Raw genomic sequence first — 57,671 nt, 5'->3', positions numbered from 1 at the left:
GCCGGCGATCTGGTGCACGCGCACGCTGGTCTGGCTGCGGTCGGCCATCAGGATCATCACCCGGCGCATGCCGCACGCCACCAGCGCATCCCGTGCCGAAGTGGTCAAGTGCATGGCGTTGCTGAAGGGGCTTGGCTCCACCAGCAGCGCGGCGCATCGTTTGCGCCACAGGGCCAGATCTTCGGTGCTGGGTTCGGCGACGGAGGACCTTGCGGCCTGGACGCGACGGCTGCCCGGTGGCCAGATCAGCGCCACGGCCGGATGCCAGAGGTCCGGCATGGCGTGGTGACGGGCACTGCTGGCGGCCTGTTGGTGCAACTGTTGCTGAAGCTCATCCATGGGCATCTGCAGGTACAGGCTGGTAAGGTATTGCCAGCGGATGCTGTGGGGGCAATCCCACGCCTGATGCGCCGACAGTGCCAGGCCATTAGCCAGCAGCACGGTATTGGCCGGCTGGTTGAGCCAGCGTCGCAGGGTCGGGTCATCGTCCAGGCGGTTTTGCTGGCGCAGCGGGTGTTCGCTGTCCCGGGCGATGCGCAACACCTTCACCAGCTCACGGCGCTCATTGAGCAGCAGGCGATAGCCTTGCGCCACCCAATTCGGCAAGCGCCAGGCTTCCACCACCGCGAGACAGATCTCCAGCAGGCCGACACCGAACAGTTCCCGCTCCACCTTGCTGGCCGACTGACCTCTATGGATCACCCGCATCTCCCATTCCCCCAGCAATCGCGGGTGAGTCAGGGCCAGGGGCCAGAGCGGTGACAGGAACAACAGGCTGCCCCAGTGGATGTCCTGCCACAGCCGTGCCAGGCGGCTGGCAAAAAAGCCATTGGCCTGTTGCGTGGCGTGCTGGCTGATCAACTGCAACTGGCGCAGGGTGACGGGGATCTCCTGCTCCGGCAGCGAGGGCAGACGGGCGAGCAGCTCCTCGGTACGCGTGAGGCCGAGGCGGTTGATGGCCACTTCGAGGTTTTCCGCCGGTTCAGTGAGGCTGCCATGGGTATGATGGTTGGCTTCGCGGATAACGCTCAGGGCCAGGGCAGGGCTGTCCTGCATGAGCTCGGCGATGTCGCGCAACGAGCGGCGACTGTCGGCAATGGCCCTGCAGACCCGGTCATGACTGGCCTGGGGCACCGGCAAATGCACGCCCTCGAGCAGTTTCACCCAGCCTTCGAGCGTGGTCGGTCGTGGGGTTGGAACCTTCGTTTCGTTAGCCATGGCTGGACGTGATCATCGCATGCTGCAACGTGGCAAATTGGCTTTTCGCCTGAACTGGCTATAGTCTGGCGCAGTTTTGCCGATAAGTAGAAGAAGAGATTTTCCAGCTTCCGAATATGACCTTGAACCCGACTTAAATAAGTACTTTCAATCTATGGCTAAAATTATCGGCATCATTGTCGTGTTCGCGAGCGTACTCGGCGGATACGTGCTCTCCCATGGCAAGATTGCCGCCCTGATCCAACCCTTCGAGGTGATGATCATCGGTGGCGCGGCCCTTGGCGCATTCCTGCAGGCCAACCCCGGCTACATGACGATGCATGTGCTCAAGAAGTCCTTGGGCATGTTCAGTTCGCGCTTCAGTCACACTTTCTATCTCGAGGTGCTGGGGCTGATCTACGAGATCCTCAACAAGAGCCGCCGCGAAGGCATGATGGCGATCGAGGGCGATATCGAAGACGCCGCCGCCAGCCCGATCTTCGCCAAGTATCCAGCAGTGCTCAAGGACGCCCGCATGACGGCGTTCATCTGTGATTACCTGCGCATCATGTCGTCCGGCAACATGGCCCCCCATGAACTCGAAGGCCTGTTCGACATGGAGTTGTACAGCCTCAAGGAGGACCTGGAGCATCCGTCCCACGCCGTGACCGGCATCGCCGACGCCATGCCCGGCTTCGGTATTGTCGCGGCGGTACTGGGTATCGTGGTGACCATGGCTTCCCTGGGCGATGGCGACCAGAAGTCCATCGGCCTGCACGTGGGGGCGGCCCTGGTCGGTACCTTCTTCGGTATTCTGGCCGCGTATGGTTTCTTCGGTCCGCTGGCCCACTCCCTGGCCCATGATGCCAAGGAAGAGCTCAATACCTACGAGGCCATCAAGGCCTCCCTGGTGGCCTCGGCCTCGGGCATGCCGCCTTCGCTGGCGGTGGAGTTCGGCCGCAAGGTTCTGTACCCGGCGCATCGTCCGAGCTTTGCCGAGCTGGAACAAGCGGTTCGCGGTCGCTAAGCCATGGAGAACAACCAGCCGATCATCATCAAGCGCGTCAAGCGCATCGCCGGCGGGCATCATGGGGGCGCCTGGAAAATCGCCTTCGCCGACTTTGCGACGGCGATGATGGCGTTCTTCCTGGTGCTGTGGCTGCTGTCCACCGCGACCCCGGAACAGAAGATCGCCATCGCCGGTTACTTCAAGGACCCGGTCGGCTTCTCCGAAAGCGGTACGCCCTACATCATCGACCTGGGCGGCTCGCCGACCCTGGCACCCGAGACTACCCTCAATCCCGAGGTCAAATCCCAGCCGCAGCCCGACAAGGTAACGGTGGATTCCGAGCAGGTCGAAGGCATGGCCGAGCAGGTCGAGCGCGAACGCCTGGAGTTGCTCCTGCAGGAGTTGCAGAACAAGGTCGACGAGAACCCGCAACTGCAGAAATTCAAGGATCAGATCCTGTTCGAGATCACGCCGAACGGCTTGCGCATCCAGATCACGGATGCCGAGAACCGGCCGATGTTCGATTCCGGCAGCGCCCGGCTGAAGCCTTATTTCGAAGACATCCTGCTGGCCATGGCCGACACCATCAAGGCGGTGCCGAACAAGATCAGTATCAGCGGTCATACCGACGCCAAGCCGTACATCGGCAAGGGTGACTTCGGTAACTGGGAGCTCTCCGCCAACCGTGCCAACGCGGCACGTCGTGCCCTGGTGGCCGGCAGCTATCCGGATGAGCAGGTGGCACGGGTGGTCGGGTATGCCTCTTCGGCATTGTTCGACCGCAAGGACCCGTTCAATCCGGTCAACCGGCGTATCGATATCGTGGTGTTGACCAAGAAGGCGCAGAAGGCCATCGAAGGCTCGCAGACTGACGATCCGGCACCGGACCCGGCCCAGGGCCAGGGTGCCCCGGGCGAAGCACCAGCGGCGACGCCTGGTGCTGCGGCTGATCCGAACGCCTTGCCGGCCGATCAGCAACCGGTGCCGGCCCATGAGTTGCGCGAGCGCCTGAACCTGTTCGACGACGCCGCACCGAAACCGGCGGGAACACCTGCGCAGTGATTGGGCTCGTGGGAGCAAAGCTTGCTCGCGATGCAGGTGACACGATTCAACTGCAAGACCGAGTCAACGTTCATCGCGGGCAAGCCTTGCTCCCACAGGCGGGAGCAAGCTCCCTCGTCACAACTGCGCCCGGCTCACCTTCAGATCAATAACCGCTTTCCGGCAAGCTGGCGATGATCGAACGATAGCTGTTCATCCGTTGTTGCTGCACGCGGCCGTCTTCCAGTGCCTTGAGCAAGGCGCAGCCGGGTTCGCGATCATGCTTGCAGTCGCGGAAGCGGCAAGTGCCGATCAGGTCGTTGAACTCGATGAACCCGGCCTCCACATCGGCCCGGCTGACATGGCCCAGGCCGAACTCACGGATGCCTGGCGAGTCGATCAACTCACCGCCGCCCGGAAAGTGGAACAACCGCGCGGTAGTGGTGGTATGGGTGCCCTGGCCGGACAGCTCGGACAGCGGCCCGACGCGGGTTTCGACCTCCGGCAGCAGGCTGTTGACCAGCGAAGACTTGCCGACACCGGACTGGCCGACGAACACGCTGATGCGCCCGTCCAACTGCCGTTGCAGTTGTTCCATGCCATTGCCGTGGTGGGCCGAGACTTCCAGCACCGGGTAGCCCAGTTGCCGATAGACCGCCAGCAAGGCGTTCAGCGCGGGGGCATTCTGCTCATCGATCAGGTCGAACTTGTTGAGCAGCAATAACGGGCGGATACCGGCATGCTCGGCCGCCACCAGATAACGGTCGATCAGGTTGGCGTGGGGCTCTGGCAGCGGGGCGAACACGATAACGATCATGTCGACGTTGGCTGCCACCGGCTTGAGCTGGCCCCGGCTGTCCGGACGACACAGCTCGGTGTGGCGCGGCAACTGTGCCACGATCACGCCAATACCCTGATTGCCGGCACGCCAGACCACCTGGTCACCGGTGACCAGCGCCGGCAGGTTCGCGCGCAGGTGGCAACGGAAGACCTGGCCGGCCAATTCGCCTTCACGGGCCTCGACCTCGACCTGCACACCGAAGTGCGCGATCACCAGGCCGGTCTGTTCGGGGCCAAGGTCGCCGCCTTCCAGGGCTTGCACCGCACTGGACTCGCGTTTTGCGGCACGGGCTGCGCGCTCGCCCTGGATCTTTTCGATGCGCCAGTTCTGACGACGATTGAGTTGGCGTTTGGCCATGGGTGTTCCGTATGAAGAAAATGCAGCGATTAGGTAAAACGGCGGCGAGTTTAGCACGCCCGCAGGCCTGCCTAGGCTAAACTGCGCAGCTACTCCGAGGAGCCCTTCTTATGCAAAATCCGCAGAACCTGATCTGGATCGACCTGGAAATGACCGGTCTGAACCCCGACACCGACGTCATTATCGAAATGGCCACCATCGTCACTGACAGTGACCTCAACACCCTGGCCGAAGGGCCGGTGATTGCGATCCATCATAGCGACGAGATTCTGGCCGGCATGGACGAGTGGAATACCCGTCAGCACGGCGGCTCGGGCCTGACCCAGCGGGTGCGCGAGAGCAAGATCAGCATGGCCGAGGCCGAGGCGCAGACCATCGCCTTCCTCGAGCAGTGGGTGCCGAAGGGCAAATCACCGATCTGTGGCAACAGCATCTGCCAGGACCGGCGCTTCCTCTATACCCACATGAAATCCCTGGAGAGCTATTTCCACTACCGCAACCTGGACGTCTCCACTCTCAAGGAACTGGCCGCACGCTGGGCGCCTGAAGTGCGTGACAGCTTCCAGAAGGGCGGTAGCCACCTGGCCCTGGACGACATCCGCGAGTCCATTGCCGAGCTGCAGCATTACCGCAAGCATTTCATCAAGTTCTGATTGTGCTGTGGCGCGGGATCCATGGGAGCACGGCTTGCCCGCGATGAACGATGACACGGTCCTGCAGTGAATGGTGTTGCCTGCATCGCGAGCAAGCTTTGCTCCCACGGATCCCCTCGCCACAAGTTTGTGTGTGGCAGGGCAAACGGTTGCCCTCTTTTGGTGCTGCTCCGAACTGGCTAGACTGCGCGTCTTCCTGCAAGGACCGCCATCATGTTGTTGATGCTTTATCTGATCGCCATCACCGCCGAAGCCATGACCGGCGCCCTGTCTGCCGGGCGGCGGGGTATGGACTGGTTCGGCGTGGTGCTGATCGCCTGTGTCACGGCGCTGGGTGGTGGTTCGGTGCGGGACGTATTGCTCGGGCATTACCCGCTCACCTGGGTCAAGCACCCGGAGTACCTGGTGCTGACCACGGCTGCGGCGATGCTGACGGTGTTCCTGGCGCGCTGGATGCGCCATCTGCGCTCGATGTTCCTGGTGCTCGACGCCGTGGGTCTGGTTGCATTCACGCTCATCGGCTGCATGACGGCCCTGGAAATGGGACAGGGCATGTTGGTGGCATCGGTCAGTGGGGTGATTACCGGTGTGTTCGGTGGGATCCTGCGGGATATCTTCTGTAACGATATCCCTCTGATTTTCCGTCGCGAGCTGTATGCCAGTGTCTCGTTTGCCGCCGCGTGGTGTTACCTGCTGTGCGTCTACCTGGCATTGCCAAATGAACAGGCTGTGCTTATCACCTTGTTTGGCGGTTTCCTGCTGCGGTTGCTGGCGATCCGCTTCCACTGGGAAATGCCGAAGTTCGTCTATAACGACGAGGTCTGACGTTGCGCGTGTTGGCGTAGCGCCCACTCGACATGCTCGCGCACCAGTTCCGACGGGTAATCGCGCCGTGCCTCCAGTGCCTGAATCACTGGAATCGTTGACGGTGCGTTGCCCAGGCCTACCGCCAGGTTGCGCAGCCAGCGCTCGTAGCCGGCACGGCGCAACGGCGAGCCTTCAGTGCTCTTGAGGAAGGTTTCCTCGTCCCACAGGAACAGTTCGGCCAGCCCGGCATTGTCCAGATTATGGCGTGGCTTGAAATCATTTTCTCCGGACGGCCGGGCGAAACGGTTCCACGGACAAACGATCTGACAGTCATCACAGCCGAACACCCGATTGCCGATCAAGGGACGCAGTTCTTCAGGAATGGCGCTTTTCAGCTCAATGGTCAGGTAGGAGATGCAGCGGCGGGCATCCAGTACATAGGGGCCGATGAAGGCATTGGTAGGACAGATGTCCAGGCACGCCGTACATTTCCCGCAGTGTTCGCTGGTGTGGGGCGGATCTACCGGCAGCGGCAAGTCGACAAACAGTTCACTCAGGAAGAAATAACTGCCGGCCTTGCGGTTCAGCACCAGGGTGTTTTTGCCGATCCAGCCAAGACCGGCCTGTTCGGCGATGGCTTTTTCCAGGACCGGTGCGCTGTCGACGAAGGCGCGGTATCCGAAGGGGCCAATGACCGCCTGGATTTTTTCTGCCAGTTGCTGCACGCGTTTACGGATCAATTTGTGATAGTCGCGGCCCAACGCATAACGCGAGATGTAGGCTTTTTCCGGTTGTCCGAGCATCTGCGCCATGTGCGTGTCGCCCGGCAGGTAATCCATGCGCAGGGATACCACCCGCAGCGTGCCCGGCACCAGTTCTTCAGGGTGCGAGCGCTTGCTGCCGTGGGCGCCCATGTACTCCATTTCGCCATGGTAGCCTGCATCGAGCCAGCGCTGCAGGTGTTGCTCATGCTCGCCAAGGTCCAGTCCGCTGATGCCGACTTGCTGGAAACCCAGCTCGCGGCCCCAGTCCTTGATGGATTGGGCGAGGGCGGGGAGATCTGTGGGAATGGCAGGCATGAGGCGAGAGAAACCAGAGCTGAGATGCGTATAATTCTGCCAGACATCGGAGCCTGAAGACGCATGCCGCACACTAAAGATGATTTTCCCGACGCACTGTACAGTGCCGCACAGGTCCGGGCCCTTGACGCACAGCTGATTGGGGCCGGCACCACCGGCTTCGAATTGATGCAGCGAGCAGCGCGTGCCACCTGGCGGGCGATCGTTCGGCGTTGGCCTGATGCCAGCGAGCTGACCGTGCTCGCCGGCCACGGCAACAACGCCGGCGACGGCTACCTGGTGGCAACCCTGGCCCGGCGTGGGGGATGGTCGGTGCGGGTACTGACGGTAGGCGATCCCCGACGCCTGCAGGGCGACGCCGCCAACGCCCATGCCGAAGCCGTCGCGGTCGGTGTGCCGGTGGAACCGTGGTCGGATGAATCCGAGTTGCGAGGTGTGTTGCTGGATGCGTTGCTCGGTACGGGCTTGAGCGGCGAGGTTCGCGAGCCTTACATCCGGGCTATCGACACGATCAACGTCAGTGGTCTTCCGGTCGCTGCGGTGGACATCCCCTCGGGGCTGTGTGCCGATACCGGTCGGGTGTTGGGCACAGCGGTGACCGCCGATCTGACCGTGACCTTCATTGGTCTGAAGCTGGGCCTGTTCACCGGCGATGCAGCGGACCGGGTCGGTGAACTGGTCTTCAACGACCTCCACGCCGATCCTGACATCGTTGAGGCGGCGCCGGTCAGTGCCCGATTGCTCTCACCCCATAATCTGCCGCGCCTGGCGCCGCGCGCGCCAACTTCCCACAAAGGCTCGTTCGGGCATGTGCTGTTGATCGGCGGCGACCGTGGATTCGGCGGCGCTATCCAGATGAGCGCCGAAAGCGCCCTGCGTTGTGGCGCGGGCATGGTTTCCATGGCGACCCGCAGCGAGCATGTCAGCGCTGCGCTGACTCGTTTGCCGGAAGTCATGGTGCAGGGCACTCATTCGGCGAACCAGCTGATGGGGTTGCTCGAGCAGGCCGCAGTGTTGGTGGTCGGGCCCGGGCTGGGCAAGGCTGCCTGGGGCCGCAGTCTGTTGTCGGCGGCGGCGAATGCGCCGTTGCCACAGGTGTGGGACGCCGATGCACTGAATCTGCTGAGTATCGGTGTGGTCAGTTTGCCCGAAGGCTGCGTGATTACCCCGCATCCGGGCGAGGCTGCCCGGCTTCTGGAGATATCCACGGCCCAGGTTCAGGCCGATCGCCCGGCCGCCGCCCAGGCGTTGAGCAAAAAATACACGGCCACGGTGATTCTCAAGGGTGCCGGCAGTCTGATTGCCAGCCCGGACGGTTGCCTGGCCATTTGCAGCCAGGGCCACCCCGCCATGGCTACCGCTGGTCTGGGGGATGTGCTGGCCGGTGTGGTCGGCGCCTTGCTGGCCCAGGGGCTGGCGGGCTTCGAGGCGGCGTGCCTGGCCGTGTGGTTGCACGCCAACGCCGGTGCGCAAGCCGGTCGGTCGGGGCGGGGACTGGCGGCAACCGATCTGATTCCGGTCATTCGTCAGTTGTTGGAGGAGCAATCACCTTGTCTGAAGTAACCCTGTACATGGCTGACGAGCAAGCCATGACGGCATTCGGTGCCTGCATCGCGCGCATCACGGCTGGCCACGGCCTGGTTTTCCTCGTCGGCGACCTCGGCGCGGGGAAGACCACCTTGTCCCGGGGCATCATTCGCGGTCTCGGACACGTTGGCGCGGTAAAAAGCCCTACGTTCACATTGGTCGAACCCTATGAGATCGGCGACATCCGCGCGTTCCATTTTGACCTGTATCGATTGGTGGACCCCGAAGAACTGGAATTCCTCGGCATCCGCGATTATTTCGAGGATGACGCCTTATGCCTGATCGAATGGCCCGACAAGGGTGCAGGCTTTTTGCCAAAGCCTGACCTGACCATTACCATTGGCGCGCAGAACGGCGGGCGTTCGCTGAAACTGACGCCGCAAGGCTCGCGAGGCGAGTCGTGGTGTGCCGCGTTGGCACTGGAAAACTAATTGATGATGGGGTTTGGTATGCGCTTTCGCGCGGTGGTTGCTGTCGTAGGACTGTTGCTTACGGCACTGGCCGTCGATGCTGTGGCCGAGACAAAGGTCAGCAGTGTTCGCCTCTGGCGGGCGCCGGATAACACTCGACTGGTGTTCGACCTGACGGGCCCGGTGCAGCACAGTGTGTTCACCCTGACGGCCCCGGATCGCCTGGTGATCGACATCAATGGCGCATCCCTTGGCGCGCCGTTGAACGTGGCTACCGCCAATACGCCGATTACAGCGATACGTTCGGCCCAGCGTACGCCTGCCGATCTCCGGGTGGTCGTCGACCTGAAAAAAGCCGTGACCCCGAAAAGCTTCACCCTTTCCCCGAATGCCCAGTACGGCAACCGGTTGGTGGTGGACCTGTTCGACAACCCGGCCGACGCCGCACCGCCGCCACCGGCGCCAACCAATGTCGCCACGATCCCGGCGGTTCCGGTCACGCCGGCCGAGCCTGCGATCAAGCTGCCCCCGGCTCCTTCCGGCAAACGCGACATCATTGTGGTGATTGATGCCGGTCACGGCGGTGAAGACCCGGGTGCCTCCGGCTCGCGCGGCCAGCATGAAAAAGACGTGGTGCTGTCCATCGCCCGCGAGTTGCAGCGCCAGGTCAATGGCATGAAAGGCTTCCGTGCCGAACTGACCCGTACCGGCGACTACTTCATTCCATTGCGTGGCCGTACCGAAATCGCCCGCAAGAAGGGCGCCGACCTGTTCGTTTCCATCCACGCCGACGCAGCCCCTTCGGCGGCGGCCTTCGGCGCCTCGGTGTTTGCCCTGTCCGACCGTGGTGCTACCTCCGAGACCGCCCGTTGGCTGGCCGACAGCGAAAACCGTTCCGACCTGATCGGCGGCGCCGGCAATGTCAGCCTCGACGACAAGGACCGCATGCTTGCCGGTGTGTTGCTCGATTTGTCGATGACGGCCTCGTTGACCTCCAGCCTGAACGTCGGGCAGAAAGTCTTGAGCAACATTGGCCGCGTCACGCCGCTGCACAAGCAGCGCGTCGAACAGGCCGGGTTCATGGTGCTCAAGTCGCCGGATATTCCGTCGATCCTGGTGGAAACCGGCTTCATCTCCAATTCCAAGGAGGCCTCCAAGCTGTCGTCCTCCAGCCATCAACAAGCATTGGCCCGGTCCATCAGCAGCGGCGTGCGCCAGTTCTTCCAGCAGAACCCGCCGCCGGGCACCTACATTGCCTGGCTGCGCGATTCCGGCAAGATCGTCCAGGGGCCGCGGGACCACAGGGTCAGCGCTGGCGAAACCCTGGCGATGATCGCCGTGCGCTACCAGGTGTCGCCCGCGACCCTGCGCAGCGTCAACAACCTCAAGAGTGATGACTTGAAGATCGGCCAGACCCTGACCATTCCCGGCAACGAAGTGGCGTCCAAGCAATGAGCGATGAAGTGATCGGCAGCAACGCGCGCATTGAACTGCTCAGCCCGCGGCTGGCGAACCAGATTGCCGCTGGTGAGGTGGTGGAGCGCCCCGCGTCGGTCATCAAGGAATTGCTGGAGAACAGCCTCGACTCCGGGGCCAAGCGAATCGATGTGGATGTCGAGCAGGGTGGCGTCAAGTTGCTGCGGGTGCGCGATGACGGTGGCGGTATTTCTTCCGACGACCTGCCGCTGGCCCTTGCGCGTCACGCCACCAGCAAGATCCGCGACCTGGAAGACCTCGAACGGGTCATGAGCCTGGGGTTTCGTGGCGAAGCGCTGGCCTCTATCAGTTCGGTGTCGCGCCTGACACTCACCTCCCGCACCCGTGGTGCCGAGCAGGCCTGGCAGGTCGAGACCGAAGGACGGGACATGGCGTCTCGCGTCCAGCCTGCGGCCCATCCGGTGGGCACCTCGGTGGAAGTGCGCGACTTGTTCTTCAATACTCCGGCCCGCCGCAAGTTTCTCAAGGCCGAAAAGACCGAATTTGATCACCTGCAGGAAGTCATCAAGCGCCTGGCCCTGGCGCGTTTTGACGTAGCATTCCATTTGCGCCATAACGGCAAGACCATTCTCAGCTTGCACGAGGCCCGTGATGATGCGGCCCGTGCTCGCCGTGTGGGCGCGGTGTGCGGCGCGGGCTTCCTGGAGCAGGCGTTGCCCATCGAGGTGGAGCGCAACGGCTTGCACCTGTGGGGTTGGGTCGGGTTGCCGACCTTTTCCCGCAGCCAGGCGGATTTGCAATATTTCTACGTGAATGGCCGGGCCGTGCGCGACAAGTTGGTGGCCCATGCGGTGCGCCAAGCCTATCGTGACGTCTTGTTCAACGGCCGGCATCCGACCTTCGTGCTGTTTTTCGAGGTCGACCCGGCGGTGGTGGACGTCAACGTGCATCCGACCAAGCATGAAGTGCGCTTCCGGGACGGACGCATGGTGCACGACTTCCTCTACGGCACCTTGCACCGCGCCCTCGGTGACGTGCGTCCGGAAGACCAACTCGCGGCACCCGCTGCGGTGGCGGGGATGGTTCGTCCAACAGGGCTGGACGCCGGCGAGTTCGGGCCCCAGGGTGAAATGAGCCTGGCGGCTAACGCCTTGCTCGAACAGCCTCAGGCCCAACCGACCTACAGCGGTGCCAACAGCGGCGCCGGCGGTGGCTATCAGTACCAGTACACGCCGCGCCCGCAATCGAACGTGCCGGCGGCCGAAGCCCAGGCGGCCTATCGAGAGTTCTTCAAGCCTTTGCCGGAAACCGGGGCGACGGCATTGCCCGACGGCCAGGGTGATATCCCGCCGCTGGGTTATGCCCTGGCGCAGCTCAAGGGCATCTATATCCTTTCGGAGAACGCCCAGGGCCTGGTCCTGGTGGACATGCACGCGGCCCACGAGCGGATCATGTACGAGCGGCTGAAGATTGCCATGGCCAGCGAAGGCCTGAGCGGCCAGCCGTTGCTGGTGCCCGAATCCCTGGCTGTCAGCCAGCGCGAAGCCGATTGCGCCGAAGAACATGTGGGCTGGTTCCAGCGCCTGGGCTTCGAGTTGCAACGCCTGGGCCCGGAAACCCTGGCAATCCGGCAGATCCCGGCCTTGCTCAAGCAGGCCGAGGCCAATCGACTGGTCAGTGATGTGCTGGCGGACCTGATGGAGTACGGCACCAGCGACCGCATCCAGGCGCACCTGAACGAATTGCTCGGCACCATGGCCTGCCACGGCGCGATCCGCGCGAACCGGCGTCTGGCCTTGCCGGAAATGAACGGCTTGCTGCGGGACATGGAAAACACCGAACGCAGTGGCCAATGCAACCATGGCCGGCCGACCTGGACCCAGCTGGGTCTGGACGACCTGGACAAACTGTTCCTGCGTGGTCGTTGATGAGCCAGCTGCCCCCCGCGATTTTCCTGATGGGCCCGACCGCCGCCGGCAAGACCGACCTGGCCATCGAGTTGACCAAGGTCCTGCCTTGTGAGCTGATCAGCGTCGATTCGGCACTGGTCTACCGTGGGATGGACATCGGCACGGCCAAGCCCTCGAAGGAGCTGCTGGCGGAGTTTCCCCACCGGTTGATCGATATCCTGGATCCGGCCGAAGCCTACTCGGCAGCGGATTTCCGCCGTGATGCCCTCCAGGCCATGGCCGACATCACCGCGCGGGGCAGGATTCCCCTGCTGGTGGGCGGGACGATGCTGTATTACAAGGCCTTGATCGATGGACTGGCTGACATGCCGGCGGCCGATCCCGAAGTGCGCGCACAAATCGAAGAAGAGGCGGCGCGCCTCGGCTGGCAGGCTCTGCACGAGCAATTGGCGGTCATCGACCCTGAGTCGGCGGCACGTATTCACCCCAATGATCCGCAGCGCCTGAGCCGGGCCTTGGAGGTTTATCGGGTCAGTGGCCAGAGCATGACCGCCCTGCGCCAGCGACAATCTGCGCAAAGTACTGAAGCAGCCGCTTCGGGACTGCAACAATTACCCTATACTGTCGCGAATCTGGCCATCGCCCCGGCGAACCGGCAAGTGCTGCACCGTCGAATTGAACAAAGATTCACATTGATGTTGGAACAGGGATTCATAGACGAGGTCGTAGCCCTGCGTGAGCGAAGTGACCTGCATGCCGGGTTGCCGTCTATACGTGCGGTGGGTTATCGACAAGTCTGGGATTACCTGGACGGCAAGCTGACGTCAGCCGAGATGAAGGAGCGTGGGATCATTGCCACGCGCCAGTTGGCGAAGCGCCAGTTCACCTGGTTGCGCAGCTGGAGTGACCTGCATTGGCTCGACAGCCTTGATTGCGACAATCTGCCACGCGCCTTGAAATACCTGGGGACCGTCTCCATATTGAGCTGAGTCCTTGCAATTGCCGTCTATCCTTGGGGGTGTGACGGCCAAAGCCATCTGATTCCGATTTTTATTATTGATCCTTAAAGGAGTGCGGCACATGTCAAAAGGGCATTCGCTACAAGACCCTTACTTGAACACTTTACGTAAAGAGAAAGTTGGGGTGTCCATCTATCTGGTCAACGGGATCAAACTGCAAGGCACGATCGAGTCTTTCGACCAGTTCGTCATCCTTCTGAAAAACACCGTCAGCCAGATGGTCTACAAACACGCTATCTCGACAGTCGTGCCGGTTCGTCCAATTCGTCTGCCAAGCGCAACCGAATCCGAAGGCGGTGACGCTGAACCGGGTAACGCCTGATAGGAGTCTCCTTTGTTCTTTGAGCGCCACGGTGGTGGTGAGCGGGCCATTCTCGTTCACTTGGATGGACAGGACCCTGAGGCGCGCGAAGACCCGCAGGAGTTTCAGGAGTTGGCACTTTCGGCCGGCGCCGAGACCGTCGCGTTTTTCAACGTGCCGCGTCATCGGCCAACCGCCAAGTTCCTGATCGGCAGCGGCAAGGTCGAGGAGCTGCGCGATCTGGTCAAGGCCGAAGAAGCCGATCTGGTGATCTTCAATCACATCCTCACGCCCAGTCAGGAGCGTAACCTCGAACGCGTATTCGAGTGTCGCGTGATCGACCGTACGGGCCTGATTCTCGATATCTTCGCCCAGCGCGCCCGTACTCATGAAGGCAAGCTCCAGGTCGAGCTGGCCCAACTCGAGCACATGAGCACGCGGCTGGTGCGTGGCTGGACGCACCTTGAGCGGCAGAAGGGCGGTATCGGTTTGCGCGGTCCGGGTGAAACCCAGCTGGAAACCGACCGGCGCCTGCTGCGGATTCGCCTGCGCCAGATCAAGGGGCGCCTGGAAAAGGTCCGCAGCCAGCGCGAGCAGTCGCGGCGCGGCCGCAAGCGCGCGGACATCCCGACGGTTTCCCTGGTGGGCTATACCAATGCCGGTAAATCGACACTGTTCAATAACGTGACCCAGTCGGATGTCTACGCTGCCGACCAGTTGTTCGCCACCCTTGACCCGACCCTGCGCCGGCTCGAACTGGACGACCTCGGGCCGATCGTGCTGGCCGACACCGTGGGTTTCATCCGCCACCTGCCGCATAAACTGGTCGAGGCTTTCCGGGCTACGCTCGAAGAGTCGAGCAACTCCGACCTGCTGTTGCATGTGATCGATGCCGCCGAGCCGGACCGGATGCTGCAGATCGAGCAGGTCATGGTGGTGCTCGGCGAGATCGGAGCCCAGGACTTGCCGATCCTGGAGGTATACAACAAACTCGATTTGCTTGAAGGCGTGGAACCACAGATCCAGCGCGATGCCGATGGTAAGCCGCAGCGGGTCTGGTTGTCGGCGCGGGACGGTACCGGCCTCGAGTTGCTCGAACAAGCCGTGGCGGAACTGCTGGGTAGCGACCTGTTTGTCGGGACCCTGAAGCTGCCACAGCGGTTTGCCCGCTTGCGAGCCCAGTTCTTCGAGCTGGGCGCGGTGCAAAAAGAAGAGCATGACGAGGAAGGCGCTTGCCTGCTGGCGGTTCGCCTGCCGCGGTCGGAGCTGAATCGGCTGGTCAGTCGTGAAGGGCTGCAACCGATGGAGTTCATCGAGCAACACACTTTGCAATAAAAGCCTGAGAAAGCTGTGTCAGGCATTCTGTAGCATTGGCCGGCGCGCCGTGGGTGCGTCTTTGCTTTATCAGATGGAGAGCGCTATGGCTTGGAATGAGCCGGGTGGCAACTCGAATAACCAGGATCCCTGGGGCGGCAAGCGTCGTAACAACGGCGACCGCAAGGGACCGCCGGATCTCGACGAGGCCTTCCGCAAGCTGCAGGAAAGCCTGAACGGTTTGTTCGGTGGTGGTAAGAAACGCGGTGACGACGGCAGTGGACGTCCAGGCAAGGGCGGCGGTTTAGGCCTGCTCGGCATCGGTCTGGTCGTGCTCGCAGCTGTCTGGCTGTACAGCGCGGTCTATGTCGTAGACGAGCAGGAGCAGGCCGTGGTGCTGCGCTTCGGCAAGTACTACGAAACCGTCGGCCCGGGCTTGAACATCTATTTCCCGCCGATCGATCAGAAGTACCAGGAAAACGTCACGCGTGAGCGTGCCTACACCAAGCAGGGCCAGATGCTCACCGAAGACGAGAACATCGTCGAAGTACCGCTGACCGTGCAGTACAAGATCACCAACCTTCAGGACTTCGTGCTGAACGTCGACCAGCCGGAAGTCAGCCTGCAGCATGCAACCGAGAGTGCGTTGCGCCATGTGGTGGGCTCCACTGCCATGGACCAGGTGCTGACCGAGGGGCGTGAGCTGATGGCCAGCGAAATCAAGGAGCGCCTGCAGCGGTTCCTCGACACCTATCGCACCGGTATCACCGTCACCCAGGTCAACGTGCAAAGCGCTGCGGCACCGCGTGAAGTCCAGGAAGCCTTCGACGACGTGATCCGCGCCCGCGAAGACGAGCAGCGTTCGCGCAACCAGGCCGAAACCTATGCCAACGGCGTCGTGCCTGAAGCTCGTGGTCAGGCCCAGCGCATCATCGAAGATGCCAACGGTTACCGTGACGAAGTGGTCTCCCGTGCCAAGGGTGAGGCCGATCGCTTCACCAAGCTGGTGGTCGAGTATCGCAAGGCCCCTGAGGTGACCCGTGAGCGTCTGTACCTGGACACCATGCAGGAAGTTTTCAGCAACACCAGCAAGGTCCTCGTGACCGGCAACAAGAATGGGCAGAGCAATCTGCTGTACCTGCCGTTGGACAAGATGGTCGAGAGCGGTCGCAACACCAGCACGCCGCCGGCCAGCACGTCGTCTTCCAGCAATGAAGCGAATGCTCGCGCTGCGGTGGAACAGCAACAGCAAGCACGTACCAGGGAGAGTCGCTGATGAGCAATAAATCGCTGATCGCCCTTATTGTTGGCGTCGTTGTGGCGATCGCTGCCTGGAACTGCTTCTACATCGTGTCCCAGACCGAGCGAGCGGTGTTGCTGCAGTTCGGTCGCGTGGTCGAGGCGGATGTCCAGCCAGGGCTGCATATGAAGGTGCCGTACGTCAACAAGGTGCGCAAGTTCGACGCTCGCCTGATGACCCTGGATGCACCGACGCAACGCTTCCTGACACTGGAAAAGAAAGCGGTCATGGTTGATGCCTATGCCAAGTGGCGCGTGAAGGATGCCGAGCGCTTCTACACGGCCACCTCGGGTCTCAAGCAGATCGCTGACGAGCGACTGTCCCGCCGCCTGGAATCGGGTTTGCGCGACCAGTTCGGCAAGCGCACCCTCCATGAAGTGGTTTCCGGTGAGCGTGATGCGCTCATGGCAGACATTACCCGTTCGTTGAACGCCATGGCGGAAAAGGAACTGGGTATTGAAGTGGTCGATGTCCGAGTCAAAGCCATCGATCTGCCGAAGGAAGTGAATCGCAGCGTATTCGAGCGGATGAGCACCGAGCGCGAGCGTGAAGCCCGCGAGCATCGCGCGAAGGGTAACGAGCTGGCCGAAGGCATCCGTGCCGACGCCGATCGTCAACGTCGCGTATTGCTGGCCGAAGCCTATCGTGAATCGGAAGAAGTTCGTGGCGACGGTGATGCCCAGGCTGCGGCGATCTATGCCAAGGCCTACGGCCAGGATCAGGAGTTCTACGCGTTCTACCGTAGCCTGCATGCCTACCGTGAAAGCTTTGCGCATAAATCCGACGTGTTGGTCCTGGACCCGAGCAGCGACTTTTTCCGCTACCTGGAAAAGAGCAAGCCTTGATGCAACGTTGACCCGAGACACTCCGCCCGGCGGCTAAAACGTCTGGCGGGGTGATCCTTTGAGAAAACGGGTGTATGATGCGGCAGCCGGGAAATTCCCGGCTTTTTTGCGTCTGCACGTTCGATTGCGGTTTTGGTTGCAGGCGTCGGGTCGAACGACCCGACAGGTTTTTCGAGGGAAGTGCTGGACGAGGCCGATTCCAGGTCATTCGTCACGTCGCTCTTGCGCGTTTTTTGCCTGTGTAGCGCGCAGGACCAAGGCATTTTCTGCTTCACTCAAGGCCGGCCCGAAGGCTGGCCGCCCGGACCATAGGGGAATGGCGTAATGGCAACGGTAGACCGCTGGCTGCTGCCAGATGGCATCGAAGAAGTACTGCCACCGGAAGCTGCGCGTATCGAAATAGCGCGTCGGCAGGTGTTGGATCTGTTCCAGAGCTGGGGTTACGAGTTTGTTGTCACCCCACATATCGAGTACCTGGAATCCCTGCTGACCGGCGCGGGTCAGGACCTGGATCTGCGCACCTTCAAGGTCATCGACCCGCAGTCGGGCCGGCAGATGGGTTTTCGTGCCGACATCACGCCCCAGGTAGCGCGTATCGACGCCCACACCTTGCGCCGTGAAGGCCCAAGTCGCCTGTGCTATGCCGGCAGTGTGCTGCACGCCCAGCCGCGCGCCCTGTCGTCCTCGCGCAGCCCGATCCAGCTGGGTGCCGAGTTGTATGGCGATGCCAGTCCGAGCAGCGATGTGGAAGTCATCAGCCTGATGTTGGCCATGCTGCAACTGGCCGACGTGCCGGATGTCCACATGGACCTGGGCCATGTTGGCATCTATCGCGGCCTGGCACGTGCAGCCGGTCTGTCCGGTGAAGTGGAGCAACAGTTGTTCGATGCCTTGCAGCGCAAGGCCATCGATGAAGTCATCAGCCTGACCGAAGGATTGCCGGCCGATCTGTCCGACATGCTGCGTGCGCTGGTGGACCTGTGCGGTGGTCGTGAGGTGCTGGCAGCGGCGCGTGATCGCCTGGCCCATGCGCCGGCGCCTGTATTGGCGGCGCTGGACGACCTGCTGGCAATCGCCGAGCGTCTGTCGGTGCGTTTCCCTGAGCTGCCGTTGTATTTCGATCTGGGCGAGTTGCGCGGATACCACTACCACACCGGCGTGGTGTTCGCAGTGTTCGTGCCGGGCGTGGGCCAGTCCATTGCCCAGGGCGGTCGTTACGACGATATCGGCGCCGATTTCGGTCGCGCCCGTCCGGCGACCGGTTTCTCTACCGATCTGAAAACCCTGGTGACCCTGGGGCGTGCTGAAGTCGAGCTACCGTCTGGCGGTATCTGGATGCCTGACAGTACGGATGCGGCACTCTGGCAGGCTGTCTGCCAGTTGCGCAGTGAAGGTCAGCGTGTCGTCCAGGCATTGCCTGGGCAGCCTTTGGCCGCCGCCCGTGAAGCGGACTGCGACCGGCAATTGATTCAGCAGGACGGGCTTTGGCAGGTATTGCCGCTGGCTTCTTGAGTTTTCCTGCCGGCCGCGGCCGGCACCAAGTTTGCGCGAATGAGGACAAGTGTTATGGGTAAGAATGTCGTAGTCCTGGGCACCCAATGGGGTGATGAGGGCAAAGGCAAGATCGTTGATCTGCTGACCGAACATGCTGCCGCCGTAGTGCGCTACCAGGGTGGCCACAACGCCGGTCACACGTTGGTGATCGACGGTGAAAAAACCGTTCTGCACCTGATTCCGTCGGGCGTGCTGCGCGAAGGTGTGCAGTGCCTGATTGGTAACGGTGTCGTGGTTGCCCCCGATGCTCTGCTGCGGGAAATCGTCAAGCTGGAAGAGAAAGGCGTACCGGTGCGCGAGCGCCTGCGTATCAGCCCTTCCTGCCCGCTGATCCTGTCCTACCACGTTGCGCTGGACCAGGCCCGTGAAAAGGCTCGTGGCGAGATGAAGATCGGCACCACTGGTCGCGGCATCGGCCCGGCCTACGAAGATAAAGTGGCCCGTCGTGGCCTGCGTATCGGTGATCTGTTCCACCGCGAGCGTTTTGCGGCCAAGCTGGGCGAGTTGCTGGACTACCACAACTTCGTCCTGGTCAATTACTACAAAGAGCCGGCCATCGACTTCCAGAAGACCCTGGATGAGTGCATGGAATACGCCGAGCTGCTCAAGCCGATGATGCTCGACGTCACTGCCCAGTTGCACGAGCTGCGTCGCGCGGGCAAGGACATCATGTTCGAAGGCGCCCAGGGTTCGCTGCTGGACATCGACCACGGCACCTATCCGTACGTCACCAGCTCCAACACCACTGCCGGCGGCATCGCCACTGGGTCGGGTTTTGGTCCGATGTACGTGGACTACATTCTGGGTATCACCAAGGCCTACACCACTCGCGTAGGTTCGGGGCCGTTCCCGACCGAGCTGTTCGACGACGTCGGTGCCTTCCTGGCCAAGCGCGGCCACGAGTTCGGTGCCACTACCGGTCGTGCCCGTCGTTGCGGCTGGTTCGATGCTGTCATCCTGCGTCGCGCCATCGACGTCAACAGCATCTCGGGTCTGTGCCTGACCAAGCTGGACGTGCTTGACGGCCTGGAAACCATCAACATCTGCGTGGGCTACAAGAACCAGGACGGCGCGGTCATCGATGCACCGACCGACGCCGACAGCTACATTGGCCTGGAGCCAGTGTACGAGCAGATGCCGGGCTGGACCGAATCGACCGTGGGTGCCAAGACCCTGGAAGAGCTGCCTGCGGCGGCCCGCAACTACATCAAGCGCCTCGAAGAGCTGGTCGGTGCGCCGATCGACATTATTTCGACGGGTCCGGACCGCAACGAAACCATCGTTCTGCGTCACCCGTTCGGCTGATAAGTCACTGATGTAACAGGCAAAGGACCCTTATGCGGGTCCTTTGTCGTTTCTGCCTGCCGACGGCACAACACTTGCTAAGCAACTCCATTACTGGCACATCTTGACGAGTGCCATCAAATTAATGGCGTTCGTAGAGGGATTTCCTGTGTCGGCCGTTCTCTCACTGTTACAAAGCCGTTTACTACGGCCTGTGTTCGTTACCCTCGGTATCGCCCTTTTGGTGCAGGTGTTGGTGGCGGTTGCGCTGACCCGCAGCACGGTCACGGCGCTTGAAACCGACCTGGGTACACGCCTTGGCGCTGACAGCCAGAAACTCTCCGGTGAGCTGGAGCAGGCTGGCCGGGAGGTCACTTCGAGCCTGGACAGTCTGTCTGCCAGTACCCGTCAGCGTTTGACTGCGGGTTTATCCGCACGCCTGAAGGACGAGCAGTCGCAGCTGCGGGCAACGCTGGAAAAGGGGCTCAAGGACTCCGCCAATGATATGGCGCAGCTGCTGGCTTCCGTCGCTCCCCGCGCCATGTGGGACAGTGACATACCGACGCTTTCCGAGTTCGCCCGCCGGGCCCAGCGCAACCCCAACGTGTTGTTCGTCATCTATAACGATGCCAACGGTGAACATCTGACCCGTTACCTGAACCGGGATAACGCGATCAACAAGGCTTTGCTGGAAAAGGGCAAGGGCGACCGGGCGCTGGACAAGGTGCTGGACGCTGCGAAGACCGATCCGTCGGTGTACTACCTCGAGGCGTCGATCAATCCCAATGGGGTGGAAATCGGTAAAGTGCTGATGGGGGTCTCCACCGCTTCGGTGGAGTCCGACCTGAAGGCGCTGGATCAACGCTTCTCGGCCTTGATCGCCAGCAGCGATCAACTGGTCGGTGACAGCCTCAAGGGAGCCGCCGCCGACAGTGCCACCGCCATGCGCGGTCGCCTGCAGTCGGCACAGGCCACGGCCACGCAGATGCAGACCAACACTTCCAGCACCGTGCAGGAAGCGGCAGGCACCCTGCGTTGGCGCATCGGCCTGGGCCTGGCGCTGGTGGGCTTCGGTGTGCTGCTGCTGTTGGCTGTGGTGCTGGGGCGTCGGGTGGTGAATCGCTTGAAGTTGCTGATCGCGGCAATGAATGATCTGGCGGCGGGCGAGGGGGACCTGACCAAGCGCGTGCAGATCAACAGCAAGGATGAAATTGGCGATATGGCCTCAGCGGTCAATCGCTTTGTGGATAAGTTGCAGCCCATCGTGCGGGAGGCGGGTGATGTCGCCCAGCGCACCGGTGTGGAAATCGGTGCAATGACCTTGCGCAACTCCGGCGCCGATGCGGCGGCCGGGATGCAGCGTGATGAGGTGGCCGAGAGCTTGCGTGCGCTGTCGCAAATGGCCGACGAAGCTCAGTCGGAAAGCCAGGCGATGCAGGCGGCCTTGCAGCAGGTGGTGGAGATCCGCCAGGCCACTGATGAAAACACGCGTACTTCGGCCAAGGTCAGCGGTCTGATCGAGGCGCTGGCCGGGCAGGTTGACACTGGGGCGAAGGTAATCGAGCGGCTGGCGCAGCAGAGCGAGCAGATCGAGGTAGTGTTGACAGTCATTCATGGTATCGCCGAGCAGACCAACCTGCTGGCCCTGAACGCGGCCATCGAAGCGGCGCGGGCCGGGGAGACCGGGCGTGGTTTTGCGGTGGTGGCGGACGAAGTGCGGGCGTTGGCCAGTAAGACCCAGAGTTCGACCGGTGACATTCAGGCCCATATCGTGGCGTTGCAGCAGGGTGCCCGCGAGGCAGTGGCCGCGATCGGCCAGGCCGGTCGGCAGGCCAGTGAGGGGTTGCTGGTGTTGCGTGACAGTGCCCGATTGCAGCAGTCGGTGCAGGCTTCCGTGGAGCAGGTGCACGCGGCCATTGGTCTGGCGACTCAGGCGGCGGCTCATCAGGCTCAGGGGGCACAGGCGGTGCGTGGGCGGGTCGAGACTATTCACGTCCAGGCCGAGAAAGCGGCCCAGGCTGTGGTTGAGACGACGGCAAGCGGCAAGGTGCTGGATAATCTGGCGGCACAGTTGAAGGCGAGTCTGGGGCAGTTCAGGGCCTGACAGCCGACCAGCCGTTTGAGCGTACGCGTTTCCCTGTGGGAGCGAGCCTGCTCGCGATGGCGGTCTGACAGCCGCCTTATCCCCTGCGGCCTGCCGCTTCAGGAATTCCCCAATCAAAAAACGCAAAAACCCGCTTTCGCGGGTTTCTGTGAGGTTCAAGACCTGGTCTTGAAGCTTGAATTGGTGCCCAGAAGAAGACTCGAACTTCCACGACCTTGCGGTCACCAGCACCTGAAGCTGGCGTGTCTACCAATTTCACCATCTGGGCAGCATCTTCAGCGTTGCCGCTGTTGATGTGGCGCACTATACGGAGCGCGTTTTGATCTGTAAACCCCTGTTTTTGTTTTAGTAATTGCGAAAGCGGATTTCAGGAAGGTAGAAACGCAAAAACCCGCTTTCGCGGGTTCTTGGGGAGCTTGCAGATCGTTGATCTGTTGCTCGAAATTGGTGCCCAGAAGAAGACTCGAACTTCCACGACCTTGCGGTCACCAGCACCTGAAGCTGGCGTGTCTACCAATTTCACCATCTGGGCAGTATCGGCTACGTGTGTGCGTCGTCGATGGCGCGCACTATACGGAGCGTGTTTTTAACTGTAAACCCCTCTTGATAAAAAAACCGGTAAATTTCACCAGCGGTGCCTTTCCCGGCTTGAAGAACGGGATAAAAGACCTTTAGAAAGGGCTTCGGATGCCTGAAATTTCCCGTTTCATTACGCCTATGCCAAACTAACCCGCATATAGACAAGGTGAAAACTCTCTAATGGCCGATTGGCAGTCCCTCGATCCCGAGGCCGCTCGTGAAGCGGAAAAATATGAAAACCCTATTCCCAGCCGCGAACTGATCCTGGCGCATCTCGCCGACCGGGGTTCGCCCGCCAGCCGTGAAGAACTGGTCGAAGAGTTCGGGCTGACGACCGAAGACCAACTCGAAGCCCTGCGCCGCCGCCTGCGTGCGATGGAGCGTGATGCTCAACTGATCTATACCCGGCGCGGAACCTATGCGCCGGTGGACAAGCTCGACCTGATCCTGGGCCGTATCGCCGGTCACCGTGATGGCTTCGGGTTCCTGATTCCCGATGATGGCAGCGACGACCTGTTCATGAGCCCGGCGCAGATGCGCCTGGTGTTCGACGGTGACCGGGCGCTGGCCCGTGTGTCTGGCCTGGACCGCCGCGGTCGCCGTGAAGGTGTGATCGTTGAGGTGGTGTCCCGTGCGCACGAAAGCATCGTCGGTCGTTACTTTGAAGAGGGCGGTATCGGTTTTGTGGTCGCGGACAACCCGAAGATCCAGCAGGAAGTGCTGGTTACCCCGGGCCGCAACGCCAACGCCAGGGTCGGTCAATTCGTCGAGGTGAAGATCACGCACTGGCCAACCCCGCGCTTCCAGCCGCAAGGCGATGTGGTGGAAGTGGTCGGCAACTACATGGCGCCGGGCATGGAGATCGACGTTGCCCTGCGTACTTATGACATTCCCCACGTCTGGCCTGAAGCAGTCCTGAAAGAAGCGGCCAAGCTCAAGCCGGAAGTCGAAGAAAAGGACAAAGAAAAGCGCATCGACCTGCGCCACCTGCCGTTCGTCACCATCGACGGTGAGGATGCGCGGGACTTCGACGACGCGGTCTACTGCGAAGCCCGACCGGGCAAGCTGCGCCTGTTCTCCGGCGGCTGGAAGTTGTACGTCGCGATTGCCGACGTTTCCAGCTACGTGAAGCTCGGTTCGGCACTGGATGCCGAAGCCCAGGTGCGCGGCAACTCGGTGTACTTCCCCGAACGCGTCGTGCCGATGCTGCCCGAGCAGTTGTCCAACGGCCTGTGCTCGCTCAATCCCCATGTCGACCGCCTGGCCATGGTCTGCGAGATGACCATCTCCAAGACCGGCGAGATGACTGACTACTGCTTCTACGAAGCGGTGATCCATTCCCACGCCCGCCTGACCTACAACAAGGTCAGTGCGATGCTGGAAACGCCTAAGCTCGCCGAGTCGCGCAAGCTGCGCGGGGAGTACAACGAGGTTCTGCCGGATCTCAAGCAGCTCTATGCGTTGTACAAGGTGTTGCTGGGCGCGCGTCATGTGCGTGGCGCAATCGATTTCGAAACCCAGGAAACCCGGATCGTCTTCGGTTCCGAGCGCAAGATCGCCGAAATCCGTCCGACCGTGCGCAACGATGCGCACAAATTGATCGAGGAATGCATGCTGGCCGCCAACGTGGCCACTGCCGAATTCCTGAAGAAGCATGAAATCCCTGCGTTATATCGGGTCCACGACGGTCCGCCGCCGGAACGCCTGGAAAAACTGCGCGCCTTCCTCGGGGAGCTCGGCCTGTCCCTGCACAAAGGCAAGGAAGGTCCATCGCCCAAGGATTACCAGGCGTTGCTGGCCAATATCAAGGATCGTCCTGATTTCCACCTGATTCAGACCGTGATGCTGCGCTCCTTGAGCCAGGCGGTGTACAGCGCTGACAACCAGGGCCACTTCGGTCTGAATTACGAGGCCTATACCCACTTCACCTCGCCGATCCGTCGCTACCCCGACCTGCTCACGCACCGGGCCATCCGCAGCGTCATCCATTCGAAGATGAACACTCCGCACGTCAAACGTGCCGGTGCGATGACCATTCCCAAGGCGCGCATTTATCCGTACGACGAGGCAGCCCTGGAGCAGTTGGGCGAGCAGTGCTCGATGAGCGAGCGTCGCGCCGACGAAGCGACTCGCGACGTGGTGAACTGGCTCAAGTGCGAGTACATGAAGGATCGCGTGGGTGAGTCGTTCCCAGGGGTGATCACCGCCGTGACCGGTTTCGGCCTGTTCGTCGAGCTGACCGATATCTACGTCGAAGGCCTGGTGCATGTCACCGCGCTGCCGGGCGATTACTACCACTTCGACCCTGTGCATCACCGTCTGGCGGGCGAGCGCACCGGGCGCAGTTTCCGTCTGGGCGATACCGTCGAAGTGCGGGTGATGCGCGTTGATCTCGACGAGCGCAAGATCGACTTCGAGATGTCGGAAAAAACCATCGATGCGCCGGTCGGGCGCAAGAAGCGTGGTACCGAGACATCTGCACCTGCGACCAAGACCGCTGCCGAGCCGGCCTCGACCAAATCCGGCCGTCGTGGCCCGGCCAAGGAAAAAGCCAGCGATGCCTATCGTCCGAGCGATGCCGCGGCGAAAAACGCCGAAGTGCGCAAGAGTCGCGAAATGAAGCAGGCGTTGCTGGCCGAAGCCAAGAAAGGTGGTAAAGCCGCGTCGGGAGGAAAGACCGGACGGTCGGCTCCCGAAAGCGCAAGCAGTAAACCGAGCAAACACCGTAAAGGCCCGTCGAAAGCGGGCTCGGCCCCGGCTAAAAGTGGCGGCGCCCGTAAACCCAAGGCCAAGTCATGAGTCAGTTGGAAAAAATCTACGGCGTGCATGCCGTGGAAGCGCTGTTGCGTCATCACCCCAAGCGGGTCAAGCAGATCTGGCTGGCGGAAAGCCGCAGTGAACCCCGGGTCCAGGCCCTGGTCGAGCTGGCCAACGAAAATCGCGTGGCAATCGGTCAGGCCGAGCGGCGCGAGATGGATGCCTGGGTTGAAGGCGTGCATCAAGGCGTCGTAGCCGAGGTCAGCCCGAGCCAGGTCTGGGGCGAGGCAATGCTCGAGGAATTGCTCGACCGCACCGAAGGCGCGCCTTTGCTGCTGGTGCTGGACGGTGTGACCGATCCTCACAACCTCGGCGCCTGCCTGCGTTCGGCGGATGCGGCCGGGGCATTGGCGGTGATCGTTCCCAAGGACAAGTCGGCAACCTTGACGCCAGCCGTACGAAAAGTCGCCTGCGGCGCCGCGGAAGTGATTCCGCTGGTGGCCGTGACCAACCTGGCGCGCACCCTGGAAAAACTCCAGCAGCGTGGCTTGTGGGTGGTCGGCACGGCGGGCGAGGCCGAACAGGACCTGTATCAACAGGACCTCACCGGTCCGACGATCCTGATCATGGGGGCCGAAGGCAAGGGCATGCGTCGCTTGACCCGTGAACATTGCGATTATCTGGTCAAACTGCCGATGGTTGGCAGTGTCAGCAGCCTCAACGTCTCGGTCGCGACCGGCGTGTGCCTGTTCGAGGCGCTGCGTCAGCGTGGCGTCAAGGCTGCCGCCAAAAAGTAAGGCATAGGCAAGTCCCTGTGGGAGCGAGCCTGCTCGCGATAGCGGTGGGTCAGTCGGCCATTCGTGCTGGATGACCCACCGCTATCGCGAACAGGCTCGCTCCCACATTGTCATGTGTTGTAGTGGTTGTTCAAATAATCACCAATTGCCTTGCACCTGCCTCGACCCTTCTCTACAATTGCGCCCCTTGCTGTGATGGCAGGCACTTATGTGTCTAGCGTCCACAAGTCCATAAGTGTCATTCACTCCTTGTCTGACCGTTTTTAAGCGGCAGGCTACAACCCGTAAGGAGCATTCATGCGTCATTACGAAATCATCTTTTTGGTCCACCCGGATCAAAGCGAGCAAGTCGGCGGCATGGTTGAGCGTTACACCAAGCTGATCGAAGAAGACGGCGGCAAAATCCACCGCCTGGAAGACTGGGGCCGTCGTCAACTGGCCTATGCAATCAACAATGTTCACAAGGCTCACTACGTGATGCTGAACGTTGAGTGCACCGGCAAGGCCCTGGCCGAGCTGGAAGACAACTTCCGCTACAACGATGCAGTGATCCGTAACCTGGTCATCCGTCGCGAAGAAGCCGTCACCGGCCAATCCGAGATGCTCAAGGCTGAAGAAAACCGCAGTGAGCGCCGTGAGCGTCGCGACCGTCCTGAGCACTCTGACAGCGCCGATGGCGATGACAGCGATAGCGACAGCGACAACAGCGATAACGCTGACGAGTAATCCACGGACCTTTTAAGGAGCCAATCACATGGCACGTTTCTTCCGTCGTCGTAAATTCTGCCGCTTCACCGCTGAAGACGTGAAAGAGATCGATTACAAAGATCTCAACACTCTGAAAGCCTACGTATCCGAGACCGGCAAAATCGTTCCAAGCCGCATCACCGGTACCAAAGCTCGTTATCAGCGTCAGCTGGCCACCGCTATCAAGCGCGCCCGCTTCCTGGCCCTGCTGGCCTACACCGACAGCCACGGCCGCTGAGACCGGGCAGTCGACAAGTAGCAAAGGATTGAATGCATGCGCGCCTTAGCTGAGTTCATCATGCGCGGCCGTATGCAGGCCACTCTGGTAGTGGCTGGATGTGCGGCATTGCCGTTGTTGTATTGGTTGGGTGCTGCCGCCGGGAGCCTTGTGCTCTTGCGGCGCGGATTGAGGGACGCTTCGGGCGTTCTTGCTCTGGGACTGCTGCCGGCCTTGCTCTGGTGGCTGTACTCCGCGGACCCGCGGGCACTGATGGTGCTTCTGGGGTCTTCGGCGCTGGCGTTGGTGTTGCGCGCCAGCGAATCCTGGAACCGCGTGCTGCTGGTCAGCATAGCGATAGGTGTGGTGTTTTCAGTGGTACTCGGGGTGGCTTTTGCCCCCCAGATCGAGATGCTGTCGCAGGCTTTGGTAAAAATCCTGCCCGAGGCCCTCGGTGATCTCTACCGGCAGATGTCGGCAGAGGAGCAGGCGCGTTTCGCGTCCCTGATTGCACCGGTCCTGACCGGCCTGATTGCGGCCTTGTTGCAGATCGTCAGTGTGCTGAGCCTGATTATCGGGCGCTACTGGCAGGCGTTGTTGTACAACCCGGGTGGTTTTGGTCGCGAGTTTCGCGCCATCCGTTTCCCGCTTGGGCTGGCGATGTTGCTGCTGGCGGGCATGCTTCTGGGGCCGAACTTCGGTCCGCAGATGGCCATGCTCACGCCGTTGTGCAGTGTACCGCTGGTCTTCGCCGCCCTGGCCCTGATTCATTGGCTGGTGGCGCACAAGCGACTGGCCAGGTTCTGGCTGGTGGGGTTGTACGTCACGTTGTTGCTGTTCATGCAGCTGATCTATCCGTTGCTGGTGGTCCTGGCCATCGTCGACAGCCTGATTGATTTTCGCGGTCGTATGGCGTCGAAAGACGCCGACAGCGCGAACGGTGAAGGTTAAAAGTTAGAGGATTTTCACATGCAACTGATCCTTCTGGAAAAAATCGCCAACCTGGGCAACCTGGGCGACAAAGTAAACGTTAAGGCCGGTTACGGCCGTAACTACCTGCTGCCTTTCGGCAAGGCTACCGCTGCGACCGCTGCCAACCTGGCTGCGTTCGAAGAGCGTCGCGCCGAGCTGGAAAAAGCCGCCGCAGACCGTAAGGCATCGGCTGAAAGCCGTGCTGCCCAACTGGCCGAGCTGGAAGTGACCATCACTGCCACCGCTGGCGACGAAGGCAAGCTGTTCGGTTCGATCGGTACCCACGACATCGCTGACGCACTGACCGCCTCCGGCGTTGAAGTTGCGAAGAGCGAAGTTCGTCTGCCGAATGGCACCATCCGCAACGTAGGCGAATTCGACGTAGCCGTGCACCTGCACGCCGAAGTTGAAGCCACCGTACGCGTTGTCGTGGTAGCAGCCTAAGCAGTACTTGTCGGCTGGCACCCTTGGGGGCTAGCCGGTAACATCGGGCACGATCCTGTTTACAGGTCGTGCCCTTTGTCTTTCTGCAATTCCTGATTTTCATAACCCTCTGGGTTTCCCAAAGAATCAAGTGGCCATGAACGAAATCACCGCTCCCGAGCAATACGATCTGCAAACCGCTGCCCTGAAGGTGCCCCCGCATTCCATCGAGGCCGAACAGGCTGTGCTCGGTGGCCTGATGCTGGACAACAACGCCTGGGAACGCGTGCTCGATCAAGTCTCCGACGGCGATTTCTACCGACATGACCACCGTCTGATTTTCCGTGCGATCGCCAAGCTGGCCGATCAGAACATGCCGATCGACGTGGTCACCCTGTCCGAGCAACTGGACAAGGAAGGCCAGACCTCTCAGGTCGGCGGCCTCGGTTACCTGGGCGAGCTGGCAAAAAACACGCCGTCCGTCGCCAACATCAAGGCCTATGCGCAAATTGTCCGCCAGCGGGCGACGTTGCGTCAGTTGATCGGTATCAGCAACGAAATCGCCGACAGCGCCTTCAACCCTGAAGGCCGCACCGCCGAAGAGATCCTCGACGAAGCCGAACGGCAAATCTTCCAGATTGCCGAAGCCCGGCCGAAGACCGGCGGGCCGGTGGGGGTCAACGAACTGCTGACCAAGGCCATCGACCGTATCGACACCCTGTTCAACACCGACAATGCCATCACTGGCTTGTCGACCGGCTACACCGATCTCGACGAGAAGACCAGCGGCCTGCAGCCAGCCGACCTGATCATTGTCGCTGGCCGTCCTTCCATGGGTAAGACCACCTTTGCGATGAACCTGGTAGAAAACGCGGTGTTGCGCAGCGACAAGGCGGTTCTGGTGTATTCCCTCGAGATGCCAGGCGAATCGCTGATCATGCGTATGTTGTCGTCCCTGGGGCGTATCGACCAGACCAAGGTCCGTTCCGGCCAACTGGAAGACGACGACTGGCCACGCCTGACCTCGGCGGTCAACCTGCTCAACGACCGCAAGCTGTTCATCGATGACACCGCCGGCATCAGCCCGTCGGAAATGCGCGCCCGGACCCGCCGCCTGGTGCGCGAGCACGGCGATATTGCGCTGATCATGATCGACTACCTGCAATTGATGCAGATCCCGGGCTCCAGTGGTGACAACCGAACCAACGAGATTTCCGAAATCTCCCGTTCCCTCAAGGCTCTGGCCAAGGAGTTCAACTGCCCGGTGGTGGCCTTGTCCCAGTTGAACCGCTCCCTGGAACAACGTCCCAACAAGCGTCCGGTGAACTCCGACTTGCGGGAATCCGGAGCGATCGAGCAGGACGCCGACGTCATCATGTTCGTGTACCGCGACGAGGTGTATCACCCCGAGACGGAACACAAGGGCATTGCCGAAATCATCATCGGCAAGCAGCGGAACGGGCCGATCGGCTTTATCCGCCTGGCGTTCATCGGTAAGTACACGCGGTTCGAGAACCTGGCGCCGGGCAGCTACAACTTCGATGATGACGAATGATTTGTAGCGTTTGACAGGCCCCATCGTCGGATCGCCGCCGCCGATTTCCGACCATAGCCGTCGGAATTGGCTATTTTTTGTGCTATATTCCGCCCCCGCGATTTTTCATCTTTTATACCGGTCATCGACATGCAAGCAGCCAAGCCGTTATTTGACTATCCCAAGTACTGGGCCGAATGTTTCGGCCCGGCGCCGTTCCTGCCCATGAGCAGGGAGGAGATGGATCAGCTCGGCTGGGATTCGTGCGACATCATCATCGTGACCGGTGATGCCTATGTCGATCACCCGTCGTTCGGCATGGCCATTATCGGCCGGCTGCTGGAGGCCCAGGGCTTTCGCGTCGGGATCATTGCCCAGCCGAACTGGCAGTCCAAAGACGACTTCATGAAACTCGGCGAGCCGAACCTGTTCTTCGGCGTCGCGGCCGGCAACATGGACTCGATGATCAACCGCTACACCGCCGACAAGAAAATCCGTTCCGATGACGCTTACACGCCGGGCGGTCTGGCGGGCAAGCGGCCGGACCGTGCGAGCCTGGTCTACAGCCAGCGCTGCAAGGAAGCCTACAAGCATGTACCCATCGTGCTGGGCGGCATCGAGGCGTCCCTGCGCCGCATCGCCCATTACGATTACTGGCAGGACCGGGTGCGCAACTCGATCCTGATCGACGCCAGCGCCGACATCCTGCTCTATGGCAACGCCGAGCGGGCGATTGTCGAGGTTGCCCAGCGCCTGTCCTACGGCCACAAGATCGAAGATATCACCGATGTGCGCGGCACCGCGTTCATCCGTCGCGACACGCCGCAAGGCTGGTATGAGGTGGACTCCACCCGTATCGACCGTCCGGGCAAGATCGACAAGATCATCAATCCGTATGTGAACACCCAGGACACTCAAGCCTGCGCCATCGAGCAGGAAAAAGGGGCGACTGTTTCAAGTGCAGCCGAAGACCCGAGCGAAGCCAAGGTCGTGCAGATCCTGGCGAGCCCGAAAATGACCCGTGACAAGACCGTGATCCGCCTGCCATCGGTGGAAAAGGTCCGTAACGACGCGGTGCTCTACGCCCACGCCAACCGCGTGCTTCACCTGGAGACCAACCCAGGCAACGCCCGGGCCCTGGTGCAGAAGCACGGTGAGGTCGATGTCTGGTTCAACCCGCCGCCCATTCCGATGACCACCGAGGAAATGGACTACGTGTTTGGCATGCCTTACGCACGTGTTCCGCACCCGGCGTACGGCAAGGAAAAGATTCCGGCCTACGAGATGATCCGTTTCTCGGTGAACATCATGCGCGGCTGCTTCGGCGGCTGCACCTTCTGCTCGATCACCGAGCACGAAGGCCGGATCATCCAGAACCGCTCCGAAGAGTCGATCATTCGCGAGATCGAGGAGATCCGCGACAAGGTCCCGGGGTTCACCGGCGTGATTTCCGACCTCGGCGGCCCGACCGCGAACATGTACCGCATCGCCTGCAAGAGCCCGGAGATCGAATCCGCGTGCCGCAAGCCGTCCTGCGTGTTCCCCGGTATCTGCCCGAACCTGAACACCGACCATTCCTCGCTGATCCAGCTGTACCGCAGCGCCCGGGCGTTGCCTGGGGTGAAGAAGATCCTGATCGCCTCCGGCCTGCGTTACGACCTTGCCGTCGAGTCGCCGGAGTACGTCAAGGAGCTGGTGACCCACCACGTCGGCGGTTACCTGAAGATTGCCCCGGAGCACACCGAGGAAGGTCCGCTCAACCAGATGATGAAACCGGGTATCGGCACCTATGACCGGTTCAAGCGGATGTTCGAGAAGTACACCAAGGAAGCCGGGAAAGAGCAGTACCTGATTCCGTACTTCATCGCCGCCCACCCGGGCACCACCGACGAAGACATGATGAACCTGGCGCTGTGGCTCAAGGGCAACGGTTTCCGGGCCGATCAGGTGCAGGCGTTCTATCCGTCGCCGATGGCCACCGCCACGGCCATGTACCACTCGGGCAAGAACCCGCTGCGCAAGGTCACCTACAAGAGCGACGGGGTGACTATCGTCAAGAGTGAAGAGCAGCGCCGCCTGCACAAGGCCTTCCTGCGCTATCACGACCCCAAGGGCTGGCCGATGCTGCGCGAAGCGCTGACCCGCATGGGCCGTGCCGACCTGATCGGGCCGGGCAAGCACCAGTTGATCCCGCTGCACCAGCCGGCGACCGACAGCTATCAGAGTGCCCGTCGCAAGAACTCGACACCGGCCGGCAGCCACAAGGTGGGCAAGGACACCACCCGGATCCTGACCCAGCACACGGGCCTGCCGCCACGTGCCAGCGACGGCGGCAACTCGTGGGACAAGCGCGAGCAGGCCAAGGCCGCTGCGTTCGCCCGCAACCAGCAGGCGGCCAAGGAGCGCAAGGACGCCGCCAAGGGCAAAGGGCCGAAGCCGGCGCGCAAGCCGGTCGTGCCGCGCTGATCGCCCAAACCCTGTCGCAAACGCCAGCCTAAGTGCTGGCGTTTTGCTTTCTAGCGGCAGTGCTACTCCTTTGCTATCGTGGCGCCCGCCCTGCTCCGGGCAATGAAGTCGGCGATCCCCTCGCCACAGGTTCAGTGCTGCCAACAACTTGACTTTTAGACCCAAGGACGACCCATGAGCACCCCATTAACCGGCATCGGCATGGACAACAGTCTCTCCCAGTTCATGGCCCGCCAACGCATCGAAAGCCAGATCAACTTGCCACGGCTGTTTGCCGCCATTGACGCCGACCCCGGCATCGTCGGCGCTGGCGTGGTGTATATCGATGCGGAGTTCAACGTGGTGACCCTGCGAGAATTCAAGCCGATCTGCAGCATCAAGCCCAAGCGGGTTATTTTGCGCGAGGCGCAGAAGTACATTGCGCCGGCTCAGTTTGCCCAACAGGTGCAAGACAACCCTCGGGAGTCGCGATTGGTCGCAGAGGCGATCAATACCAGCTTGTCCTGCGCGGGAGCCGTTATCGGTTGGGTCGTGGTGCTTAGCGGTTCCGTTGCAATACCCTTTTCAGCTGGAACCAGTAGCGTGATCGCTGCCTTGGGCTATACCGCTGCCGTCGCCAGCACCGTCCAGTGTGTTGCGAGCGGCTATCGCGCTCGCAATGAAATCAGTAATCCTGTCCTAAATGATCAACTCGACAGCGAAGAGTGGTACCAGTACACGATGATTGCCCTGGACGCCGCGTCTTTGGTAGGAGTAGGTGCGTCTTCGCTGACGACCCTCAAACTGGTCAGACTGAATAAGGCTACAACAGGTAAAAGTGTGCGAGAGGTGCTTAGGGGGTTAAATCGACAAGAGCGGGCCAAACTGACCAAGGAGTTGTTGAGTATCAATGACCCTCGCTTGACCTCAAAACTCCTGAAGTTGAAGCAGTTGTCTGGTGAGCTACCCAAACGCTTCACATCAACTCAGCTCAAGCATGCAACGGTCACGCAGATACGGGACGCCTTGGGGGCCGCGATCGGCTTCACCGGAAGCGCAGTTTCTGGAAATGTCCGGACGATTGCCGTAGGCCTGTATGAGGAAATAGACCAGTGAAGGATCAACCCAGTATTAGCGGCTTTTTATTCAGGTATTTCCCCGTCTTCATAGGGGCGATACTGGCGTCGGTCTTTGCCTTGGTGTTCGCTGTTCCGCTGTTCTTTGAGAGCTATTTCCGGGACTTTTCCTTGGCCGATGAAGCGAAATGGTCATTTCTGAGTGGCGTTGCCCTTACCCTGGTCATTGTGCATTGCAATTTTATGATCGCGCGCGGACGTCCGCGCTGGGTGTTGCTGCTGGCCATAGTGTTGGGGCTCTGTTTTATATGCGTACTGCCCACGATTGGATACCGCCCCAACAGGCTGATTTACAGTTTGAGTCTGCTTTTCCCACTGCTCGCCCTCTTGCTGCTCAACAGCAAGCGCCACCGTGAAATGCGCCGCGAACTGGTGAGAATTCGCCGCCAGCGTGAACTCATTATCAAAGCTATCAAGATCCCACGGTCCCGCCGATGAGTCGTTATACAGGCAACGGACATGTGAAGACCGTCGCCGGCGGATCGCTGAAGGGCTTCCTTGCCCGTTATTTTCCGGTGTTCATGGGCACCATCCTGCTGGCCTGCTTTTCAGGGTCAACGTTGCTGGTGCTGGTTGGAATGACTTACTGGCGTACCTTGGAACCCTCCGTCAGGACCGACTATGTCGGGCTCGGGACCTTGGCCCTGGTCCTGGTGGTGGGCAACTTCTTGATGGCTCGCGGACGTGTCTGGGCTGTGTGTAGCGGGTTACTTTCTGGCCTGTCTGGGTACGGTAATTTCAATGTTTGCCTACCGGCCGCATCAAGGCGTTTATTTGTTCGCGATGCTGCTGCCGCTGTTGGGATTGCTGTTACTCAACAGCAAACGCCACCGTGAAATGCGCAGCAAGCTGGTCGATATCCGCCGCCAACGCCAACTCATCATCCACGCCGCCAAAGTGTCACGCGCCCGCCGCTGAGCTGATTCGCTACCCTATCGCCGTCTTGGGAGACGTAATGCACGACCTGACTTTGCCGCGTTTTCTAGCGTGCTATTTCCCAACCTTCATTGGCGGCATTTTCGCGGTGCTATTTTCCGTGGGCTGTGCTGTCCCCTTATTGGTCACGTTCTATTTGTCTGGGGCATCAGTCGGCGAGCAAGCGACCTGGTCGGTATTAGGAGGTTCGGCAGTCACCCTGGTTGCAGTGCATTGCAATTTCATGGTGATGCGCGGGAGGCCTCGGTGGGTATGGGGACTGGTCGGTGTGCTGGTTTTATGTTTGTTGAGCGTATTACCGACCATTGAAGGTCGCCCCCATAAAGTTATCTACGTGATGGCTGTATTGTTTCCACTACTGGGCTTGCTCCTGCTCAACAGCAAGCGCCACCGCGAAATGCGCGGCAAACTGGTCGACATTCGCCATCAGCGTGAACGCCTCTCCCAAGCGATAAAGGCCTCACGCCCGCGCCGCTGAGTCGATTCGCTACGATCCCCGCCACATTTATGTGCAGCTCTGTGCACGGGAAGTCGGGCATCGTTCGGTTTTAGTGCTCTACTGCCTGGAGTAGACGAAGAAAGTGTCCGGCCCGCCTGCATGGCATAAGTCTTGCGCCGCTTTCTATTCCGCCCAGGTTTGCAGGAGGCACGCCGTGTCGATCCATGTCGCATTGCATCACGTCACGCATTACCGCTACGACCGTGCCGTCGAGCTCGGCCCGCAGATCGTTCGCCTGCGCCCCGCGCCCCACAGCCGTACGCGGATTCTTTCCTATGCATTGAAAGTTTCGCCTGAGCAGCACTTCATCAACTGGCAGCAGGATCCCCAAGGCAATTACCTGGCGCGCCTGGTGTTCCCCGAAAAAACCAAACAGCTGCGGATCGAGGTCGATCTGCTGGCGGAAATGGCGGTGTTCAATCCGTTCGACTTTTTCCTCGAACCTTACGCCGAAAAGATTCCATTCATCTACGGGGCCGATGAGAAACACGAGCTGATGCCGTACCTGGAGACGTTGCCGCTGACGCCGAAATTCAAGGCGTACCTTGATGGCATCGACCGCACGCCGCTGCCGGCGGTGGATTTTTTGGTGGCGCTCAACCAGCGCCTGCACGACGACATCAGCTATTTGATCCGCATGGAGCCCGGTGTCCAGACCCCGGAACACACCCTGGAACAGGCGTCCGGTTCCTGCCGCGACTCGGCCTGGCTGTTGGTGCAACTGTTGCGTCACCTGGGCCTGGCCGCGCGGTTCGTCTCCGGTTACCTGATCCAATTGACCGCCGATGTGAAGAGCCTCGACGGCCCGTCCGGTACCGAAGTGGACTTCACCGACCTGCATGCCTGGTGCGAGGTCTACCTGCCCGGCGCCGGCTGGATCGGCCTGGATGCGACGTCCGGCCTGTTTGCCGGCGAAGGGCACATTCCGCTGGCTTGCAGCCCCGATCCTTCATCGGCGGCACCGATCACGGGCCTGGTGGAACCTTGCGAGTGCGAATTCAGCCATGAAATGTCCGTGGAGCGGGTCTGGGAAGCACCGCGGGTGACCAAGCCCTACACCGAAGAGCAATGGCTGGCGATCCAGGCTTTGGGCCGGCAGATCGACGCCGACCTGCTGGAAGGCGATGTGCGGCTGACCATGGGCGGCGAGCCGACCTTCGTTTCCATCGATGACCCGGACGGCGCCGAGTGGAACACCGCGGCCCTTGGCCCGGACAAGCGCCGGCTCTCCTCCGAACTGTTCCAGCGCATGCGCGAGCACTACGCGCCCCAGGGGCTGGTGCATTTCGGCCAGGGCAAGTGGTACCCCGGCGAACAGTTACCACGCTGGTCCCTAAACTGTTACTGGCGGCGTGACGGCGTGCCGATCTGGCACAACGACGCCTTGATCGCCGACGAGCAGCAGGACTATGGCGCCGATGGCGAAATGGCCGGGCGTTTTCTGACGAGTGTCGCCGAGCGTTTGAACATTCCCGCGCGCTTCGTGTTTCCGGCCTACGAAGACAACTTCTATTACCTCTGGCGCGAAGGCGCGTTGCCTTCGAATGTCAGCGCCCAGGATCCACGCCTGGACGATACCCTGGAGCGGGCACGGTTGCGCAAGGTCTTCAGCCAGGGCCTGGATAAAGTGATCGGCCAGGTCCTGCCACTGGCCCGCACCGCCAAGGGCGATCAATGGCAGAGCGGTCGCTGGTACCTGCGGGACAACCACTGCCGATTGGTGCCGGGAGATTCCCCCCTGGGCTATCGCTTGCCGCTGGCGTCCCAGCCATGGGTGACGGCGGCCGAATATCCGTTCATCCATCCCACCGACCCGAATCAGGATTTGCCTGGGCTGCCCGACGCCGCAAAACTGGCGCGCCACGTTGAGGCGTTGATCGAAGAGGAACGCGTACCGGAAATCGACGTGTCCGCCGACTGGCTGACCCGCACCGCCTTCTGCGCCGAGGCCCGCGAAGGGCGGTTGTATCTGTTCATGCCGCCCCTGGAGCGGGTCGAGGATTACCTTGAGCTGGTCAGCGCCATCGAGGCCACCGCCGAGGAACTGCAGTGCCCGGTGCTGTTGGAAGGCTATGAGCCACCGTTCGATCAACGCCTGGGCAACTTTCGCATCACGCCGGATCCTGGGGTGATTGAAGTGAACGTGCAACCCTCGGCGTCCTGGGATGAATTGGTCGAGCGCACCGAATTCCTCTACGAGCAGGCCCGGCAGACCCGCCTGACCACCGAAAAATTCATGATCGATGGTCGGCACACCGGTACGGGCGGCGGTAACCATTTCGTCCTCGGCGGTGCGACACCGGCCGACTCACCGTTTCTGCGACGCCCCGATCTGCTGCGCAGCCTGATCAGCTACTGGCATAACCATCCCTCCTTGTCCTACCTGTTTTCCGGATTGTTCATCGGCCCGACGTCCCAGGCGCCCCGGGTGGACGAAGCCCGTAACGACGCGCTATACGAATTGGAAATCGCCTTTGCGCAGATGCCGGAGCCAGGCGAGGAATGTCCGCCCTGGCTGGTCGACCGGTTGTTGCGCAACCTGTTGATCGACGTGACCGGCAACACTCACCGTGCCGAATTCTGCATCGATAAGCTGTACTCACCGGACGGCGCCACCGGGCGTCTCGGCCTGCTGGAACTGCGTGCCTTTGAAATGCCGCCCCACGCCCGCATGAGCCTGGCCCAGCAATTACTGTTGCGGGCGCTGGTGGCGCGGTTCTGGCGCGAACCTTATGCACCGGCCAAACTGGCGCGCTGGGGCACTGAGCTGCATGACCGGTTTCTGCTGCCCCACTTCATCGAACAGGACTTCGCCGATGTCATCGAAGAACTGAACACCGCCGGCTACCCGCTGCGGGCCGAGTGGTTCGCCGCACATCTGGAGTTCCGCTTCCCGAAGGTGGGCGACTACGCGGCAGGCGGTATCGAGTTGCAACTGCGCCAGGCCCTGGAGCCTTGGCATGTATTGGGCGAGGAGGGCGCAGTCGGTGGCACCGTGCGCTATGTCGACTCATCCCTGGAGCGCTTGCAGATCAAGCTCAGTGGCCTGGCCCCGCAACGGTATCTGCTGATGTGCAACGGTATACCGGTGCCGCTGCAACCCACCGGACGGGTCGGAGAGTTTGTCGCCGGGGTGCGTTTCCGTGCCTGGCAGCCGGCCAGTTGCCTGCAGCCGACCATCCCGGTCCACGCGCCGCTGGTCTTCGATCTGCTCGACACCTGGATGCAGCGTTCCGTGGGCGGTTGCCAGTACCATGTGGCGCACCCGGGCGGGCGCAACTACGACAGCCTGCCGGTGAACGCCAACGAGGCCGAGAGCCGGCGGATGGCGCGTTTTTTCCGTCTGGGGCACACACCTGGGAAGCTGCCGATCCCCCATCTGGAGGTGGATGACGAGTTTCCTCTGACGCTTGATCTGCGACGTTTTCAAGGGGCCCTGAGCACACAAGGAAACTGAAGAGGTATACCTTTGGCGGGGGGATTTTCTGTGGCGAGGGGATTTATTGTGGCGAGGGGATTTATCCCCGTTGGGGCGAAGCCCCCCCATAATGAATGCCTGCTACACCGCGGTACCTGGATTGGGGCTGCTGCGCAGGCCAGCGGGGATAAATCCCCTCGCCACAGACCCCCCCACCCACAGAGGAATTGCGCCGGTCAAGCCGTTCACATGCCAAGCCGTGGCATCTATCCGGGCATCACACCCTTGCGCTAGTCTCACCTTTCACTGCCGTCTGCCGAGTTCTCCATGCCTGACCTGCTTGACCGCTACCCGCTGACACCGGGCACCTATCACGAACTGCTGGACAACAGCGGCACGGTGCGCCCGCACTGGCGACGGCTGTTCGATCAGTTGCAACGCAGCACGCCGGCTCAGTTGATGCAGCGTCAGGCCTTGTTGGCGCGACAGATCCAGGAAAATGGCGTCACCTATAACGTCTATGCCGATCCGAAGGGCGCCGACCGGCCATGGGAGCTGGACCTGTTGCCCCACGTCATCGATGCGCAGGAATGGAAGCAACTGTCGACCGGTATTGCCCAGCGCGCACGGTTGCTCAACGCGGTGCTGGCCGACCTCTACGGGCCACAACGGCTGATAAGCGAAGGCCTGCTGCCGGCAGAGCTGGTGTTCGGGCACAACAACTTCCTCTGGCCTTGCCAGGGCATCAGCCCGCCGGACGGGATTTTCCTGCATTTGTATGCGGTGGACCTGGCGCGCACGCCCGATGGGCGCTGGTGGGTCACGGCGGATCGGACCCAGGCTCCCTCCGGGGCCGGTTATGCGCTGGAAAACCGCATGATCGTCTCCCGCGCCTTTCCCGATCTGTATCGCGACCTGAAGGTCCAGCACCTGTCCGGTTTCTTCCGCACCTTGCAGGAAACCCTCGCCCGACAGGCCCCCAGCGATGGCGAACCGCCCTTAGTGGTGTTGTTGACGCCCGGGCGTTTCAACGAAAGCTATTTCGAACACCTCTACCTGGCGCGCCAGCTTGGCTACCCGTTGGTGGAGGGGGGCGACCTGACCGTTCGCGACGCCACGGTCTACCTCAAGACCCTCAGCGGGCTGCGCCGGGTCCACGCGATCATGCGCCGGCTCGACGATGACTTCTGCGATCCGCTGGAGCTGCGCACCGATTCGGCCCTGGGTGTACCGGGGCTGCTGGAGGCGGTGCGCCAGGGCCGGGTGCTGGTGGCCAACGCCTTGGGCAGCGGCGTGCTGGAGTCGCCGGGCCTGTTGGGGTTCCTGCCGAAGATCTGCCAGTTCCTGTTCGGCGAGGATCTGCTGCTGCCCTCAATCGCCACCTGGTGGTGCGGCGAGCCGCCGGTGCTGGACCAGGCCCTGGAAAAGCTGTCTCAGCTATTGATCAAACCGGCGTTCCCTTCCCAGAGCTTCAAGCCGGTGTTCGGCCGTGACCTGAGCGAGGAGCAGCGTGGCCGTCTGGCGGCGCGGATCCAGGCGCGGCCATACGCGTATGTGGCCCAGGAGCTGGCGCAGCTGTCCCAGGCCCCGGTCTGGCAGGCCGAAGACGGCCTGTTGCAGCCTCGGGCCATTGGCATGCGCGTGTACGCGGTGGCCGGTGAAGACGATTATCGGGTGCTGCCGGGCGCCTTGACCCGCGTGGCGGCCGAGGCCGATGCCGAAGTGGTGTCGATGCAGCGTGGCGGCGCCAGCAAGGACACCTGGGTGCTGGGAGAACAGGCACCTGGCAGTGAACAATGGAAGGCCCAGCGTACCGTGGGCGTTCACGACCTGGTCCGGCGCGATCCTTACCTGCCATCCCGAGTCGTGGAAAACCTGTTTTGGTTCGGCCGTTATTGCGAACGCTGCGATGACAGCGCGCGCCTGTTGCGGATCATGCTGGCGCGCTATGTCGATGGCGATGATCCGCAGGCCCTGCAATCGGCGGTCTCCCTGGGTGAAAGCCTGATGCTGCTGCCCGAAGAGGGCGAACTGCCCGAGCGTCTGCTGGCGGCGTTGCTGGGCGACGATTGGTCGTTCAGCCTGCGCTCCAACCTGCAGCGCTTGCAGTGGGCGGCCTCGCAAGTGCGTGGGAAATTGTCCCGGGAGAACTGGCAGGCGCTGGTGGAGTTGCAGCGCGAGGCCCTGGAGCTGGAAACCGGCGAAGCGGACTTCGGCGAACTGCTGGATTTCCTCAACCGGCTGGTGATGTCCCTGGCGGCGCTTTCCGGCTTCGCCCTGGACGACATGACCCGTGACGAGGGTTGGCGCTTCTTGATGATCGGCCGGCGCCTGGAGCGCCTGCAATTTCTCAGCAGCAGCCTGGCTGCGTTCCTGCGGGGCGAGGCGGTGTTCGATCAGGCTGGACTGGAATGGCTGCTGGAGCTGGGCAACAGCAGCATCACCTACCGCTCGCGTTACCTGGCGGTCGCTCAGTTGATCCCGGTGCTCGACCTGTTGCTGCTGGACGAACAGAACCCCCATGCGGTGCTCTTCCAGTTGAAGCTGGTGACCCGTACCCTCAAGCGCCTGAACGATGACTTTGGCGCGCCCAGGGAAACCGCATTGCCGGAGCTGGTGACGCGCCTGTCGCGCTTCGACCTGAGGTGCCTGGAGAACCCGCTGTTCGGCGAAGCCAGCCTGCGCGCGGCGCTCGATGGCCTGGCCGACCTGTTGCAAGAAGTGGCCGATGCCAGTGGTCAGGTGTCGGATCGCCTGGCCTTGCGTCATTTTGCCCACGTCGATGACGTCAGCCAACGCACGGTGTCCGTATGATGAGCGCCCGCTACCAGATTCTTCACGACACCCATTACCACTACGACAGCCCGGTGTCCCTGGCGCAACAGCTTGCCCACCTGTGGCCGCGGTCCTGTGATTGGCAGCGTTGCACCGATCAGCAGTTACTGATCAGCCCCGAGCCGACGACTCGGCGGGATGAGCTGGATGTATTCGGTAATCCACTGACCCGCCTGGCTTTTGAACGGCCCCATGACGAATTGCTGGTCAATGCCCGCCTGAGCATCGAGGTGCTGACCCGTCCCGAGCTGGACTTCAACCTGTCGCCGGCCTGGGAGTCGACCTGTCAGGCGCTGAGCTACAGCAGCCGGCCGCTTTCCGAGGCGTTGCTGGACGCGTGTCGCTACCGTTTCGAGTCACCCTACGTGCACCTCAAGCGCAGCTTCGTCGAGTTTTCCGAAAGCTGCTTTGCGCCCGGACGCCCGTTGATGCTGTGCATTCGGGCACTGATGGAGAAGATTTTCGACGAGTTCACGTTCGATGCCGAGGCAACCCAGGTGGCGACACCGCTGGTGGAGGTGCTGGAACGACGGCGGGGCGTCTGCCAGGACTTTGCCCACCTGATGCTGGCCTGCGTGCGCTCCCGTGGGCTGGCGGCACGTTACGTCAGCGGCTATCTGCTGACCCAGCCACCGCCGGGCCAGCCTCGGCTGATTGGTGCCGACGCATCCCACGCCTGGATCTCGGTGTTTTGTCCGGAGCTGGGCTGGGTAGACTTCGACCCCACCAACAACGTACAGCCAGCCCTGGAGCACATCACGCTGGCCTGGGGCCGGGACTTCTCCGATGTGTCGCCATTGCGCGGCGTGATCCTGGGGGGCGGTAATCACGATCCCGAGGTGCGCGTGACTGTGATGCCGTTGTAGGGGCTGCCGAAGGCTCGGGCCGCATTCGGGCGATCTTTTGGTCTTGCGCTTCGGGACTCAAGCGTCTGGCGAAAAGATCGCAGCCTCGCTTCACTCTGCAGCTGCTACACGACCCATTTCGGCTGTACCGAGGGCTGCCATTCATCCAGCGCATCGAGCAGGTTCTGCGCTGACTCGCTCATTTGCAGCATGTCGCGATAGGCTGCGCGGACGAAACCTTCGTCGACGATATGGTCCAGAAAGCCGGTGAGTTTGCTGTAGAAACCATTCACTTCCAGCAGACCCAGCGGCTTGCCGTGGTAGCCGAGCTGACCCCAGGTCCAGACCTCGAACAATTCCTCCAGGGTGCCGAGGCCACCGGGCAGGGCGATGAAGGCGTCGCTGAGTTCGGCCATGCGCGCTTTGCGGGCATGCATGCCGTCTACCACTTCCAGACGGGTCAGGCCTGCGTGGCCGATTTCCTTGTCCTTCAGGCTTTGCGGGATGATGCCGATGACCTCGCCTCCGGCCGCCAGGGCCGCGTCGGCGACGATACCCATCAGGCCGACGGCGCCGCCGCCATAGACCAGGGTGAGCTTACGTTCGGCCAATGCTCTTCCCAGGGCCTGTGCCGCTTCACGGTAGGCGGGATCGGTGCCGGTGCTGGCGCCGCAGAATACACAAACAGAAGCGATGGACATGCTTTACTCCAGAGTCGGTAACCGATGCAGGGTAAAGCCTCGCCGCCGTTGTGTGCAAAGGGCGTAACGACGTCAAACCTCGCGCGCAGGTTTTTCGTAGGTGCCACTGGCGCCGCAGGCGTAAGCGGCGAGCAAGCTGCACAACAGGCTGTTTAAGTTCATGACAGGCGCTCCATTGAGGTGATGAGGCCGATCATAGGCGGACCTCATGCATCTGGCCGGTTGATTGTGTCCATCAGGCTGATAGCCTTAAGTTGTATACAATTTTTGATTCAGGTCATAGGAACTTGTCTGAAATTAAGGCAGTCTTCCCCTTTGAAGGAAATTTCTAACCATGCCTTGGAGATTCATGATGTTTGCCAAACTTGTAGCAGTATCCCTGTTGACACTGGCCAGCAGCCAGCTGATGGCAGCGGAGTGCAAGACCACCATCGACTCGACCGACCAGATGTCCTACAACACCAAGGCCATCGAGATCGACAAGAGCTGTAAAACCTTCACTGTCGAGCTGACCCATTCGGGCAGCTTGCCGAAAAATGTCATGGGCCATAACTGGGTGTTGAGCAAAGAAGCCGACATGCAGCCGATCGCGACCGATGGCCTGGGCGCCGGTATCGACAAGAACTACCTCAAGGACGGTGATGCGCGCATCATCGCCCACACCAAGATCATTGGTGCCGGTGAGACGGACTCGGTGACCTTTGACGTATCGAAGCTTGATGCCGCTGAAAAGTACGGCTTCTTCTGCTCGTTCCCGGGCCACATCTCGATGATGAAAGGCACCGTGACCCTGAAGTAATCCTTCAGCGCATAAAAAAGCGCCCCTTGCAGGGTAATCTCAGTCAGTTAAGGATCAAACGGCACGACACTGTGGGAGCAAAGCTTGCTCCCACAGGCTTTTCGTGTCGGCTATGGGGCGTACGGCATCACCCGCTTGTGCTCGGTCTTGCGATAGGTCTCGCAGATGATCCGGGCCGCTTCTTCGCGAATGGTCTGGCCGTGCAAGAAGGCGTCGATCTCCCCATAGGTGACGCCATGAGCGGCCTCGTCGGGTTTGCCCGGGGACAAGTCTTCGAGGTCGGCGGTGGGGACTTTTTCCACCAGCGATTCCGGCGCTCCGAAGTCACGGGCGATGGCCCGGACCTGATTCTTCACCAGGCCGCTCAAGGGGGCCAGGTCACAGGCGCCATCACCGAACTTGGTAAAGAAACCCATCACGGCTTCCGCCGCATGATCGGTACCGATCACCAGGCCTTGCTCGGCCCCGGCGATGGCGTACTGCGCCACCATGCGCATCCGCGCTTTGGAGTTACCCAGCACGAAATCCCGCGAGCCCGGTGTCTTGCCTTCGAATGCCAGAACTTCCTTGGCCAGGGCCTTGACCGCCGGACCGATGTTGACGGTGTGGCGTTCGTCCGGCTCGATGAAGTCCACGCAGGCTTGCGCTTCGTGCTCATCGAATTGAGTTTCGTACGGCAGGCGCACCGCGATGAACTTGTAGGCCGGGTTACCGGTTTGTTCTCGTAACTCACGCATTGCGCGCTGGGCCAGCAGGCCGGCAGTCAACGAATCGACCCCGCCACTGATCCCGAGTACCAGGCTCTTGAGCCCGGAATTGACGAGACAGTCCTGAATGAAGCTTACCCGGCGAGCGATTTCGGCCTTGACGGCGGCGTCATCGGCGAACGGTGGCTGGACCTTGAGCTGTTCAGCAATCTCACGCTGTACGGCTTGCATGAATTCACTCCTTGCTTGATATGCCAGAAAGGGCGGCAGGTACTTGGAAAACATGTCGCATGTAGGCGACGAAATTCGGATCCTTGCAGTGGGTCTTGCCGGGCTCGTCTGAAATCTTGGCCACGGGTTGCCCGTCACAGCTGATCATTTTAAGCACGATACTCATGGGCTCGACGCCCGGGATGTCGCAGGTCAGGTTGGTGCCAATACCGAAGCTGACATTGATGCGACCACGCAACGCACGGAAAATCTCCAGGCATTTGGGCAAGGTCAGACTGTCGGAGAACACCAGGGTCTTGCTCATCGGGTCAATACCCAGCTTGTGATAGTGGGCGATGGCTTTCTCGGCCCAGACCACCGGGTCACCCGAATCATGGCGCAGGCCGTCGAACAACTTGGCGAAGAACAGATCGAAGTCCGCCAAGAAGGCGTCCATGGTGATGCAGTCGGTCAGCGCGATACCCAGCAGGCCACGGTATTCACGCACCCAGCAATCAAGGGCGGCGATCTGGCTGTCGATCAGCCGCGGGCCCAGTTGCTGATGAGCCATGATCCACTCATGGGCCATGGTGCCCAAGGGTTTCATGTCCAGCTCCCGGGACAGGTGCACGTTGCTGGTGCCGACGAAGCGCCCGGGGAAGTCGTGCTTGAGCACGTTCACCACTTCTTCCTGGGTGCGGTAGGAAAACCGGCGGCGGGTGCCGAAGTCCGCCACTTGCAGGTCGGACAATTCCTCGCTGCTGGCGTTGGCGGCCAGCCAGTCGAACTTGCGATACAACTGCTCCCGTGCCTGCTCGAGGATGACGTCACGGTAGCGATAGCGATTGCGCACTTCGCTGACGATGGCCAGCAGCGGCACCTCGAACAGAATCACATGCAACCACGGCCCGCGCAGGCGGATGAACAGCTCGCCATTTTCAATGCCGGTGTATACGTAGCGCAGGTTGAAACGAAACAGGCCGAGAAAGCGCAGGAAGTCCGGCTTCAGGAAGCTGATGCGCTCCAGGAAGCCCAATTGATCGGCGCTCAGGCTGAGTTCGGCCAGGCGCTCGATCTGGAAGCGAATCTCCGCCAGATAGGGGCGCAGGTCTTCGCTGTTGCGGCAACGAAACTCCCATTCGACTTCGACGTTGGGGTAGTTGTGCAGGACCGCCTGCATCATCGTCAACTTGTAGAAGTCGGTGTCGAGCAGGTTCTGCACGATGCGATCGGCAAACACACTCTCGCTCATGACGGGTATCTCCAGACAGTTCGCTGCAGCGGGCAGCGTCGGACAGCGGTTTGTTGTGAAAGGGCTAGTGGCGCATAACCCTTGGGGTGATTGCCAGTGTTTTTTGGTCACAGCGTTCCTGATGGCAGGAGATTTACCTGTGGTAAGAAGATTCTTCTGTGGCGAGAGGATTTATCTGTGACGAGGGGATTTATCCCCGCTGGGCTGCAAAGCAGCCCCAATACTGACAACTCAATCTGCCTAATACACCGAGTTGCCCGGTTTCAGGGCTGCCTTGCAGCCCAGCGGGGATAAATCCCCTCGCCACAGGGTGTGTAGGTGGTTATTTTTTCGCGTCAGCCATCTGCTCCAACATCCACTCCACAAAGTACCTGACCTTGGGCACCTCCGCCGAATGCTCGGGATAAGCCATGTAATAGGCGTTGGTGCTGGGCATGGCGTGCTGCCATGGAATGATCAGCTTGCCGTCTGCCAGTTCTTCCTCCACCAGAAAGCGCGGCAGCAGGGCGACGCCGCAACCGACCTGGGCGGCGCGGATGCACATGTAGAACGTTTCGAAGCGCGGCCCGTGGTAGCTGTGTTCGGTGTGAAAACCTTGGTCGGCGAACCAGTCATGCCAGGCCTGGGGGCGTGATGCGTTCTGCAACAGCACCAGATCGGCCAGTTGTGTCGGGTCGGTAAAGGGGGTATCCGGCAGGCAGCCCGGCGCGCAGACCGGCACGAGTTCTTCGCCGAACAGCTCCAGGGATTCGGTGCCAGGTCGAGAGCCCTGGCCGAAGTAGAAAGCCATGTCGCTGCGCCCTTGCAGCAAGTCGTCGGGCTCTTGCTCGCTACACAGGTCCAGGTGAATCTTCGGATGCCGCAGGCGCCAGCCTTTGAGGCGTGGCACCAGCCAGCGTGCCCCGAAGGTCGGGGGCGTGGACACGCGCAGGACTTCGGTGTCGCCACCGTAGGAGCGCAGGTAGTGGGTGGACATTTCGACCTGGGTGAGAATTTTCCGCACTTCCCCCAGATACAAATCGCCGGCCGGCGTCAGTTGCAAACGCCGGCGCACGCGGCGGAACAGCAGGTGCTGCAAGAGCTCCTCGAGCTGCGCGACCTGCTTGCTGACGGCGCTTTGGGTCAGGTGCAATTCTTCGGCGGCACGGGTGAAGCTCAGGTGACGGGTCACCGCTTCGAAACATTGCAGTGCCGTAATCGAGGGTAAATAGCGTTTATTGAGCATCGGTGAGGCCTATTTGCGGTGGCTCGATGTATCCGTTCATGGGGCAGCATGAATAAACGGAATGATATCTCGCTTAAAGGTCGTTTGTTGGCAAGACTCGGGCCAGCTACAACTACAGTCCTGATCAGCCGTGTTCGCCCGGCTGCCGATTTTCGTCTTTCGCTTTGAGGAAATTGACCATGGTTGCTGCATTGCTTGATCGTCTGGGTGTCGACCCGGCCCTGTACCAGAACGGCGCACAGCCGGTGCACTCGCCCATCGACGGCAGTCGTATCGGCGCGGTGAACTGGGAAGGCGCGGCCGAAGTCGAGCAGCAGGTCAGCCGCGCCCAGCATGCCTTCGATCTGTGGCGCCAGGTCCCGGCCCCGCGTCGCGGTGAATTGGTGCGCCAGTTTGGTGACCTGCTGCGTGAATACAAGGCCGATCTCGGCGAACTGGTGTCGTGGGAAGCCGGCAAGATTACCCAGGAAGGCCTTGGTGAAGTGCAGGAGATGATCGACATCTGCGATTTCGCCGTCGGCCTGTCCCGTCAACTGTACGGCCTGACCATTGCCTCCGAGCGTCCGGGCCACCACATGCGTGAAACCTGGCATCCGCTGGGCGTGGTCGGGGTGATCAGTGCTTTCAACTTCCCCGTCGCGGTCTGGGCCTGGAACACCACGCTGGCCCTGGTGTGCGGTGATTCGGTGATCTGGAAGCCTTCGGAAAAGACCCCGCTCACCGCCCTGGCGTGCCAGGCGCTGTTCGAGCGGGCACTGAAGAGTTTCGGCGATGCGCCCGAGTATCTGTGCCAAGTGATCATCGGCGGTCGCGATGCCGGTGAAGCATTGGTGGATGACCCGCGCGTGGCATTGATCAGTGCCACCGGCAGCACGCGCATGGGCCGGGAGGTGGCGCCGAAGGTCGCCGCACGCTTTGCCCGCAGCATCCTCGAACTGGGTGGCAACAACGCGATGATCCTGGCGCCGAGTGCCGACCTGGACATGGCCGTGCGCGCCATCCTGTTCAGCGCCGTCGGTACCGCCGGTCAGCGTTGCACCACCCTGCGTCGTCTGATCGCCCATGAGTCGGTGAAAGACGAAATCGTCACCCGCCTCAAGGCCGCCTATTCGAAAGTGCGCATCGGCCATCCGTTGGAAGGCAACCTGGTCGGGCCGCTGATCGACAAGCACAGCTTCGACAACATGCAGGACGCCCTCGAGCAAGCCTTGAGCGAAGGTGGTCGCGTATTCGGCGGCAAGCGTCAGCTCGAAGACCAGTTCCCGAATGCCTATTACGTGTCACCGGCCATCGTCGAGATGCCGGAGCAGAGCGACGTGGTCCGCCACGAAACCTTCGCCCCGATCCTGTATGTGGTCGGCTACAAGGACTTCGCCGAAGCTCTGCACCTGAACAACGCCGTGCCCCAAGGCCTGTCGTCCTGCATCTTCACCACGGACGTGCGTGAGGCCGAGCAGTTCATGTCCGCGGTGGGCAGCGATTGTGGCATTGCCAACGTCAACATCGGCCCGAGCGGTGCGGAAATCGGCGGCGCTTTCGGCGGTGAAAAAGAAACCGGCGGCGGTCGCGAATCCGGCTCCGACTCGTGGCGCGCCTACATGCGTCGCCAGACCAATACCGTCAACTACTCGCTGGAGCTGCCGTTGGCCCAGGGGATTACGTTCGACTGAGGTTGAGTGAAGCGGATCTTCCTCTCATGAAGATCCCTGTGGGAGCGAGCCTGCTCGCGATGGCGGTCGATCAATCGACATCCGTGTTGAATGAGCGTCGCCATCGCGAGCAGGCTCGCTCCCACCCTTGAAAGGTGTGATGGTTGGGTTTCATTTCCGGAGTCTGGCAATGCCGTTACGCGAAGAATGTCTGTGGGAAAAACTGACGCCGCAAAGGCCTGAAAACGCTGCGCTCACGGGTGAGGTCACGGTAGACGTCTGCGTGATTGGCGCAGGTTTCACCGGGTTGTCGGCGGCGGTGCATTTGCTGGAGCAGGGCAAGCGCGTCGCGGTGCTGGAGGCCCATCGGACCGGGCATGGCGGTTCTGGGCGCAATGTCGGGCTGGTGAACGCGGGCCTGTGGATTCCGCCGGACGATATCGAGGCCGGCTTCGGCGAAGCTGTTGGCAGCCAGCTCAACCGCATGCTGGGCGCGGCACCGGCGCTGGTGTTCAGCCTGGTCGACAAATACAACATCGATTGCCAGTTGCGCCGCGAAGGCACGCTGCACATGGCCCATAACGCCCGGGGCGAGGCGGACCTGCGCAGTCGCGAAGCACAATGGAAGCGCCGTGGCGCCCCGGTGGAGTTGCTCAGCGGCCAGGCCTGTGTCGAAGCCACGGGCACGTCGAAAATCGCCGCGGCATTGTTGGATCGACGCGCCGGTACGCTCAATCCGATGGCCTATGTCAGCGGATTGGCCAAGGCTGCGTCGGACCTGGGCGGACAGCTGTTTGACCACTCCCCCGTGACACGCCTGGAACGCCAGGGGCCGCGCTGGTCGGTACAGACGGGCCAAGGTTCGGTGGTGGCCGAGCAGGTGGTGATCGCCTCCAATGCCTACACCGAAGGCGAATGGACTGAGCTGCGGCGCAATTTCTTCCCCGGCCACTACTACCAGGTGGCGTCCGTCCCGTTGACGGACGAGGCTGCGCAACGCATCTTGCCGGGTGGCCAGGGGTCGTGGGATACCCGTCAGGTCTTGAGCAGCATTCGCCGCGACAAGGACGGTCGTCTGTTGCTGGGCAGCCTGGGCAATGGCAACCGCAAGCCCACCTGGTTCCTCAAGGCCTGGGCGGACCGGGTGCAGCAGCACTACTTCCCGTACCTCAAGGGGGTGGAGTGGGAGTCCACCTGGACCGGCTGTATCGCCTTCACCCCCGACCATCTGATGCGTCTGTTCGAGCCAGCGCCCGGACTGGTGGCGGTCACCGGCTACAACGGGCGGGGCGTGACCACCGGTACGGTGGTGGGCAAGGCCTTTGCCGATTACCTGTGCCATGGCGATGGGAAAGCGTTACCGATTCCCTTTGCGCCGATGCAGCCCGTGACCGGGGCGGGCGTGCGCAGTTGCCTGTATGAGGCGGGGTTTTCGCTGTATCACGCGGGCCAGTGCCTGCGGATCGTTATTTGAGTGTTGAAAAGTGTTGCCGGAACCAACGTTTTCCGGTGTAGCGTCTAGCCTGTAATGGTGCGGGTTGTAGCAGTTGCGCACCGACAGTGTGCAGTTAGGTGACGCAGGTTGTTACAGGCTGGTTGCACGTACTTTCGTGCGAAGGTTGCAATGATGGCTCACGGAGGGTTGTACTCATTCAAGCAAAAGGTTGCACCTCGTGCGATTTAGACGGTTGCACGCCCTGTGAAAAAGGGCCCGAAACAGTCGAAATAACAATAAAGCAGCGACTTTTTTCAGAATAAAAAACCGATGGCACGGCCCTTGCTCTGAGCTTTTCAGTGAAGTCGCAGTGCCAACTAAAAAAAACCTTGGAGCACCACCTCATGTCCCAGACGTTTTACAAGAAAGGCTTTCTGGCCCTCGCCGTTACAGCGGCAATGGGGGTTTCCGCGTTTGCCCATGCAGACTTCAAGATCGGTGTAGCGGGTCCCATGACTGGCGCCAACGCAGCATTTGGCGAGCAGTACATGAAAGGGGCGCAGGCGGCAGCGGACGAAATCAACGCCAAGGGCGGCGTGAACGGCGAGAAGATCGTACTGGTGAAGGGTGACGATGCGTGCGAGCCGAAGCAGGCCGTGGCCGTAGCCAACCGCTTTGTCGATCAGGACAAGGTGAACGCAGTAGTCGGTCACTTCTGCTCCTCGTCGACCATCCCGGCCTCCGAGGTCTACGGTGACGCCGATATCATGGCCATCACCCCAGGTTCCACCAATCCGACGGTTACCGAGCGTGGCCTGAACGCGATGTTCCGTATGTGCGGTCGTGACGACCAGCAGGGCATCGTCGCCGGCGACTACATTGTCGACGTGCTCAAGGGCAAGAAAGTCGTAGTGCTGCATGACAAGGACACCTACGGCCAGGGCCTGGCGGATGCCACCAAGGCCCAGTTGATCAAGCGCGGCGTGACCCCTGTGCTGTACGAAGGGCTGACCCGTGGTGAAAAGGACTTCAGCGCCGTAGTTACCAAGATCCGTGCGGCCGGTGCCGACGTGGTCTACTTCGGTGGCCTGCACCCGGAAGCCGGCCCGCTGGTTCGCCAACTGCGTGAGCAAGGCCTCAAGGACGTGAAGTTCATGTCCGACGACGGCATCGTGACCGACGAATTGGTAACCACCGCCGGCGGCGCGCAATACGTCGATGGCGTGTACATGACCTTCGGTGCCGACCCGCGCCTGCTGCCGGACAGCAAGTCCGTGGTAGACGCATTCCGTGCCAAGGGTACCGAGCCGGAAGGCTACACCTTGTATGCCTACGCTTCCGTCCAGACCCTGGCTGCCGCTTTCAACGGTGCCAAGTCGAACAAGACCGACGCCGCGGCCGAGTGGCTCAAGTCCAACCCGGTCCAGACCGTGATGGGCAAGAAGGAATGGGACAAGAAGGGTGACCTGAAGGTCTCCGACTACGTGGTCTACCAGTGGGACAAGGACGGCAAATACCATCAGTTGGAAAAACAGAAGTGACATGAGCGTTTGATCAGCCTGGCGCCATGGGCGCCGGGCGGTTCATCACGTCCATGCAGTACCTGCCTTTTTCTCCCGAAAGCTGTGCGCCCACCGTGTAGCCTCGGCGGCTGAACCCCGGTCCGTCGCTGCGGTGTGCGTGCAGTCTTTCAAATGCGTGAGATTGCGTTATGGATGGTATTTTCCTGCAGCAACTGATCAATGGCCTGACCCTCGGGTCGGTCTATGGTCTGATCGCCATCGGCTACACAATGGTCTACGGCATCATCGGCATGATCAACTTCGCCCACGGCGAGGTTTACATGATTTCCGCGTACCTCGCGGCAATCAGTCTGGCTCTGCTGGCTTACTTCGGTATTGAATCCTTTCCGCTTATGATCCTCGGCACCCTCGTGTTCACGGTCGTGGTCACCGGGGTATACGGTTGGGTCATCGAACGCGTCGCCTACAAACCGCTGCGCAACTCCACCCGCCTGGCACCGCTGATCAGTGCCATCGGCATTTCGCTGATCCTGCAGAACTATGCACAGATCAGCCAGGGCGCCCGCCAACAGGGTGTGCCGACACTGCTTGAAGGCGCCATGCGCGTCGACATCGGCACCGGCTTCGTCCAGCTCACCTACACCAAGATCTTCATCCTGGTCGCCGCATTCGCCGGGATGGCTTTGCTGACCTACATCATCAAGTACACCAAGCTGGGGCGCATGTGTCGTGCCACCCAGCAGGATCGCAAGATGGCCTCGATCCTGGGGATCAACACCGACCGTGTGATCTCCTATGTGTTCATCATCGGCGCGGCCATGGCGGCCCTGGCCGGTGTGTTGATCACCATGAACTACGGCACGTTCGACTTCTATGCCGGCTTCATCATCGGCATCAAGGCGTTCACCGCGGCGGTCCTCGGTGGTATCGGTTCCCTGCCTGGGGCGATGCTCGGCGGGATCATCCTCGGGATCTCCGAGTCGCTGTTCTCCGGTCTGATCAACTCCGACTACAAAGACGTGTTCAGTTTCTCCCTGCTGGTGATGATCCTGATTTTCCGTCCCCAAGGCCTGTTGGGTCGCCCACTCGTGGCGAAGGTATAAGTATGTCTGCTGCCAATAAACCGATTGATATCAAACAGAGCGTCATCGACGCGATCCTGGCGGGCCTGATCTCGCTGATCGTGTTCGGGCCGATTGTCGGCGTGGTGCTCGACGGCTACAGCTTCAACCTGCAACCGGCCCGTGTCGGCTGGCTGGTGGGGATCGTGATGATCGGGCGTTTCGCCTTGAGCCTGTTCCTGCAAACGTCCAAGGGGCTGAAGGTGCTCCAGGGCTTCGAAACCCCCGGCTCCGGCGTACACGTGCTGCCCCCGGACTACAAGTCGCGCCTGCGCTGGATCATCCCGGCGCTGATCGTGATTGCCATCGTGTTTCCGTTCTTTGCCAACAAATACGTGCTCACGGTGGTCATCCTCGGGCTGATCTACGTACTGCTTGGCCTGGGCCTGAACATCGTGGTCGGCCTGGCGGGCCTGCTCGACCTGGGTTACGTGGCGTTCTACGCCATCGGCGCCTATGGTCTGGCTCTGGGTTATCAATACCTGGGGCTGGGTTTCTGGACTGTACTGCCACTGGCGGCGATTGCGGCGGCGATGGCCGGATGCATATTGGGTTTCCCCGTGCTGCGAATGCACGGTGACTACCTGGCGATCGTGACCCTTGGCTTCGGTGAAATCATCCGGCTGATCCTCAATAACTGGCTGTCGTTCACCGGCGGGCCGAATGGCATGCCGGTTCCGTCACCCACCTTTTTCGGCCTGGAGTTCGGACGCAGGGCCAAGGATGGAGGGGTGCCCTTCCATGAGTTCTTTGGCATCGACTACAACCCGAACCTGAAATTCCTGTTCATCTATATCGTGTTGTTCATCGTTGTGCTGCTGGTGCTCTACATCAAGCATCGCCTGACCCGCATGCCCGTCGGGCGCGCCTGGGAAGCCCTGCGCGAAGACGAGATCGCTTGTCGCTCCATGGGCCTGAACCATGTGCTGGTCAAGCTCTCGGCGTTCACCATCGGCGCCTCCACGGCCGGCCTGGCCGGGGTGTTCTTCGCCAGCTATCAGGGGTTCGTCAACCCGTCGTCGTTCACGTTCTTTGAGTCGGCCCTGATCCTGGCGATTGTGGTGCTGGGGGGCATGGGGTCGACGGTGGGCGTGGTGATCGCGGCATTCGTGCTCACCGTTGCACCGGAACTGCTGCGCAGCTTCTCCGAATACCGCGTGCTGCTGTTCGGGGTACTGATGGTGTTGATGATGATCTGGCGACCCCGCGGCCTGATCCGTATCAGCCGTACCGGAGTGATGCCGCGTAAAGGAGTAGCGCCATGAGCGAAGTCGTACTCTCAGTCGAAAACCTGATGATGCAATTCGGTGGCATCAAGGCTCTCAGCGACGTCAGCCTGCAGGTCAAGCGCAACTCGATCTTTGCCCTGATCGGCCCCAATGGCGCGGGCAAGACCACGGTGTTCAACTGCCTGACAGGTTTCTACAAGGCCTCGGGCGGCAAGATCGAGCTCAACGTGCGCGGCGAGCGGACCAACGTCATCAAGCTGTTGGGCGAAGCGTTCCGCCCCACCGACTTCGTATCGCCGAAGACCTTCGCCAGCCGGCTGTACTACAAGATGTTCGGCGGTACCCACCTGGTGAACCGCGCCGGCCTGGCCCGTACCTTCCAGAACATCCGCCTGTTCCGGGAAATGTCGGTGCTGGAGAACCTGCTGGTGGCCCAGCACATGTGGGTCAACCGCAGTCTGGTGGCCGGTGTCTTCAACACCAAGGGTTACCGCAAGGCCGAAAGCGACGCGCTGGACCATGCCTTCTACTGGCTTGAAGTCGTGGACCTGGTGGACTGTGCCAACCGCCTGGCGGGTGAGCTTTCCTATGGTCAGCAGCGACGCCTGGAAATTGCCCGGGCCATGTGCACCCGTCCGCAGGTCATCTGCCTCGACGAACCGGCCGCCGGCCTCAATCCTCAGGAAACCGAAGCGCTGAGCGCGATGATCCGACTGCTGCGTGACGAGCACGATCTGACCGTGGTGCTGATCGAACACGACATGGGCATGGTAATGAGCATTTCCGACCACATCGTGGTGCTGGACCACGGCAACGTGATCGCCGAGGGCGGTCCGGAGGCGATTCGCAGCGATCCGAAAGTGATCGCGGCCTACCTGGGTGCCGATGAAGAGGAACTGGTATGAGTGGACCGATCCTCGAACTCAAGGAACTGGACGTATTCTATGGGCCGATCCAGGCCCTGAAGAAAGTCTCGATGCACATTGACGAAGGTGAGACAGTGAGCCTGATCGGCTCCAACGGTGCCGGCAAATCCACGCTGCTGATGTCGATCTTCGGCCAGCCGCGCGCGGCCAGTGGGCAGATCATTTACCAAGGCGTGGACATCACCCACAAGTCGTCTCACTACATCGCGTCCAACGGCATTGCGCAGTCGCCGGAAGGGCGGCGGGTATTCCCCGACATGTCTGTCGAGGAAAACCTGCTGATGGGCACTATCCCCATTGGTGACAAGTACGCCAGCGAGGACATGCAGCGCATGTTCGAACTGTTCCCACGGCTCAAGGAGCGACGCAACCAGCGGGCCATGACCATGTCCGGTGGCGAGCAGCAAATGCTCGCCATCGCCCGGGCACTGATGAGCCGACCGAAGTTGTTGCTGCTCGATGAGCCTAGCCTGGGTCTGGCGCCGATCGTGGTGAAACAGATCTTCGCCACCCTGCGGGAACTGGCGTCCACCGGGATGACCATCTTTCTGGTGGAACAGAACGCCAACCATGCCCTCAGGTTGTCGGACCGGGCCTATGTGATGGTCAACGGCGAAATCCGCCTGACCGGCACCGGCAAGGAACTGCTCGCCAACGAAGAGGTGCGCAACGCATACCTGGGCGGGCACTGACGTCGATATGGCAATAAAAAACCGGCGAGTGATCGCCGGTTTTTTTATGTCTCCAGAACACCACCCAACCGCTCCCACAAGGGGGTCTTGTGTGGAGCAGTGAATTGTGGACAACAATCCACAACCCTTACTAAACCGCGACATAAAGTCGCCGCAAACAGTTGTTTTGTCACAGTTTTGACTTGTCCCCGTTTGCTGTGGAACCGGCTGTGGGTAACGTGGGAGTAGCTGGCTGGAGGCCTTTAAAAACGTGCCTTGTAGAGTGATGATCGTTTTTTGAACAGGTATTTTCAGGCGAGCATGAGTGCAGGTTGTCAACCCTTTTCTGAGCGCTGGAACAGGCTTGGCAATCTGTGGGAAAGCCTGTGGATAAGTCTGTGATTAAACTCTGGAAAGACCGCTCTGAGGGCCGTGTTTGCTGGCTTCGAGCCATCGTGTCGATGGGGCCTGGTTTATAGCAGAGAATCCGATCTGCACAACCCTGCATGCAGGGTCAAGGGAAAAAAGTTTCCATATGCCCCGCAACGCCTTACGCACAGCGGCTTGCAGCGTTTTCACTTGCCCCCGATTACTGTGGACGTGCCTGTGGATAAGGTGCGGGCAACAGGCTACATCCCTCATTCTGCAAGGGCTGGCTCCGTTTGATCGTTTTATGATCAGCCTGGTCTGGTTCAACATCCGCGGTGGGCAGTTGCCGCTCGCTGTCGGGCCGGGCATGCTGTGGGCCGATCCATTCAATGGCTGCCTCAAGCCCAATCAAGGAGAACATGATGTCCAATACCCTGTTTATCACCGGGGCGACGTCCGGATTTGGCGAAGCCTGTGCCCGTCGTTTTGCCGAGGCCGGCTGGAAACTGGTGCTGACCGGGCGCCGTGAAGAGCGCCTCAATGCCCTGTGCGCCGAGCTGTCGAAACAGACCGAGGTCCATGGCCTGGTATTGGATGTGCGTGAACGCAAGGCCATGGAGGAAGCAATCGCCAATCTGCCGCCGTCTTTCGCCACATTGCGTGGCTTGATCAACAACGCCGGATTGGCACTGGGGGTCGATCCGGCACCCAAGTGCGACCTTGATGACTGGGACACGATGGTCGACACCAACGTCAAGGGATTGCTCTACAGCACGCGCCTGTTGCTGCCGCGCCTGATTGCCCATGGTCGCGGCGCGGGGATCATCAACCTGGGTTCCATCGCCGGCAACTACCCGTACCCGGGTAGCCACGTGTATGGCGCGAGCAAGGCGTTCGTCAAACAGTTCTCGCTGAACCTGCGCTGCGACCTGCAGGGTACCGGTGTGCGGGTCAGCAACATCGAGCCGGGCTTGTGTGAGAGCGAGTTCTCACTGGTACGCTTCGGCGGTGACCAGGAACGCTACAACGCGACTTATGCCGGGGCCGAGCCGATCCAGCCGCAGGACATTGCCGAAACGATCTATTGGGTGCTCAACACGCCAGCGCACATCAACATCAACAGCCTGGAGTTGATGCCGGTGAGCCAGACCTGGGCTGGATTTGCCATTGAGAGAAATAACAAGGGATAGGACCGCGTTATCGTTCATCGCGGGCAAGCCTTGCTCCCACGGAAAGCTCAGTACCGTGGGAACGTACTTTGCTCCGGGAATGACTCGAACCTGTGGGAGCAAGGCTTGCCCGCGATAGCAATCGACCGGTCAGCCCAGGTAATCGGCCAATCCGCGATAGCAGGTCATCAGGTGATAGGGGGTGGTGGAGGGCATGTCCCGACGGCTGACGAGGCCGTCGGTATCAAGGCATTCGTTCCACCCCTTGGCATGCAGAAAATGCTGTTGCAGAGCCTGAAGCTGACGCAGCAACACGTCCTGGCTTCCCGGGCGCAGGGTGAGGGCGCGCAGGTATTCGGCCTGGGCCCAGATGCGTTGGGTGACGTCGCGCGCGACAGTGCCCGGCTTCGGGCTCAGCATGGCACATACCGCGCCGGACTGCGGGTTCACGCCTTCTTGCTCGGTATAGTCAAAGCTCCGCTGCAGGGCGACGCGC

47 protein-coding genes, 2 tRNA genes and 2 pseudogenes (2 of these 51 only partly in view) are annotated in these 57,671 nt (G+C 61.2%); 41 read left to right on the top strand and 10 right to left on the bottom strand.

Going from position 1 to position 57,671, the window contains the following annotated elements; translation table 11 throughout:
* Positions 1-1,218, bottom strand: partial view of an HDOD domain-containing protein gene (locus AD665_RS24700; protein WP_024780813.1) — the 5' portion only. It extends 321 nt beyond the left edge of the window; 1,218 of the gene's 1,539 nt are visible here — the first part of the coding sequence; its start codon is at positions 1,216-1,218; its stop codon lies off the left edge, out of view.
* Positions 1,219-1,372: 154 nt separating this feature from the next.
* On the opposite strand from AD665_RS24700, the gene motA reads away from it, so the two are divergent.
* A complete protein-coding gene (motA, locus tag AD665_RS24695) occupies positions 1,373-2,224 on the top strand; it encodes a flagellar motor stator protein MotA (protein WP_024780812.1) in 852 nt (283 codons plus the stop codon).
* A 3-nt stretch (positions 2,225-2,227) separates the two neighbouring features.
* A complete protein-coding gene (motB, locus tag AD665_RS24690; protein WP_053194259.1) occupies positions 2,228-3,268 on the top strand; it encodes a flagellar motor protein MotB in 1,041 nt (346 codons plus the stop codon).
* Positions 3,269-3,413: 145 nt separating this feature from the next.
* Here motB and rsgA read toward each other — a convergent pair whose 3' ends face one another.
* Positions 3,414-4,445 carry a small ribosomal subunit biogenesis GTPase RsgA gene (gene rsgA, locus AD665_RS24685; RefSeq protein WP_024780810.1) on the bottom strand — a complete coding sequence of 344 codons (1,032 nt, stop codon included), beginning with the start codon at positions 4,443-4,445 and terminating at the stop codon, positions 3,414-3,416.
* Between the two features lie 110 nt (positions 4,446-4,555).
* On the opposite strand from rsgA, the gene orn reads away from it, so the two are divergent.
* Positions 4,556-5,098, top strand: a complete 543-nt coding sequence (gene orn / locus AD665_RS24680; RefSeq protein WP_024780809.1) for an oligoribonuclease — start codon at positions 4,556-4,558, stop codon at positions 5,096-5,098.
* Between the two features lie 210 nt (positions 5,099-5,308).
* Positions 5,309-5,923 (top strand): trimeric intracellular cation channel family protein, encoded by a 615-nt coding sequence (locus AD665_RS24675; RefSeq protein WP_173668672.1) that lies wholly within the window; start codon positions 5,309-5,311, stop codon positions 5,921-5,923.
* Here the strand turns inward: AD665_RS24675 and queG are convergent.
* Complete coding sequence (gene queG / locus AD665_RS24670; protein WP_024780807.1) at positions 5,905-6,984, bottom strand: tRNA epoxyqueuosine(34) reductase QueG; 1,080 nt, start codon at positions 6,982-6,984, stop codon at positions 5,905-5,907. The genes AD665_RS24675 and queG overlap by 19 nt on opposite strands.
* Positions 6,985-7,047: 63 nt before the next feature.
* Here queG and AD665_RS24665 point away from each other — a divergent pair, with 63 nt between their 5' ends.
* The 13 genes and pseudogenes from AD665_RS24665 (at position 7,048) to AD665_RS28270 (ending at position 22,049) form a co-directional block, all read left to right on the top strand.
* Positions 7,048-8,547, top strand: a complete 1,500-nt coding sequence (locus AD665_RS24665; RefSeq protein WP_024780806.1) for a bifunctional ADP-dependent NAD(P)H-hydrate dehydratase/NAD(P)H-hydrate epimerase — start codon at positions 7,048-7,050, stop codon at positions 8,545-8,547.
* Complete coding sequence (gene tsaE, locus AD665_RS24660) at positions 8,535-9,002, top strand: tRNA (adenosine(37)-N6)-threonylcarbamoyltransferase complex ATPase subunit type 1 TsaE (protein ID WP_053194258.1); 468 nt, start codon at positions 8,535-8,537, stop codon at positions 9,000-9,002. The genes AD665_RS24665 and tsaE overlap by 13 nt, the downstream gene beginning before the upstream one ends.
* A gap of 3 nt (positions 9,003-9,005) precedes the next feature.
* On the top strand, positions 9,006-10,436 hold the full coding sequence (locus AD665_RS24655; RefSeq protein ID WP_053194257.1) for an N-acetylmuramoyl-L-alanine amidase: 1,431 nt from the start codon (positions 9,006-9,008) through the stop codon (positions 10,434-10,436).
* A complete protein-coding gene (gene mutL / locus AD665_RS24650) occupies positions 10,433-12,346 on the top strand; it encodes a DNA mismatch repair endonuclease MutL (RefSeq protein WP_024780803.1) in 1,914 nt (637 codons plus the stop codon). Before AD665_RS24655 ends, mutL begins: the two co-directional genes overlap by 4 nt.
* Positions 12,346-13,317, top strand: coding sequence for a tRNA (adenosine(37)-N6)-dimethylallyltransferase MiaA (miaA, locus tag AD665_RS24645; RefSeq protein WP_024780802.1), 972 nt, complete (start codon positions 12,346-12,348; stop codon positions 13,315-13,317). The genes mutL and miaA overlap by 1 nt, the downstream gene beginning before the upstream one ends.
* A 91-nt stretch (positions 13,318-13,408) precedes the next feature.
* Positions 13,409-13,669, top strand: coding sequence for an RNA chaperone Hfq (gene hfq, locus AD665_RS24640; RefSeq protein WP_003186419.1), 261 nt, complete (start codon positions 13,409-13,411; stop codon positions 13,667-13,669).
* A 12-nt stretch (positions 13,670-13,681) separates the two neighbouring features.
* On the top strand, positions 13,682-14,983 hold the full coding sequence (hflX, locus tag AD665_RS24635; RefSeq protein ID WP_024780801.1) for a ribosome rescue GTPase HflX: 1,302 nt from the start codon (positions 13,682-13,684) through the stop codon (positions 14,981-14,983).
* Positions 14,984-15,068: 85 nt separating this feature from the next.
* Positions 15,069-16,238: an FtsH protease activity modulator HflK gene (hflK, locus tag AD665_RS24630; RefSeq protein WP_024780800.1), complete on the top strand. Its 1,170-nt coding sequence runs from the start codon at positions 15,069-15,071 to the stop codon at positions 16,236-16,238.
* Positions 16,238-17,107 carry a protease modulator HflC gene (gene hflC, locus AD665_RS24625; RefSeq protein ID WP_053194256.1) on the top strand — a complete coding sequence of 290 codons (870 nt, stop codon included), beginning with the start codon at positions 16,238-16,240 and terminating at the stop codon, positions 17,105-17,107. The genes hflK and hflC overlap by 1 nt, the downstream gene beginning before the upstream one ends.
* Positions 17,108-17,431: 324 nt before the next feature.
* Positions 17,432-18,619, top strand: coding sequence for an ATP phosphoribosyltransferase regulatory subunit (locus AD665_RS24620; protein WP_024780798.1), 1,188 nt, complete (start codon positions 17,432-17,434; stop codon positions 18,617-18,619).
* A 54-nt stretch (positions 18,620-18,673) separates the two neighbouring features.
* On the top strand, positions 18,674-19,966 hold the full coding sequence (locus AD665_RS24615) for an adenylosuccinate synthase (protein WP_024780797.1): 1,293 nt from the start codon (positions 18,674-18,676) through the stop codon (positions 19,964-19,966).
* Positions 19,967-20,090: 124 nt separating this feature from the next.
* Positions 20,091-21,143: pseudogene (locus AD665_RS28275) on the top strand (methyl-accepting chemotaxis protein); the annotation flags it as partial.
* A 21-nt stretch (positions 21,144-21,164) separates the two neighbouring features.
* Entirely contained in the window at positions 21,165-22,049 is an 885-nt protein-coding gene (locus tag AD665_RS28270; protein ID WP_373682506.1) for a methyl-accepting chemotaxis protein, read from the top strand.
* A gap of 181 nt (positions 22,050-22,230) precedes the next feature.
* On the opposite strand, the gene AD665_RS24605 is transcribed toward AD665_RS28270, so the two are convergent.
* Both AD665_RS24605 and AD665_RS24600 read right to left on the bottom strand, forming a co-directional pair.
* Positions 22,231-22,317: transfer RNA gene (locus tag AD665_RS24605), tRNA-Leu, on the bottom strand.
* Positions 22,318-22,494: 177 nt separating this feature from the next.
* Positions 22,495-22,581, bottom strand: a tRNA-Leu gene (locus AD665_RS24600).
* Between the two features lie 227 nt (positions 22,582-22,808).
* On the opposite strand from AD665_RS24600, the gene rnr reads away from it, so the two are divergent.
* The 15 genes and pseudogenes from rnr to AD665_RS24525 all read left to right on the top strand — a co-directional run bounded on the left by rnr (position 22,809) and on the right by AD665_RS24525 (position 42,210).
* Positions 22,809-25,427: a ribonuclease R gene (gene rnr / locus AD665_RS24595; RefSeq protein ID WP_053194254.1), complete on the top strand. Its 2,619-nt coding sequence runs from the start codon at positions 22,809-22,811 to the stop codon at positions 25,425-25,427.
* Positions 25,424-26,182 carry a 23S rRNA (guanosine(2251)-2'-O)-methyltransferase RlmB gene (gene rlmB / locus AD665_RS24590; RefSeq protein WP_024779174.1) on the top strand — a complete coding sequence of 253 codons (759 nt, stop codon included), beginning with the start codon at positions 25,424-25,426 and terminating at the stop codon, positions 26,180-26,182. Before rnr ends, rlmB begins: the two co-directional genes overlap by 4 nt.
* 297 nt (positions 26,183-26,479) lie before the next feature.
* On the top strand, positions 26,480-26,908 hold the full coding sequence (rpsF, locus tag AD665_RS24585) for a 30S ribosomal protein S6 (RefSeq protein WP_003186395.1): 429 nt from the start codon (positions 26,480-26,482) through the stop codon (positions 26,906-26,908).
* A 28-nt stretch (positions 26,909-26,936) separates the two neighbouring features.
* Positions 26,937-27,167, top strand: a complete 231-nt coding sequence (rpsR, locus tag AD665_RS24580; RefSeq protein ID WP_002551829.1) for a 30S ribosomal protein S18 — start codon at positions 26,937-26,939, stop codon at positions 27,165-27,167.
* Between the two features lie 36 nt (positions 27,168-27,203).
* On the top strand, positions 27,204-28,097 hold the full coding sequence (locus AD665_RS24575) for a YybS family protein (protein WP_024779175.1): 894 nt from the start codon (positions 27,204-27,206) through the stop codon (positions 28,095-28,097).
* Positions 28,098-28,115: 18 nt separating this feature from the next.
* The gene (gene rplI, locus AD665_RS24570) at positions 28,116-28,562 is read left to right on the top strand and encodes a 50S ribosomal protein L9 (protein ID WP_003186385.1); all 447 of its coding nucleotides are present in this window, start codon (positions 28,116-28,118) and stop codon (positions 28,560-28,562) included.
* A gap of 136 nt (positions 28,563-28,698) precedes the next feature.
* On the top strand, positions 28,699-30,096 hold the full coding sequence (gene dnaB / locus AD665_RS24565) for a replicative DNA helicase (protein ID WP_024779176.1): 1,398 nt from the start codon (positions 28,699-28,701) through the stop codon (positions 30,094-30,096).
* 129 nt (positions 30,097-30,225) lie between these two features.
* On the top strand, positions 30,226-32,541 hold the full coding sequence (locus tag AD665_RS24560) for a YgiQ family radical SAM protein (RefSeq protein WP_024779177.1): 2,316 nt from the start codon (positions 30,226-30,228) through the stop codon (positions 32,539-32,541).
* A gap of 174 nt (positions 32,542-32,715) precedes the next feature.
* A complete protein-coding gene (gene ssp4, locus AD665_RS24555) occupies positions 32,716-33,636 on the top strand; it encodes an Ssp4 family T6SS effector (protein ID WP_024779178.1) in 921 nt (306 codons plus the stop codon).
* On the top strand, positions 33,633-34,094 hold the full coding sequence (locus AD665_RS24550; protein ID WP_053194253.1) for a hypothetical protein: 462 nt from the start codon (positions 33,633-33,635) through the stop codon (positions 34,092-34,094). Before ssp4 ends, AD665_RS24550 begins: the two co-directional genes overlap by 4 nt.
* Positions 34,091-34,574, top strand: a pseudogene (locus tag AD665_RS24545) (hypothetical protein). The gene AD665_RS24550 and the pseudogene AD665_RS24545 overlap by 4 nt, the downstream one beginning before the upstream one ends.
* 37 nt (positions 34,575-34,611) lie before the next feature.
* On the top strand, positions 34,612-35,070 hold the full coding sequence (locus tag AD665_RS24540; protein WP_033034605.1) for a hypothetical protein: 459 nt from the start codon (positions 34,612-34,614) through the stop codon (positions 35,068-35,070).
* A 175-nt stretch (positions 35,071-35,245) separates the two neighbouring features.
* Positions 35,246-38,548, top strand: coding sequence for a transglutaminase family protein (locus AD665_RS24535; protein WP_053194252.1), 3,303 nt, complete (start codon positions 35,246-35,248; stop codon positions 38,546-38,548).
* A 288-nt stretch (positions 38,549-38,836) separates the two neighbouring features.
* The gene (locus AD665_RS24530; protein WP_053194251.1) at positions 38,837-41,323 is read left to right on the top strand and encodes a circularly permuted type 2 ATP-grasp protein; all 2,487 of its coding nucleotides are present in this window, start codon (positions 38,837-38,839) and stop codon (positions 41,321-41,323) included.
* Positions 41,323-42,210, top strand: a complete 888-nt coding sequence (locus AD665_RS24525) for a transglutaminase family protein (protein ID WP_053194249.1) — start codon at positions 41,323-41,325, stop codon at positions 42,208-42,210. The genes AD665_RS24530 and AD665_RS24525 overlap by 1 nt, the downstream gene beginning before the upstream one ends.
* A 104-nt stretch (positions 42,211-42,314) precedes the next feature.
* On the opposite strand, the gene AD665_RS24520 is transcribed toward AD665_RS24525, so the two are convergent.
* Positions 42,315-42,890 carry a cytokinin riboside 5'-monophosphate phosphoribohydrolase gene (locus AD665_RS24520; RefSeq protein WP_053194247.1) on the bottom strand — a complete coding sequence of 192 codons (576 nt, stop codon included), beginning with the start codon at positions 42,888-42,890 and terminating at the stop codon, positions 42,315-42,317.
* Between the two features lie 352 nt (positions 42,891-43,242).
* Here AD665_RS24520 and azu point away from each other — a divergent pair, with 352 nt between their 5' ends.
* Positions 43,243-43,689, top strand: coding sequence for an azurin (azu, locus tag AD665_RS24515; protein WP_024779184.1), 447 nt, complete (start codon positions 43,243-43,245; stop codon positions 43,687-43,689).
* Positions 43,690-43,799: 110 nt separating this feature from the next.
* Here the strand turns inward: azu and nadE are convergent, their stop codons facing one another.
* The 3 genes from nadE to AD665_RS24500 form a co-directional block, all read right to left on the bottom strand.
* Entirely contained in the window at positions 43,800-44,627 is an 828-nt protein-coding gene (gene nadE, locus AD665_RS24510) for an ammonia-dependent NAD(+) synthetase (RefSeq protein ID WP_024779185.1), read from the bottom strand.
* A gap of 4 nt (positions 44,628-44,631) precedes the next feature.
* A complete protein-coding gene (pncB, locus tag AD665_RS24505; RefSeq protein ID WP_024779186.1) occupies positions 44,632-45,858 on the bottom strand; it encodes a nicotinate phosphoribosyltransferase in 1,227 nt (408 codons plus the stop codon).
* A gap of 322 nt (positions 45,859-46,180) precedes the next feature.
* Complete coding sequence (locus tag AD665_RS24500; RefSeq protein WP_024779187.1) at positions 46,181-47,083, bottom strand: LysR family transcriptional regulator; 903 nt, start codon at positions 47,081-47,083, stop codon at positions 46,181-46,183.
* 179 nt (positions 47,084-47,262) lie between these two features.
* On the opposite strand from AD665_RS24500, the gene amaB reads away from it, so the two are divergent.
* From amaB to AD665_RS24460, 8 genes are all read left to right on the top strand, one after another.
* Positions 47,263-48,753 (top strand): L-piperidine-6-carboxylate dehydrogenase, encoded by a 1,491-nt coding sequence (amaB, locus tag AD665_RS24495; protein WP_053194245.1) that lies wholly within the window; start codon positions 47,263-47,265, stop codon positions 48,751-48,753.
* Positions 48,754-48,922: 169 nt separating this feature from the next.
* Entirely contained in the window at positions 48,923-50,206 is a 1,284-nt protein-coding gene (gene amaA / locus AD665_RS24490) for an L-pipecolate oxidase (RefSeq protein ID WP_053194243.1), read from the top strand.
* Between the two features lie 365 nt (positions 50,207-50,571).
* Positions 50,572-51,708, top strand: a complete 1,137-nt coding sequence (locus tag AD665_RS24485) for a branched-chain amino acid ABC transporter substrate-binding protein (protein ID WP_024779190.1) — start codon at positions 50,572-50,574, stop codon at positions 51,706-51,708.
* A gap of 170 nt (positions 51,709-51,878) precedes the next feature.
* Complete coding sequence (locus AD665_RS24480) at positions 51,879-52,793, top strand: ABC transporter permease subunit (protein WP_024779191.1); 915 nt, start codon at positions 51,879-51,881, stop codon at positions 52,791-52,793.
* 2 nt (positions 52,794-52,795) lie between these two features.
* The gene (gene livM / locus AD665_RS24475) at positions 52,796-54,076 is read left to right on the top strand and encodes a high-affinity branched-chain amino acid ABC transporter permease LivM (RefSeq protein ID WP_024779192.1); all 1,281 of its coding nucleotides are present in this window, start codon (positions 52,796-52,798) and stop codon (positions 54,074-54,076) included.
* On the top strand, positions 54,073-54,945 hold the full coding sequence (locus AD665_RS24470) for an ABC transporter ATP-binding protein (RefSeq protein WP_024779193.1): 873 nt from the start codon (positions 54,073-54,075) through the stop codon (positions 54,943-54,945). Before livM ends, AD665_RS24470 begins: the two co-directional genes overlap by 4 nt.
* Positions 54,942-55,658 (top strand): ABC transporter ATP-binding protein, encoded by a 717-nt coding sequence (locus AD665_RS24465; RefSeq protein WP_024779194.1) that lies wholly within the window; start codon positions 54,942-54,944, stop codon positions 55,656-55,658. Before AD665_RS24470 ends, AD665_RS24465 begins: the two co-directional genes overlap by 4 nt.
* A gap of 770 nt (positions 55,659-56,428) precedes the next feature.
* Positions 56,429-57,196, top strand: a complete 768-nt coding sequence (locus AD665_RS24460; RefSeq protein WP_053194241.1) for an SDR family oxidoreductase — start codon at positions 56,429-56,431, stop codon at positions 57,194-57,196.
* Positions 57,197-57,325: 129 nt separating this feature from the next.
* On the opposite strand, the gene AD665_RS24455 is transcribed toward AD665_RS24460, so the two are convergent.
* Positions 57,326-57,671, bottom strand: the 3' portion of a protein-coding gene (locus tag AD665_RS24455; protein WP_053194239.1) for an AGE family epimerase/isomerase. Its footprint extends 788 nt past the window's final position; only the last 346 of its 1,134 coding nucleotides appear in the window; its start codon lies beyond the right edge, outside the window; it ends in the stop codon at positions 57,326-57,328.

The sequence above is a fragment of the Pseudomonas corrugata genome, assembly GCF_001269905.1.
Taxonomy (GTDB): Bacteria; Pseudomonadota; Gammaproteobacteria; order Pseudomonadales; family Pseudomonadaceae; genus Aquipseudomonas; species Aquipseudomonas corrugata.
This window is presented reverse-complemented; position numbering and strand designations above follow the sequence as displayed.

Excerpts from the sequence above, each read along its gene's own strand:
- motA (WP_024780812.1), top strand. The coding sequence starts at position 1,373 with ATGGCTAAAATTATCGGCATCATTGTCGTGTTCGCGAGCGTACTCGGC.
- motB (WP_053194259.1), top strand. The coding sequence starts at position 2,228 with ATGGAGAACAACCAGCCGATCATCATCAAGCGCGTCAAGCGCATCGCC.
- rsgA (WP_024780810.1), bottom strand. The coding sequence starts at position 4,445 with ATGGCCAAACGCCAACTCAATCGTCGTCAGAACTGGCGCATCGAAAAG.
- orn (WP_024780809.1), top strand. The coding sequence starts at position 4,556 with ATGCAAAATCCGCAGAACCTGATCTGGATCGACCTGGAAATGACCGGT.
- queG (WP_024780807.1), bottom strand. The coding sequence starts at position 6,984 with ATGCCTGCCATTCCCACAGATCTCCCCGCCCTCGCCCAATCCATCAAG.
- AD665_RS24665 (WP_024780806.1), top strand. The coding sequence starts at position 7,048 with ATGCCGCACACTAAAGATGATTTTCCCGACGCACTGTACAGTGCCGCA.
- AD665_RS24655 (WP_053194257.1), top strand. The coding sequence starts at position 9,006 with ATGATGGGGTTTGGTATGCGCTTTCGCGCGGTGGTTGCTGTCGTAGGA.
- mutL (WP_024780803.1), top strand. The coding sequence starts at position 10,433 with ATGAGCGATGAAGTGATCGGCAGCAACGCGCGCATTGAACTGCTCAGC.
- miaA (WP_024780802.1), top strand. The coding sequence starts at position 12,346 with ATGAGCCAGCTGCCCCCCGCGATTTTCCTGATGGGCCCGACCGCCGCC.
- hfq (WP_003186419.1), top strand. The coding sequence starts at position 13,409 with ATGTCAAAAGGGCATTCGCTACAAGACCCTTACTTGAACACTTTACGT.
- hflK (WP_024780800.1), top strand. The coding sequence starts at position 15,069 with ATGGCTTGGAATGAGCCGGGTGGCAACTCGAATAACCAGGATCCCTGG.
- hflC (WP_053194256.1), top strand. The coding sequence starts at position 16,238 with ATGAGCAATAAATCGCTGATCGCCCTTATTGTTGGCGTCGTTGTGGCG.
- AD665_RS24620 (WP_024780798.1), top strand. The coding sequence starts at position 17,432 with ATGGCAACGGTAGACCGCTGGCTGCTGCCAGATGGCATCGAAGAAGTA.
- AD665_RS24615 (WP_024780797.1), top strand. The coding sequence starts at position 18,674 with ATGGGTAAGAATGTCGTAGTCCTGGGCACCCAATGGGGTGATGAGGGC.
- AD665_RS28270 (WP_373682506.1), top strand. The coding sequence starts at position 21,165 with ATGGCCTCAGCGGTCAATCGCTTTGTGGATAAGTTGCAGCCCATCGTG.
- rnr (WP_053194254.1), top strand. The coding sequence starts at position 22,809 with ATGGCCGATTGGCAGTCCCTCGATCCCGAGGCCGCTCGTGAAGCGGAA.
- rlmB (WP_024779174.1), top strand. The coding sequence starts at position 25,424 with ATGAGTCAGTTGGAAAAAATCTACGGCGTGCATGCCGTGGAAGCGCTG.
- rpsF (WP_003186395.1), top strand. The coding sequence starts at position 26,480 with ATGCGTCATTACGAAATCATCTTTTTGGTCCACCCGGATCAAAGCGAG.
- rpsR (WP_002551829.1), top strand. The coding sequence starts at position 26,937 with ATGGCACGTTTCTTCCGTCGTCGTAAATTCTGCCGCTTCACCGCTGAA.
- AD665_RS24575 (WP_024779175.1), top strand. The coding sequence starts at position 27,204 with ATGCGCGCCTTAGCTGAGTTCATCATGCGCGGCCGTATGCAGGCCACT.
- rplI (WP_003186385.1), top strand. The coding sequence starts at position 28,116 with ATGCAACTGATCCTTCTGGAAAAAATCGCCAACCTGGGCAACCTGGGC.
- dnaB (WP_024779176.1), top strand. The coding sequence starts at position 28,699 with ATGAACGAAATCACCGCTCCCGAGCAATACGATCTGCAAACCGCTGCC.
- AD665_RS24560 (WP_024779177.1), top strand. The coding sequence starts at position 30,226 with ATGCAAGCAGCCAAGCCGTTATTTGACTATCCCAAGTACTGGGCCGAA.
- ssp4 (WP_024779178.1), top strand. The coding sequence starts at position 32,716 with ATGAGCACCCCATTAACCGGCATCGGCATGGACAACAGTCTCTCCCAG.
- AD665_RS24540 (WP_033034605.1), top strand. The coding sequence starts at position 34,612 with ATGCACGACCTGACTTTGCCGCGTTTTCTAGCGTGCTATTTCCCAACC.
- AD665_RS24530 (WP_053194251.1), top strand. The coding sequence starts at position 38,837 with ATGCCTGACCTGCTTGACCGCTACCCGCTGACACCGGGCACCTATCAC.
- AD665_RS24525 (WP_053194249.1), top strand. The coding sequence starts at position 41,323 with ATGAGCGCCCGCTACCAGATTCTTCACGACACCCATTACCACTACGAC.
- AD665_RS24520 (WP_053194247.1), bottom strand. The coding sequence starts at position 42,890 with ATGTCCATCGCTTCTGTTTGTGTATTCTGCGGCGCCAGCACCGGCACC.
- azu (WP_024779184.1), top strand. The coding sequence starts at position 43,243 with ATGTTTGCCAAACTTGTAGCAGTATCCCTGTTGACACTGGCCAGCAGC.
- nadE (WP_024779185.1), bottom strand. The coding sequence starts at position 44,627 with ATGCAAGCCGTACAGCGTGAGATTGCTGAACAGCTCAAGGTCCAGCCA.
- pncB (WP_024779186.1), bottom strand. The coding sequence starts at position 45,858 with ATGAGCGAGAGTGTGTTTGCCGATCGCATCGTGCAGAACCTGCTCGAC.
- AD665_RS24500 (WP_024779187.1), bottom strand. The coding sequence starts at position 47,083 with ATGCTCAATAAACGCTATTTACCCTCGATTACGGCACTGCAATGTTTC.
- amaB (WP_053194245.1), top strand. The coding sequence starts at position 47,263 with ATGGTTGCTGCATTGCTTGATCGTCTGGGTGTCGACCCGGCCCTGTAC.
- amaA (WP_053194243.1), top strand. The coding sequence starts at position 48,923 with ATGCCGTTACGCGAAGAATGTCTGTGGGAAAAACTGACGCCGCAAAGG.
- AD665_RS24485 (WP_024779190.1), top strand. The coding sequence starts at position 50,572 with ATGTCCCAGACGTTTTACAAGAAAGGCTTTCTGGCCCTCGCCGTTACA.
- AD665_RS24480 (WP_024779191.1), top strand. The coding sequence starts at position 51,879 with ATGGATGGTATTTTCCTGCAGCAACTGATCAATGGCCTGACCCTCGGG.
- livM (WP_024779192.1), top strand. The coding sequence starts at position 52,796 with ATGTCTGCTGCCAATAAACCGATTGATATCAAACAGAGCGTCATCGAC.
- AD665_RS24470 (WP_024779193.1), top strand. The coding sequence starts at position 54,073 with ATGAGCGAAGTCGTACTCTCAGTCGAAAACCTGATGATGCAATTCGGT.
- AD665_RS24465 (WP_024779194.1), top strand. The coding sequence starts at position 54,942 with ATGAGTGGACCGATCCTCGAACTCAAGGAACTGGACGTATTCTATGGG.
- AD665_RS24460 (WP_053194241.1), top strand. The coding sequence starts at position 56,429 with ATGTCCAATACCCTGTTTATCACCGGGGCGACGTCCGGATTTGGCGAA.